At 61.7% G+C, this 57671-nt stretch carries 43 protein-coding genes and 7 pseudogenes (1 of these 50 running past the window's edge); 19 read left to right on the top strand and 31 right to left on the bottom strand.

What is annotated here, in order from left to right:
- A protein-coding gene (gene recB, locus KQH60_RS01195) for an exodeoxyribonuclease V subunit beta (RefSeq protein WP_237574745.1) crosses the window boundary here: on the bottom strand, positions 1-1327 show its start. Its footprint begins 2411 nt before the window's first position; the window shows 1327 of its 3738 coding nt (coding positions 1-1327); it begins with the start codon at positions 1325-1327; its stop codon lies beyond the left edge, outside the window.
- Entirely contained in the window at positions 1327-4734 is a 3408-nt protein-coding gene (gene recC, locus KQH60_RS01190) for an exodeoxyribonuclease V subunit gamma (RefSeq protein WP_237574743.1), read from the bottom strand. The genes recB and recC overlap by 1 nt, the downstream gene beginning before the upstream one ends.
- A 470-nt stretch (positions 4735-5204) precedes the next feature.
- Between recC and KQH60_RS01185 the strand changes: the two genes are divergently transcribed.
- A complete protein-coding gene (locus tag KQH60_RS01185) occupies positions 5205-7625 on the top strand; it encodes an FUSC family membrane protein (RefSeq protein ID WP_237574741.1) in 2421 nt (806 codons plus the stop codon).
- A 12-nt stretch (positions 7626-7637) separates the two neighbouring features.
- Here KQH60_RS01185 and KQH60_RS01180 read toward each other — a convergent pair whose 3' ends face one another.
- On the bottom strand, positions 7638-7955 hold the full coding sequence (locus tag KQH60_RS01180) for a hypothetical protein (protein WP_237574740.1): 318 nt from the start codon (positions 7953-7955) through the stop codon (positions 7638-7640).
- Positions 7956-8130: 175 nt separating this feature from the next.
- On the opposite strand from KQH60_RS01180, the gene KQH60_RS01175 reads away from it, so the two are divergent.
- Entirely contained in the window at positions 8131-8358 is a 228-nt protein-coding gene (locus KQH60_RS01175) for a hypothetical protein (protein ID WP_237574739.1), read from the top strand.
- Here KQH60_RS01175 and KQH60_RS01170 read toward each other — a convergent pair.
- The 5 genes from KQH60_RS01170 to hrpA form a co-directional block, all read right to left on the bottom strand.
- Positions 8348-10405, bottom strand: a complete 2058-nt coding sequence (locus KQH60_RS01170) for a response regulator (protein ID WP_237574738.1) — start codon at positions 10403-10405, stop codon at positions 8348-8350. The genes KQH60_RS01175 and KQH60_RS01170 overlap by 11 nt on opposite strands.
- Positions 10402-12153 (bottom strand): ATP-binding protein, encoded by a 1752-nt coding sequence (locus tag KQH60_RS01165; RefSeq protein ID WP_237574736.1) that lies wholly within the window; start codon positions 12151-12153, stop codon positions 10402-10404. Before KQH60_RS01165 ends, KQH60_RS01170 begins: the two co-directional genes overlap by 4 nt.
- A 244-nt stretch (positions 12154-12397) precedes the next feature.
- Positions 12398-13189 (bottom strand): molybdopterin-binding protein, encoded by a 792-nt coding sequence (locus KQH60_RS01160; protein WP_237574735.1) that lies wholly within the window; start codon positions 13187-13189, stop codon positions 12398-12400.
- A gap of 67 nt (positions 13190-13256) precedes the next feature.
- Positions 13257-14069 (bottom strand): EI24 domain-containing protein, encoded by an 813-nt coding sequence (locus KQH60_RS01155; protein ID WP_237574733.1) that lies wholly within the window; start codon positions 14067-14069, stop codon positions 13257-13259.
- 239 nt (positions 14070-14308) lie between these two features.
- The gene (gene hrpA, locus KQH60_RS01150) at positions 14309-18478 is read right to left on the bottom strand and encodes an ATP-dependent RNA helicase HrpA (protein ID WP_237574732.1); all 4170 of its coding nucleotides are present in this window, start codon (positions 18476-18478) and stop codon (positions 14309-14311) included.
- Positions 18479-18500: 22 nt separating this feature from the next.
- On the opposite strand from hrpA, the gene argA reads away from it, so the two are divergent.
- Together argA and KQH60_RS01140 are read left to right on the top strand one after the other, a co-directional pair.
- Positions 18501-19910 (top strand): amino-acid N-acetyltransferase, encoded by a 1410-nt coding sequence (gene argA, locus KQH60_RS01145; RefSeq protein WP_237574731.1) that lies wholly within the window; start codon positions 18501-18503, stop codon positions 19908-19910.
- 62 nt (positions 19911-19972) lie between these two features.
- Complete coding sequence (locus tag KQH60_RS01140) at positions 19973-20248, top strand: oxidative damage protection protein (protein WP_237574730.1); 276 nt, start codon at positions 19973-19975, stop codon at positions 20246-20248.
- Between the two features lie 513 nt (positions 20249-20761).
- Here the strand turns inward: KQH60_RS01140 and KQH60_RS01135 are convergent.
- The 4 genes from KQH60_RS01135 to alr all read right to left on the bottom strand — a co-directional run bounded on the left by KQH60_RS01135 (position 20762) and on the right by alr (position 24803).
- Positions 20762-21733, bottom strand: a complete 972-nt coding sequence (locus KQH60_RS01135) for a hypothetical protein (protein ID WP_368669308.1) — start codon at positions 21731-21733, stop codon at positions 20762-20764.
- 3 nt (positions 21734-21736) lie between these two features.
- Positions 21737-22129, bottom strand: coding sequence for a hypothetical protein (locus KQH60_RS14965; RefSeq protein ID WP_368669307.1), 393 nt, complete (start codon positions 22127-22129; stop codon positions 21737-21739).
- 202 nt (positions 22130-22331) lie between these two features.
- The gene (gene radA / locus KQH60_RS01130; RefSeq protein WP_237574728.1) at positions 22332-23717 is read right to left on the bottom strand and encodes a DNA repair protein RadA; all 1386 of its coding nucleotides are present in this window, start codon (positions 23715-23717) and stop codon (positions 22332-22334) included.
- 15 nt (positions 23718-23732) lie between these two features.
- A complete protein-coding gene (alr, locus tag KQH60_RS01125; protein WP_237574726.1) occupies positions 23733-24803 on the bottom strand; it encodes an alanine racemase in 1071 nt (356 codons plus the stop codon).
- 200 nt (positions 24804-25003) lie between these two features.
- On the opposite strand from alr, the gene lplT reads away from it, so the two are divergent.
- Both lplT and thiD read left to right on the top strand, forming a co-directional pair.
- Entirely contained in the window at positions 25004-26308 is a 1305-nt protein-coding gene (gene lplT / locus KQH60_RS01120; RefSeq protein ID WP_237574725.1) for a lysophospholipid transporter LplT, read from the top strand.
- 78 nt (positions 26309-26386) lie between these two features.
- Positions 26387-27184 (top strand): bifunctional hydroxymethylpyrimidine kinase/phosphomethylpyrimidine kinase, encoded by a 798-nt coding sequence (thiD, locus tag KQH60_RS01115; RefSeq protein WP_237574768.1) that lies wholly within the window; start codon positions 26387-26389, stop codon positions 27182-27184.
- A 146-nt stretch (positions 27185-27330) separates the two neighbouring features.
- Here the strand turns inward: thiD and KQH60_RS01110 are convergent, their stop codons facing one another.
- The 4 genes and pseudogenes from KQH60_RS01110 to tsaB form a co-directional block, all read right to left on the bottom strand.
- On the bottom strand, positions 27331-28362 hold the full coding sequence (locus tag KQH60_RS01110) for a DUF1853 family protein (RefSeq protein ID WP_237574767.1): 1032 nt from the start codon (positions 28360-28362) through the stop codon (positions 27331-27333).
- Positions 28363-28472: 110 nt separating this feature from the next.
- Positions 28473-29720: a uracil-DNA glycosylase gene (locus tag KQH60_RS01105; protein WP_237574723.1), complete on the bottom strand. Its 1248-nt coding sequence runs from the start codon at positions 29718-29720 to the stop codon at positions 28473-28475.
- A gap of 178 nt (positions 29721-29898) precedes the next feature.
- Positions 29899-30354 (bottom strand): annotated as a pseudogene (gene rimI / locus KQH60_RS01100) (ribosomal protein S18-alanine N-acetyltransferase); the annotation flags it as partial.
- Complete coding sequence (gene tsaB / locus KQH60_RS01095; RefSeq protein ID WP_237574721.1) at positions 30351-31103, bottom strand: tRNA (adenosine(37)-N6)-threonylcarbamoyltransferase complex dimerization subunit type 1 TsaB; 753 nt, start codon at positions 31101-31103, stop codon at positions 30351-30353. The pseudogene rimI and the gene tsaB, both read right to left, overlap by 4 nt.
- 124 nt (positions 31104-31227) lie before the next feature.
- On the opposite strand from tsaB, the gene KQH60_RS01090 reads away from it, so the two are divergent.
- The 4 genes from KQH60_RS01090 (at position 31228) to aceB (ending at position 37109) form a co-directional block, all read left to right on the top strand.
- A complete protein-coding gene (locus tag KQH60_RS01090) occupies positions 31228-31497 on the top strand; it encodes an acyl-CoA-binding protein (RefSeq protein ID WP_237574719.1) in 270 nt (89 codons plus the stop codon).
- A 281-nt stretch (positions 31498-31778) separates the two neighbouring features.
- Positions 31779-33668, top strand: a complete 1890-nt coding sequence (locus tag KQH60_RS01085; protein WP_237574718.1) for a DEAD/DEAH box helicase — start codon at positions 31779-31781, stop codon at positions 33666-33668.
- 396 nt (positions 33669-34064) lie between these two features.
- The gene (gene aceA / locus KQH60_RS01080; protein ID WP_237574716.1) at positions 34065-35372 is read left to right on the top strand and encodes an isocitrate lyase; all 1308 of its coding nucleotides are present in this window, start codon (positions 34065-34067) and stop codon (positions 35370-35372) included.
- 141 nt (positions 35373-35513) lie between these two features.
- Positions 35514-37109 (top strand): malate synthase A, encoded by a 1596-nt coding sequence (gene aceB, locus KQH60_RS01075; RefSeq protein ID WP_237574715.1) that lies wholly within the window; start codon positions 35514-35516, stop codon positions 37107-37109.
- Positions 37110-37382: 273 nt separating this feature from the next.
- Here aceB and KQH60_RS01070 read toward each other — a convergent pair whose 3' ends face one another.
- The 4 genes and pseudogenes from KQH60_RS01070 to KQH60_RS01055 form a co-directional block, all read right to left on the bottom strand.
- Positions 37383-38033 carry a hypothetical protein gene (locus KQH60_RS01070; protein WP_237574765.1) on the bottom strand — a complete coding sequence of 217 codons (651 nt, stop codon included), beginning with the start codon at positions 38031-38033 and terminating at the stop codon, positions 37383-37385.
- 2 nt (positions 38034-38035) lie between these two features.
- Positions 38036-38518 (bottom strand): glycoside hydrolase family 108 protein, encoded by a 483-nt coding sequence (locus tag KQH60_RS01065; protein WP_237574713.1) that lies wholly within the window; start codon positions 38516-38518, stop codon positions 38036-38038.
- Between the two features lie 437 nt (positions 38519-38955).
- Positions 38956-39093: a hypothetical protein gene (locus KQH60_RS01060; protein ID WP_237574711.1), complete on the bottom strand. Its 138-nt coding sequence runs from the start codon at positions 39091-39093 to the stop codon at positions 38956-38958.
- Positions 39094-39197: 104 nt separating this feature from the next.
- A pseudogene (locus tag KQH60_RS01055) lies at positions 39198-39656 on the bottom strand (Rieske 2Fe-2S domain-containing protein); the annotation flags it as partial.
- A gap of 166 nt (positions 39657-39822) precedes the next feature.
- Between KQH60_RS01055 and KQH60_RS01050 the strand changes: the two are divergent.
- Positions 39823-40074 (top strand): annotated as a pseudogene (locus KQH60_RS01050) (MerR family DNA-binding transcriptional regulator); the annotation flags it as partial.
- 3 nt (positions 40075-40077) lie between these two features.
- On the opposite strand, the pseudogene KQH60_RS01045 reads toward KQH60_RS01050, so the two are convergent.
- Positions 40078-40226, bottom strand: a pseudogene (locus KQH60_RS01045) (isocitrate lyase/phosphoenolpyruvate mutase family protein); the annotation flags it as partial.
- A 250-nt stretch (positions 40227-40476) separates the two neighbouring features.
- On the opposite strand from KQH60_RS01045, the gene KQH60_RS01040 reads away from it, so the two are divergent.
- Positions 40477-40671, top strand: coding sequence for a hypothetical protein (locus KQH60_RS01040; protein ID WP_237574710.1), 195 nt, complete (start codon positions 40477-40479; stop codon positions 40669-40671).
- 319 nt (positions 40672-40990) lie between these two features.
- Here the strand turns inward: KQH60_RS01040 and KQH60_RS01035 are convergent, their stop codons facing one another.
- Positions 40991-41845 carry a sulfite exporter TauE/SafE family protein gene (locus KQH60_RS01035; RefSeq protein ID WP_237574708.1) on the bottom strand — a complete coding sequence of 285 codons (855 nt, stop codon included), beginning with the start codon at positions 41843-41845 and terminating at the stop codon, positions 40991-40993.
- Positions 41846-42086: 241 nt separating this feature from the next.
- Here KQH60_RS01035 and KQH60_RS01030 point away from each other — a divergent pair.
- Together KQH60_RS01030 and KQH60_RS01025 are read left to right on the top strand one after the other, a co-directional pair.
- A pseudogene (locus tag KQH60_RS01030) lies at positions 42087-42372 on the top strand (MBL fold metallo-hydrolase); the annotation flags it as partial.
- A 522-nt stretch (positions 42373-42894) separates the two neighbouring features.
- A complete protein-coding gene (locus tag KQH60_RS01025) occupies positions 42895-43824 on the top strand; it encodes a DMT family transporter (RefSeq protein WP_237574706.1) in 930 nt (309 codons plus the stop codon).
- 124 nt (positions 43825-43948) lie between these two features.
- Here KQH60_RS01025 and KQH60_RS01020 read toward each other — a convergent pair.
- Both KQH60_RS01020 and KQH60_RS01015 read right to left on the bottom strand, forming a co-directional pair.
- Positions 43949-44041: pseudogene (locus KQH60_RS01020) on the bottom strand (aldehyde dehydrogenase family protein); the annotation flags it as partial.
- Positions 44042-44347: 306 nt separating this feature from the next.
- Positions 44348-45136, bottom strand: coding sequence for an alpha/beta fold hydrolase (locus KQH60_RS01015; RefSeq protein WP_237574705.1), 789 nt, complete (start codon positions 45134-45136; stop codon positions 44348-44350).
- Between the two features lie 255 nt (positions 45137-45391).
- Here KQH60_RS01015 and KQH60_RS01010 point away from each other — a divergent pair, with 255 nt between their 5' ends.
- A complete protein-coding gene (locus tag KQH60_RS01010; RefSeq protein WP_237574704.1) occupies positions 45392-46009 on the top strand; it encodes a TetR/AcrR family transcriptional regulator in 618 nt (205 codons plus the stop codon).
- A 169-nt stretch (positions 46010-46178) separates the two neighbouring features.
- On the opposite strand, the gene KQH60_RS01005 is transcribed toward KQH60_RS01010, so the two are convergent.
- A complete protein-coding gene (locus tag KQH60_RS01005) occupies positions 46179-46442 on the bottom strand; it encodes a hypothetical protein (RefSeq protein ID WP_237574702.1) in 264 nt (87 codons plus the stop codon).
- Positions 46443-46735: 293 nt separating this feature from the next.
- A complete protein-coding gene (locus KQH60_RS01000; RefSeq protein ID WP_255779000.1) occupies positions 46736-46945 on the bottom strand; it encodes a LysR substrate-binding domain-containing protein in 210 nt (69 codons plus the stop codon).
- 79 nt (positions 46946-47024) lie between these two features.
- On the opposite strand from KQH60_RS01000, the pseudogene KQH60_RS14960 reads away from it, so the two are divergent.
- Positions 47025-47249: pseudogene (locus tag KQH60_RS14960) on the top strand (MlrC C-terminal domain-containing protein); the annotation flags it as partial.
- A 164-nt stretch (positions 47250-47413) separates the two neighbouring features.
- Here KQH60_RS14960 and KQH60_RS00990 read toward each other — a convergent pair.
- The 3 genes from KQH60_RS00990 to KQH60_RS00980 all read right to left on the bottom strand — a co-directional run bounded on the left by KQH60_RS00990 (position 47414) and on the right by KQH60_RS00980 (position 51829).
- Complete coding sequence (locus tag KQH60_RS00990) at positions 47414-48658, bottom strand: phosphatidylserine decarboxylase family protein (protein WP_237574699.1); 1245 nt, start codon at positions 48656-48658, stop codon at positions 47414-47416.
- Positions 48659-48780: 122 nt separating this feature from the next.
- Positions 48781-51423: a response regulator gene (locus tag KQH60_RS00985; protein ID WP_237574698.1), complete on the bottom strand. Its 2643-nt coding sequence runs from the start codon at positions 51421-51423 to the stop codon at positions 48781-48783.
- A gap of 124 nt (positions 51424-51547) precedes the next feature.
- Positions 51548-51829, bottom strand: coding sequence for a helix-turn-helix domain-containing protein (locus tag KQH60_RS00980; RefSeq protein ID WP_237574696.1), 282 nt, complete (start codon positions 51827-51829; stop codon positions 51548-51550).
- A 647-nt stretch (positions 51830-52476) separates the two neighbouring features.
- Between KQH60_RS00980 and KQH60_RS14955 the strand changes: the two genes are divergently transcribed.
- Positions 52477-52554, top strand: coding sequence for a hypothetical protein (locus tag KQH60_RS14955; RefSeq protein ID WP_368669309.1), 78 nt, complete (start codon positions 52477-52479; stop codon positions 52552-52554).
- Positions 52555-52627: 73 nt separating this feature from the next.
- Here KQH60_RS14955 and KQH60_RS00975 read toward each other — a convergent pair whose 3' ends face one another.
- Both KQH60_RS00975 and argG read right to left on the bottom strand, forming a co-directional pair.
- A complete protein-coding gene (locus KQH60_RS00975) occupies positions 52628-54073 on the bottom strand; it encodes an NAD-dependent succinate-semialdehyde dehydrogenase (RefSeq protein WP_237574695.1) in 1446 nt (481 codons plus the stop codon).
- Positions 54074-54146: 73 nt separating this feature from the next.
- Positions 54147-55505, bottom strand: coding sequence for an argininosuccinate synthase (argG, locus tag KQH60_RS00970; RefSeq protein WP_237574694.1), 1359 nt, complete (start codon positions 55503-55505; stop codon positions 54147-54149).
- A gap of 499 nt (positions 55506-56004) precedes the next feature.
- Here argG and KQH60_RS00965 point away from each other — a divergent pair, with 499 nt between their 5' ends.
- Together KQH60_RS00965 and KQH60_RS00960 are read left to right on the top strand one after the other, a co-directional pair.
- On the top strand, positions 56005-56724 hold the full coding sequence (locus KQH60_RS00965) for a hypothetical protein (protein WP_237574692.1): 720 nt from the start codon (positions 56005-56007) through the stop codon (positions 56722-56724).
- A gap of 5 nt (positions 56725-56729) precedes the next feature.
- On the top strand, positions 56730-57437 hold the full coding sequence (locus KQH60_RS00960; RefSeq protein ID WP_237574691.1) for a hypothetical protein: 708 nt from the start codon (positions 56730-56732) through the stop codon (positions 57435-57437).
- Positions 57438-57671 lie beyond the last annotated feature (234 nt).

The raw sequence follows: 57671 nt of genomic DNA, 5'->3' as shown, positions 1-57671 counted from the left end.
TGGCATGAGCACGCGCGTCCAAGTACGTATGCAAATCAGCAGCGCGAAAACTGTAGATCGCCTGCTTCGGGTCGCCAACGAGAAACAAGGGACCCTTCGGCGCAAAAATCTGGTTAAAAATGGCGAACTGCAGCGGGTCCGTGTCCTGGAACTCATCGATCAGCGCTGCGGGATAGCGCTCACGCAACGCATCGGCGAGCCAACGGTGCACATGCAGCGCATGATACAAATTGGCCAGCAGATCATCAAACGACATGACCCGCGCGGTGCGCTTGCGCTCGGCGATGTTCGGCGGCCCGACACGCAGCCACTCGCGCACCAGTGCAAACCAACGACGCCGATGCATCGCCTGCTCTTCACGGAACGCGGCAACCAACGCGTCCGCGCAGTCGAAGAACGGGTGAGCCGGCGGCTGGCATTGGGCCTTGGTGGCAGCGGTCAGTGAGGACGAAGTCAACTTCTGCGCGTCCTTCGGAATCGGCGCATAGCGGTCGCCGCGCACAAAAAAGCGCTCCCACGCCGCCAGCGCGGCTTGCACCTGAGACGGCTTGTGCGTGCGCCGGTTCAACTGGGTGGCACAGTCAGCAAGCCGCTGCGCGATCTGCTCTCGCGCTTCGCGCCATAAGTTGCCAGCGCGGCTAAAATGATCAATCGTCGTGTCAACCGTCGCATCACACGCCGGGTCGGTCCATACGAGTTCGGCCAGCGGCTTTTTCAGACGTTGCGCGAGCAGCGCCTGCAGCACTGCGGGCCCGGCGCCTTGTGAAACGAGCCAGTGCGCGAATCCCGGCGTGCGCGCCGCTTCCGGTTCGACGCGCTCGCGCCAAAACTGCGCGGCGACATCGAAGCGCAGCGCGGTGTCATCGGCTTCGGTCTCGAGCGTGAACGGCATCGCAGCCGCAAACGGCGCTTCTTGCAGCGCACGTTGGCAGAACGCATGAATCGTATGGATCGCGGCCTGATCGAAACCATGCAACGCGCGCCGGGTCCGTTTTAGCGCGCGCTGCGTGGCCGTTTCCGGTGCCTCGCCATCGACGATCCGCCCGATTAGCCCGGTCACGAACGGGTCGTCCAGCGCGGCGCCATGCGCGAGCGCCTGCTCGAGCTGCATCAGACGCGCTCGGATTCGCTCGCGCAACTCCGCGGTGGCCGCTTTCGTAAAGGTCACGACCAGGATCTGGTCCGCTTGCAAGTCCTTTTCGAGCAACAGGCGGAGATAGAGCGCACAGATATTCCAAGTCTTGCCGGTGCCGGCGGAGGCCTCGATCTGCGTCACGCCATCGAGCGCGCACGCGAAGACGTCGAGTTCAAGCCCGTCGGAAATCATCAGGCGTCCTCCGCCAGCTGCAGGTGCGCGAGCAGCGGCTCGAACACCGTCCTGGCAATGGCGACAAACGTGTCGTCCAGTGTCATCGGCGTGCCGCGCAACGCGAGCTGGATCGCCGGATCGTCGAGCTCGCCGCCCGTACGTTCGTTCGACCACGCGGTGCGGGCGGCGGACTCGCTTTGCGACACGAGTAACCAGGCGCTTTTGGGAAAGAAACGCAACGGCGCACGTAACCCGGCACGATACAGCGCAAGCAATTCGCCCAGGTACGCGTGCGGGTCCCGTGGCGTCGTGAGCACGAAGCGCTCATCATCGCCGATCCACAGCGTCTGTCGAGAGGCTTGCGGACTCGCGGCACACCAGCACAGATGGCGCAGCCACGCATCGAGGTAATCACGAGCGCTCGGCCTGGCATAGCGGTAAAGCACCAATTTGTCACGTGTCACACCGTCCAGCACGCCAGTCAACACCGTCGGCAACAGCACCGTCTCGCGCCACGCTGGCACCCGGTCCAGCAACGCCGATACGGACCCGAGCTGCTCAGGCCAGCGCGGGGCAACGCGGATCGAGAATTCGGCAGGTTCGAGTCCAGTGCCGGCCTGCCCCCGGATGTGCTCGGCCAGCTTGCGCAACGCCACCACCTCACGCTCGTGTATCGCGCGTCCGGTCGCCCCTCCCGGCAATTCGGGGATCGCACGCGCGATCTCATGGGCCCGCTCAGCGTACGCCGATGACTCCACCAGCAACGGCAACAGGCGCCCGGCCAGCGCATCGCGTCCCGCATAGTCGAACTCGTACGGCTCGGTGTCGGGCAGTGGGGCCTGCGCGCGATGCAGCACGATACCCAGTCGTTCGCGCAGCAGTGCGCGTTGCGGGTGGCGCCAGAATCGCACCCATTCGTCCAACCCAATCGTCTCACGCATATCGGGGGGCAGCGCGTCGCTAAAAAACGGCGGCATGCCGTCCGCCTCCATTCGCCGTGTCGGATCGGCAAGCGCTGCGGCCACTTGCGCGCAATCTGCGTTGTAGGTCAACAAAGGCCCCTGCATCGAAAAATACGACAGCGCGAACGGCTGCAACGGATGTTCCGTGACAAAGCTGCGCCGCGCCAGTGCCATTTCGTCAAGGCTCGCCCCTTCGCCCGCCTTCAACGACGCGAGGTAATCAAGCAGTTCAGTCACCAGCGCCGATGGCGGCAGCTCAGCGTTGTCGCGGATATTGCGGCCGGTATAGCTGAGCAACACGGTATCGCGCGCCGCCAACATGAGGTCTAGGAATAGGTTGCGCTCGTCATCGCGACGTTGCCGGTCACCGGATTGCGCAAACGAGGCCATCAAGTCGAACTCGTCCGCGCGCGCGAGCGTGGGCAACACGCCATCGTCGATACCCGCCACGCAGATGACACGGAACGGCACGCCACGCAGGCTGGATAGCGGCGATACGGTTACCGCGCCAGACGGGACCGCGCCGCGCGCAGGATCGTCGAGCACGGACAATAACGCCGTACGCAACACCGCCGCGGGCAACGGCGTATGTGGCGCGCCTGCTTCGATTTGCACGAAGAGCGCATCGAGTGCGTCGCGCAGCCCGCTCAATGAATCAGCATCCGGGCCGCGGGCATCAAAGAACTGCTCGAGCGCGACGAGCAGCACATTACGCCACTGCGCAACCGTATGCGGTGTCGCACACGCGAGCGCGAATGCATCGAGCTCGTCGACGAATTGCGCCAGCCGCCCGAGCAGCATGGCGTCGGCGCCGGTGGATGCCGCCACCGGCAACCAATCGCCGACAGGCAGTGCGTCGTCCGGCATCGCGTAGCCAAGAAACAACCGTGTCAAGGCGTCAGCAAACGTATGGCGAGCGCAGGGCGCGTCAACATCCCGTTGCTCACGCGGCGCGAACGAACGGCGCGCGCCGGCGTCCGCCAACCACCCTTGCACGGTGTCTAGCGCCACCGGATCGATGTCATAGCGCGCCGCAATCGCATCCACGCGCAGCCATTCGACCAGCGCGGACGCGTTGACGTCGCGCTCCGCCAGGGCCAGCCAGTCCAGCAGCGTGCGCGCGAGCGGATTGGCTTGCGACGGCGGCAAACCGGTGACGCGATACGGGATGCGGCGCGGGTCGCTCGGCGGCACCGCGCCGAACACCGCGTCCACGACCGGCGCGGCGGCAATCAGGTCGGGCACCGCGATCAGTACGTCGGCCGGCGTCAAACTCGGATCCGCATCGAATTCGGCCAGCAGCCGGTCATGGAGCACCTCGAACTGCCGCGTCAGGCTATGGCAGACGTGAACCTCGATGCCGTCGCGCGCAGGCGGTGACGACAGTGACACCGGATGCTCGAGCGACAGAATGGCATTTTGTACGACGGCGAGCCAGCTGCACGCCGGAGGAGCCTCGACGAATTCGCTGCTCTCGCCTGCCACCGCACCCTCGGTATGCTCATAAAGCAGCGCGAGTTGCGCTTGCGTCTGCCGCCCCCACTCGGCCAGCAGCGGGTGCCCGACCGTCTGGTAATCGAGTTGCCCCGCCGCATCCAACGCGTCGGCGCGCCGTTGCGTGACGATGTCGAACCAGTACTCGCGGCATGGATTGAGTGCATAGATCCGCACATCGATCCAGCGCGACAACTCGCGCAGCAATTGCACATGCAGTGGTGGCATCGTCGGCAACGCGAACACGCTGACCTGCGCCGGCCAGTCCGCGCGCGCGACGTCGTCCAGATCCAATTGCGATGCGATCGACAGAAACCGGTACGCGGGCGGCGACATCCGTTCGAGCGCATCGGCACCGGCATCGCGTCCGCCGGCCAGTTCGTTCAGCACGTCGCGCCACAATTGTGCTTGCCAGGCCTCGTCGGCACGTTGTATCGGCGTCGCGCCAGCAAGCCGTTGCGCGCCGCCAGCCGGGCGGCGCAGCGCGAAAATCGACTCGCCTGCCAGCCACTGAACAAGCCAATGCGGACGATACGTCAGATAATGATCAAAAATGGCGGCGATGCGACGCGCCAGATCGAACGTCATCGCAGGATCCGCCGCCGCCAGGTAGGCGTCCAGTCGCGTCAAGGGCGCCTGGCCGTCGCCATCGCGCACCGTGTCGCGCTGCGCGAGCAGCCGGTAAAGCCGCCATACGAGCCGCTCCGGCGCGAACGGCGATTCGCGCGGCACGTCGATTGCATCAACGCGCGCAATCTGTGCCCATAACCACTGCGCAAGATAACAGAATTCGACATTCGCGCACAGGCCGAACCGGTCGGCGTAGTCTAATTCGAGCCGTCGGCGCACCGCGACATTCGGCACGATGATCGGCTGCGGCCGCCACAGGTCGCTGCCGATGCGCTCGAGGTCGCCCAACAGCGCCGCGGCAAGCGTCTCGTAGCGGTTCGAGTAAAACAGTTCAAGCATGAAGCAGCGGATGAAAATCGCGACGCGCGACGGCCACGTAGGCGCCCCGTCGTCAGTGAAAGACCCAAGCATAACAAAGCGCCCGCCGCACGCGAACCCAGCCGTTCGGCCTATTGTGCGTGACGGACCCGCGGCGTTACGCTGTCCCGGTACATAATCGAGCTGTAGGCCGGAAGCTTGGCCGCCGGCGCGCCCACGGAGGATCGCGATGAACACCACCACCGATACCCGACTCACGACGGGCTTGCCTTACCTGGATGACGCCGGCACGCGCGCCGACTGCCTGCCCGAGTTGCGGGTCAACGAGTCGGTCGCAGAGCCGCTCCCCGCCGGCGCTCGGCAGGACACAACTGGTGCCCGACGATATGCTGCCCGATGCAACGGCACGCACGAGCATGACTTCCGGCAGGCACAAAAAACATCGGTGAAGTGCGCTAGACTCGCAGCATTGCGTGCCCACCCAAGCGTCGATGCGATATTCGATCGAAATCAAAAAATTTCTGTACAGTCAGTATTTCTATGGTGGGCTTCGGATCGCGACCGGCATCTCGCTGCCGGCAGTGGTGTTGCTCATCGTCTTTCACAACCGAGAGCTCGGCTTCACGATTTCGACCGGCGCACTGGGCGCATGCGTGGTCGACATGCCCGGGCCCCTGAAATACAAGCACAACGAGATGCTCGCGTGCAGCGTGATCGGGTTCTTCTCGGCGCTGGCCACCGGCATCGCGACCGCTCACCCGCTATCACTGTGGCTGACGGTCGTACCATTGACTTTCGTGCTGTCCTTGATCGTCGTCTACGGGAACAAGTGGCCGCAGATCAGCTTCGCGACGTTGTTCATGATGGTGGTGACGCTAGAGGAGCGCTTCACACCGCTGCAGGCGCTAGCCAATGCCGGCTGGATCCTGGCCGGCGGAATCTGGTACACGTACTGGTCGACGTTCGTGTCACGCTGGCAGACCCACCGGATCGAACAACAGGCGATCGCCGAAAGTGTGTTCGCGTGCGCCGACTACCTGCGCGCCCGCGCCCGCTTCTACGATCCGACGCATGATCTGGATGAGTGCAATAGGCAACTGGTCGACAAGCAGGTGCTGGCCGTGGACCGGCAAGAGGCGGCGCGCGACATTGTGCTGCGCAACCTGCCGAAGCTGCGCAGCGGGCAACTCGACGCACACCGCACGATGTTATTCAACTTGTTCATCAATACGGTCGACCTGCACGAGCTGTTTGTCGGTGCGCACGTCGATCACGCGATGATCCGTGCGACGTTCGGCGGCTCGGACTTGATGATATTCTTTCGCGACCTGATCGAAAAGGCCGCGACCGATCTGGAGGACGTCGGGCTGGCCGTGCTGCAGGATCGCCCGTCAGCACAGCGGATCAACGCGAAGGCGGAGCTGCGCGCAATCGAGTACGAGATTGAACTGATGCGCAAGAAGGCATTGCCGACCACCCATCCGGAGGCGTACTCGGCGATCGTATCAGCATTCCGGCGCGTCTGGAGCGCACAGCGGCTAATCGAGCGCATGCACAGCAACACGCGCGTGGATATCAGCACGCAAGACACGGAGATGCGGATCGATCAGGCGCTGTCGCGCTTCCTGTCGAGCCGGCGCGTGCCGTGGTTGCAAATCTTCTCGAATCTGACCATGTCCTCGCCGAGCTTTCGGCACGCGTTGCGCGTCACCGTTGCGGTGGCGATCGGCTTGTGGCTCGGTCGCCTGCTGCCGCTCACGAACGCGTACTGGATTGTGATGACGACCATCATCATCCTGAAGCCCGGCTACTCGCTCACCAAGCAACGCAATACGCAGCGGATCATCGGTACCACGATCGGCTGCGCGGCGAGCATCGCGCTGATTCTGTTCGTGAAGGAACCGCCGCTGCTGTTGGCTGTCATGTTCGCCAGCATGGTAATGAGCTACAGCCTGCTGCTATTCAACTACACGGCCAGCGTTGTATTCACGTCCTCATATGTCCTGTTGATGTTCCACATGCTGGCGCCCGGTAGCCTGCGCATCATCGGCGAACGTGCGATCGATACAGCACTAGGCTGCGCGATTGCGATCGCCGCGAGCCACCTGTTTCCGTACTGGGAATATCGGCTGATGGGCAAACTCGTCAACGGCTTGCTCAGCGCAACGCGGCAATATCTGGAAATCTGTTGGTATGCGGGCAAATCGGGGGCCGCGTCCGGCAGCGCAACAGACAAGGCCAAGCCGTCCGCTCCAAATCCGGCCGCGCCGGCGGACAAGAAGGGCAAGGGCAAGGAGGCCAGCGCGCTGGTTTCCAGCGCCACCGCGCAGCCGACGCCAGCGGCCAGCGCCGCCGCATCGGCGATCGACAGCGACATCCGATACCGGCTCGCGCGTAAGAATGTGCATATTGCATTCGCCAACGTCGGGCAGGCGTTGCAGCGCATGTTGCTCGAACCAAAGTCCGCGCAACGCTATGTCGCCGAGTTGAATGACCTGTTGGTGCGCGTGCACGCGTTGACGGCACAGATCACCGCGTCCGCGCCGCTAATGATGACGCTGTCCCAGTCGCCGGCCCGCACGGCCGGGATCGTGGGCGCCACTGGATGGGGCACCCAGCCCGTACCGGTCGTCGATGCACAAGCGCTTGCGCCACTGCGCAAGGCGCTAGGCATCGTCCATGACAATCTGGTGCAGGCCGAAGCGGGTGTCGCACCGCCCCCCGATCAAACGAGCATCGTCAAACAGTTGAATCGTGAGCTGGACCAAATGGTCGTCGACGCGGAACGCGCGCGCAGCGAATCGTCCAACGTGGCGCAAGAACTCAAGGGGCTGGCATACCAGTGTAAGCAAATGGTGGGCGCATCGTTTCTAATCCGCAAGGATGCAAGTGCCATCAAGCTACCGACATAGGCATCGACGCCGCTAACGACTGGACGCCGGCGTGGCAGCCGACGCACCGGCCGCCGAAACACCCTGCACGCCGACGCGCGAGCGCGACGCGGATACCGCTGTCGATGCACCGAGCGCGGCAGACACCGCGGGGGCGACATCCGCAACGGCTTGATGATGCTCGGCATCGTATTCCCGCTTGCCCGACAGTGCGTTGAACAGCACAGTCGCAAGCACCCCGGCGACGATGCCGACCATCATCACGCCGACCCACGCTGCGGGATCGAGATGTCGGCGGCGACCGGTCTTTGCAGCAGGCTGGCGTGGGTTGAACTGACGTGGACTAGTCATCTATAGGGAGGGGGTCAGACAACGGTAGCAATAGCAATCATTCTACTGCTATAGGGTGACGCGAGATACTGATTAAGCCCGCTACGCCGGCGCGGCATGCTGTCAACGGAGCATCGCAACAGCCGCTAAGAAAATTTTGTTCCTGGTCGGTGATTTCGCCGAGGATGACGAAACGATGAGGCCTTTCCAGGCACTGCGGATCGTGGACCATTCCGTCGAGCCAGTGTGTCCGGTCAAGCTTGCCGGCATGGACTATGCGGACATCGCGCTCGACGCCGCGGTCACCAACGGCAAGCGGGTCACCGCGTCCGCATGGCCCGCTCATCCGGCATGGCTGCAACACTTCCTGGCCGTACTCGGCACCCGCATCGAGCCCTGGCGGGTAGCGTCGGCTACGCGCTAACCGCTGGTGGCACGCGGCCGACCAACGATGCGATCGCCAGCAGCAAATCGGCCGGATCGACGGGCTTGGCCAAGTGCGTCTGGAAGCCGGCCATCAAGGCGCGCCGGCGATCATCGCCGCGGACCCGGCCGGATAATGCCACGGCCGGCGTCATCCCACCTCGTGCCGCCTCGCGCTCGCGCAATTGTGCGATGAATGCGAAGCCGTCTTCCTCCGGCATGCCCAGATCACTGATGACGACATCGGGCGTGCCGTCGTCAAAGACCTGCAACGCGTCGCGCACGGACGCCACCGCGCTCACCTGCGCGCCGCGCTCCTCGAGCACGCGGTGCACAAGTTCGCGCGCATCGGCTTCATCTTCGACCACCAGCGCGTGAACGCCATCCAGGCGCGGTAGCGCCGTGTCCGGCTGCGCGCTGATCGGTGCCACTGCGCCACGGCGCGTGTCAACGCCGGTTGTCACCGTGGGCAGCGTCACTGTAAATGTTGCGCCGCGCTGCTCACCCTCGCTGGCCGCGGTGATATGCCCTCCATGCATCTCGACCAGTTCCTTGACGATCGACAATCCCAGCCCCAGGCCGCCAAATTGGCGTGTGGTACTCGCGTCCTCCTGTCGGAACCGCTCGAATACGTGCGGCAGGAACGCCTCGCGGATCCCGCAGCCCGTATCGCTGACGACCAGTCGCGCCTCCCCGTCGCCGCTGGTCAACGTGACTGCCACGCGTCCACGCCGAGGCGTGAACTTGATCGCATTGGTCAGCAAATTCCAAATGATCTGCTGCAGCCGGGCGGGATCACCATTGACCACTGCCGGCGCGCCGAGCACCGGCATGACACGAAGCTCCTTTGCGTCGGCTGCTAGCTGCACGGTCGCAATCACGTCGGTGATCACATCGACCAGTTCGACGCGCTGCACGTTGAGCCGCACCTTGCCCGCCATGATGCGCGACATGTCCAGCAGATCGTCGATCATCTGCGATTGCAATCGTGCATTGCGGTGGATCACCTGTAGGCCCTTCTCGACGCGAGCCGGCTCGGACGCGTCACGCAGCAGCAACTGGGCCCATCCGACGATGGCATTCAGCGGCGTGCGCAGTTCGTGCGACAGCGTGGCGACGAACTCGTCCTTGAGCCTGGATGCTCGCTCCGCTTCCGAGCGAGCTTGCCGCTCGTTCGCGAGCAAATGCTCACGTTCCTGCGCAGCCAGCTTCTGGTCGTCGATGTCAGTCGACGTGCCAAACCACTTGCTAACCCGGCCGGCACCGTCCAGCAGCGGCGCGGCCCGGGTCTTGAACCAGCGCCACGCGCCGTCGGCGGCCCGCAGCCGATGCTCGACATCGTAATCACTGCTGTCGCGCAAGGCGTCGGACCAACGCTGTGCGGTCAGGTCGCGATCGTCGGGATGAACCAGCGCGTCTGGCCACACGTGGCCCAGTAGCGACAACGTGTCCAGACCCGTGTAAGACAGCAACTGCTTGGACGCGAAATCGATCCGTCCGTCAGGCAACGCGGTCCAGACCAGTTGCGGAATCGCCTCCGCGAGCGTCCGGTAGTGCAACTCTCTTGCACGGACCAACTCCGCCTCAGCAATCTCCCGCTGCGCGCGCTTTTGCGCCAACACGCGCTCGATTGCCTGTGGCAAGTAGTCAAGGTAATCGGAGGTTTTTGGCACCACGTCCGCGACGCCCGAGCGCAGCGCCTCGATCACCCGCGTCTCGTCAGCAAAGCCGGTGCACAGGATCGCGGGCAGCATCGTGCCCTGCATGCGCAACGAGCGCAGAAAGTCGAGCCCCGTCTCGGCGGTACCGAGCACATAGTCCACGACCAGCACGTCGGGCCATCGCTCCTGGCCTCGGCTGTCCAACCACGCACGCGCGGCCTGCGTGCTCGTCAACGTCACCACGTCGAATCCGGCGCGGGCAAGCGCGCGGCGGGCTAGGCTGAGCAAACCCTCGTCATCGTCAATAATCAGTGCACAGGCAGCCGGCTGGCCATCCGCGCCCAATGCTCCGGGTGACGAATCGGTTTGATGAGAAGCAGGCGTCATACGGGGAACGTCGAGTGAGTAGGCGACGCGCGGTCCTGAGCCGAAGCGCCGGCGCCAGGCTCCAGCCCACTGCCCGGGCGCAAGCGGTCCGCTCGCGCGGCCCTGGGTCCCACGTTGATGCGCGCCAGCGCGCTCAGTGTTGCCGCACGCAACGCTTCATGTGCACCACTGGATTCGGGCAGCGACAAGTAGAACGTCGAGCCGATGCCTTCACTGGACTCGGCCCATACGTTGCCACCGTGTCGCTCGACAACACGACGCACGAGCGCCAGTCCAATGCCCTCGCCCTTGACTGCGCCACCGTGCAGGCGCTGGAACGCGGTAAACAACTTAGGCAGTGCCGATGCGGGAATGCCATATCCGTTGTCGCGCACGTAGTAAATGCGTAACGAGTGCACGCCGACTGGGTTCGGGCGCGTACCGATCTCGATCACGCCGGGGCGGCTCGGATCGAGATAATTGACTGCATTGGCAATCAAGTTCGCGAAGACTTGCTCGACCGCGGTCGGATCGCCCCATGCCGACGGCAGCGAATGCGTCTTCACGGTCACGCCCTGGCTCTTGATCGAATCGCGCATCGCATCCACCACGCGGGACACCACCGCCTGCACATCGACTTGTTGCGGCCGGTACTCGACCCGGCCCGCGCGCGAGAGCCGCAGCAACGCGTCAATGATACTGGCCGAGCGCATCACGGCGGTTTGCAGAAAGCGCAAGGCCTCGGCAATATCGTCGTCAACGATCCGCGACAATCGGCGCCGTTGTGCGTCGGTCAACGGGCTGCGCGCCAGTATCTCGCGCACCGAATCGCACGCCAAGCTCAGTTCTTGAGAAAATCCCTGCAAGTTGACCAGCGGCGCGCGCAAGTCATGCGACACGCTGTAGATAAACATTTCGTTTTCTTGCGTACGCTCGCGCAGATGCTCGTTCATCGTGCTGAGCTCCTCGGCTTGATGCGCGAGGTCGGACCGATAGCGCGACTCGATGCGGTCCGCCTCGAGCAGGCGTCGGCTCGTCTGGTGCAGCGCGAGGTCCAACTCGGCGATTTCATCGTCGCCCTTGAACATCGGTGCGAGCGGCTCATTGTTTGCGAGCAATTTAGTGTTGTCCGCAAGGGTGCGTAGCCGCCGTCGCACGCTCGATGTGAACACATAGACCGCGATAGCGCCGGTGATGATTGACGCGACCACGGCCGACACGAGCAGCACCTGCTGAGTGCGGCGCGCCTGGGCGACACGTTCGGTGCGCACGCTGTCCAGCCGCATCTCCTCCTGCTGCAGCGCGGCGACCTGCGCACGGAAGTGATCGACGATATCGTGGCCGTTGAACTCGCGAAAGCGCGCCACAAGCCCCGCTTGCTGACCGTGCCGAAGCAACTCCTGCGAACGCTCACTCCACTGCCGGTACGCCTGTGCGCTTTGCCGGATCTGCACCGCACGCTCGACCTGCAGCGGATTGTCGGCGACCAGTTCGATCAACCGGTCGATGCGACGATCGATCTCGCCCCATTGGCTAGGCGGCGTCCATACCTGCCCATATCCGTCGATCACGGCGCCGCGCATGCGCACGGCATCGACTAGCACCGGGTCGAGCACAGCCGTGGCCTGACTCAGCACTTCCTTGCTCCGCACTGCCCACTGCTCTGCTTCCAGAGCCTGAGTCTGGGTACGCATCACACCGGCCAACAAGCCGAGTTCGACAAGGCTCGGAATCGCGATCAGCAGCAGCCCTTTGGTGATCAATCTCATACAGCGTTTTGGCGTTGGCGAAACAATGCGCGCAGCAATGCCCGATCCGGCGCACACAAGAAAAGCTGCATGACAGGCACGCGGCGGCGCGGCGTGTCGCCGGATCGGCCGCGCAGCCATTATCGCGTCGTTCAGCCTAAATGACAAAAGCCCATGCTGTGGCAAACGACCTTCATCGATTCAGATATAAGGGCCATAACATTGCGCATGATAGTTTCAATATTGAGCACAATAATCAATTATATCAGTCGAAAATTTCTCCTCCCAGCGCATGTACGCCTTCACGTAACACCCCATACGCAGCAGCGACTGCCTCCGGGTCACCTTTGACGCCCAGATCGATATGCCGTCGCGCATAGATCCCGCCGCGCTCGGCATCGCCGACGTTGGGCAAGCTGAAGACACGTACACCGGCAAAATCGCGTTCGATCCGCTCCATCAGGGGGGTGAGCGCCGACTCAGGCAACTCGAACACCAGAAATGAGCGCTCGTCATGCGGCGTGCCGTGATGTAGATGGGCATAACAGGTATCGAGCACCCATTCCATCATGGGCCATGCCATAACCGGAAACCCCGGCATAAAATAATGATGGCGCACCGAAAAGCCAGGAATCTTGTTATAGGTGTTCGGAATGATGCTGGCACCCTGCGGAAACACGCCCATGTTGAAGCGATGCAGATTATCCGGCGCATCCAAGTCTGCCTGGCCGTCCGGCGCGGTTTTGATGATTCGCTCGGCGATCAATTGCCGGGCCCGTGGGTGCAGTTCCAGCGGCACGCCGAGCGCAGCCGCCGCACACTGTCGAGTATGATCGTCCGGCGTCGCGCCGATGCCCCCGGTCACGAAGACGATGTCATCTGAGGCGAAGGTGCGCTTGAGGGTGGCAGTGATTCGTCCGCGCTCGTCGCCAACGTACTCGGCCCACGCGAGCGCAAGCCCCCGCGCGCGAAGCAACTCGATGGCCTTTGGCAAATGCTTGTCAACACGCCGTCCAGACAAGATTTCGTCGCCAATGATGACGATACCGAACCCCATGGGATCCCCTTGATCATTTCAAACGGCACGCAGCTTACGCCGATCTCGGCGGGCGCGCTTGCGGCGCTTACCGGTCGGCTCCGTGGTGTCGTGCGCGCAATCGCCGCAGCGCGCGCAGGCAATAATGGGCGAACCACAGCGCGGAAAACACGAAGATGCACACGTACAGCCAGATCGACACGATCGCGACAAATGGGAACAGCACGATCATCAACACGGAGGATGCCCACAGCAGCGTCGGGACCGCGCCGAGCAATCCGCACATCACGCCGATCGCGAGCAGCGGCATGCGGTGCGTGCGAAAGATCATGCGCCGCTCATCCGAGCTCGCATGCCATGCCAGCGCGTCGTAGGTCATCACGCGATAGGTGAGCCAGCCCCACAGCAGCGGCGGGATTACAGCGAACAGCGGCGGCACGAGCCACAGCGGGACCGTGACGACCAGCGCCACCACGCAGACACACGTGGCCGCGATCGAGTGGAGCACACTGCCGAGCAGCGTGCCGCCGCGCCGGGGCTCCAGATCGACAAATTGGCGCGCACCGAGATGACGGATCACCGCCGGCATCGATATCGTGGCAATCATCAGCAATACGGTCAACACGATCAATGGCACAGCGATCGCGACAACGATGAGCGGCGCGAGCACCATTTGCACGTGGCCAAAGCCGATCCCCACGAGCAGCGAATTGATCGACGCAGTCCAGCCCCAGTGTGACAGCCAACCGTGTGCCGCACCGACCCATCCTTCCCAGCCGAACCACAGCACCGCTCCCCAGCCCAGCGCGGTCAGCAGAAACGGCAACACGGTCAACCACAGCATTCGTGGATGAAGCATGCCCAGCAACGCGCGACCGAACGAACCGAGCAACGCGTTCATTGGCAAAGGCGTGGTGTCGGCCACGGCGGTACGATGCGCGCGGTGTTAGCGACAGCCCGCGGAGCCAGCGCGCCACACACGAGTGCGGCGGCAAGCGAGCCGGCCACGCGGCTCGCTCGTGCGAAACGATTGGAATGGAGCATGGGCACCCAGACGGGAAAACTGCGTCTATTGTACGGTCTTTGCCGGAAGCCCGGAACGAATCGCGCATCAGCGCCAACACGCCGGCATGTTGCGCGTCATCGCTGCATCGATTCCCATACCTTGTGTAGCCGTTTGACAGACACCGGCATCGGCGTGCGCAGTTCCTGCGCGAACAGCGAGATGCGCAACTCCTCAAGGAGCCAGCGGAACTCCACGAGCCGTGCATCAGCTGCGCCGCCGCGCTGTGATAGCGCGCGCTGGTAGGGCTGCATGAGCGGCGCGAGCTCGGCTGCCAGCCGCTGGTCGCGCGCCGGGTCCACCTTGAGCTTGTCGATACGCAACGACATGCCCTTCAAGTAACGCGGGAAATGCGCAAGCTGCGCGTAAGGCGTATCGATCACGAAGCGGCGAGTCATCAGCGCGGCCAACTGCTGCTGCATGTCCGCGTGGGCCGCGCCAAAGCCTTTAGCCTGCGCGAGCTTCTTCACAAGCGCCGCGTACTCGGCGAGGATCTGGCCGGTCAGCCGAGCGAGCTCCTGAGCGAGCAGCGAAAGCCTAGCCCGGCCTTCGTCGCGCCGGGCGGCGAAGCTGGCATCGTCATGCGGCAACGGCAGCTGCAGGCAGGCACGATCCAGCGCGGCGTCGATCAATTGGTCGCGCAGTTCCTCCTGCGTGCCAAGCGCCATGTACTGCATTGACATTTCGCGCAGCCCTGGCAGGTTTTTCGCCAGATAGCGGATCGGATCGCGCAACTGCAGGGCGAACAGCCGGCGCAGACCGGCGCGATGGATGTGCTCAGCTTGCACCGGCGAATCGAAGACTTCAACGTCGCAGTGCCCACTGCGATCGACCAGAGCCGGATAGCCGAACAGCGTCTGGCCGCCACGCTGGATCTCGAGCAACTCGGGCAGCACGCCAAAATTCCACGTCGTCAGGTTCTCGTACAGCGCGGTACCGGCCAGCCGCGCCGTATCCGGTGCTCCGGCGCGCGCCGGCCCACCGGCGTTCGCGAGCCCGTTTCGCGCCGTGCCGGCTGACGGCTGATCGGCCACGCGCAGCGCACCCGGTGCCGGCCCCTCGCCCGCCGTGTTGCCCGCCGAACCGGCGCTGGCCGCAACCGACTGCGCATGCCCAAACGGTTGCCGCCCATCGGCCCCTGACGCGCCGGTTGCGGCCGAGACGATGCGCTGGAACTGTTGCTGCGCCTGCGCACCGAATTCGCCGCGTAGTTGCGCGAGATTGCGCGCCATCGCGAGTTGCCGCCCGTGCTCATCGACCACCTTGAAGTTCATAAACAGGTGCGCCGGCAGCGTCTCGAGCTTGAAGTCGGCCGACTTGACCATCACTTGCTTGTGCTCGCGGATGTCGGCAATCAGCCCATCGATCAACGACTGCCCGGCGAAATGCACGCGCTCGACGAAACCGGCCGCATACTCGGGCAGCGGCACGCAATGCCGACGCAATTTTTGCGGTAGCGACTTAAGCAGCCACTGCACCTTGTCCTTCAACATGCCAGGCACGAGCCATTCGGTGCGACGCGCATCAACTTGGTTCAACGCGTACAGGGGCACGGTCAGCGTGACACCATCACGCGCCGCGCCCGGCTCGAAATGGTAGCTCAGCGCCATGTCGACGCCAGCCATCGCCAACCGCTTCGGAAACAGATCCGTCGTCACGCCAGCCGCTTCATGCCGCATCAAGTCCTCGCGCGACAGAAATAGCAGCTTGTCGCCGTCGCTCCCCCGCCGCCGTGCCTCGTCGCGATACCAGCGCTCGAACGCCGCGCCGGTATGGATCTGTTCGGGTACCGCCGCATCGTAGTATGCGTAGATCAACTCATCGTCGACTAGCACGTCCTGACGACGTGACTTGTGCTCGAGTTGCTCAATTTGCGCAACCAGCCGCCGATTGTGCGCAAAGAACGGCAGACGGGTGTCGAATTCGCCGTCGACCAGCGCGCCGCGAATGAACAATTCCCGCGCACGCGCCGGATCCTGCGCGCCAAACGCGATGCGCCGGCGCTGATAGACGGGCAACCCATACAACGTGCCGCGCTCGAACGCCACCACCTGCGCGGCCTTCTTCTCCCAATGCGGCTCGGCGACCGAGCGCTTGATCAGGTGGCCGCCGACACGCTCAATCCATTCCGGCTCGATACGGGCGACGGTGCGCGCGTAAAGCCGGGTGGTCTCGACCAACTCCGCGGCCATCACCCAGCGGCCGGCCTTCTTCGCGAGCGTCGATCCCGGCCACACGAAGAAACGAATGCCCCGTGCGCCCAGGTAATGCGGATCGTCGTCGGCCTTCAGACCAATGTTTCCGAGCAACCCCGTCAACAGCGCATGATGGATCTGCTCAAACGTCGCCTCGGACTCGTTCAGCCGCCAGCCGTGCTCGCGCACCACGGTCAACAACTGCGAATGCACGTCGCGCCACTCGCGCAGCCGCAGAGGCGAGAGGAACTGCGCGCGGCACGCTTCGGCCAGTTGCCGGTTCGATTTCTTATGTGCGACGGCTTCCTCGAACCACGCCCAAATCTTGAGCCACGCGATGAACTCCGAGCGCTCGTCAGCGAAGCGGCGATGCGCGTGATCGGCCTGCTCCTGCGCGTCCAGCGGACGCTCGCGCGGATCCTGCACGGACAGCGCGCTGGCGATGATCAGCACTTCGCGCAACGCATGTTGCTCACGCGCCGCGACAATCATTCGTGCCACGCGCGGATCCAGCGGCAGGCGCGCCAACTCGCGGCCGACCGGCGTCAACGCATTGTCGTCGTCGACCGCGCCAAGCTCGGCGAGCAATTGATAGCCATCGGCAATGGCCCGGCCCGGCGGCGGCTCGACGAATGGAAACGCGTCGATCTCGGCTAGGTGCAACGATTTCATCCGCAGGATCACCGACGCCAGCGACGCGCGTAAAATCTCCGGATCAGTGAAGCGCGATCGAGCCTGGAAGTCGCTCTCGTCATAGAGCCGAATGCAAACGCCGTCGGCCACCCGGCCACACCGGCCAGCACGCTGATTGGCGGCGGCTTGCGACACCGGCTCAATGTGCAATTGTTCGACCTTGTTCCGGTACGAATAGCGCTTGACCCGCGCCAGACCAGTGTCGACGACATAGCGGATGCCGGGCACCGTCAGCGATGTCTCCGCGACGTTGGTGGCGAGCACGATGCGGCGCGCATTGCCGGGCCGGAACACCCGCTCCTGCTCGGCAGCCGAGAGCCGGGCGAACAGTGGCAAGATTTCAGTATGCGGCGGATGGTGCTTGCGCAGCGCCTCAGCGGCGTCGCGGATCTCCCGCTCGCCCGGCAGGAAAACCAGGACATCGCCCGGGCCTTCGCGACACAGTTCGTCCACCGCATCGACAATCGCGTCATGCAAGTCGCGCTCGGCTTGACGCGCGGCGGTGATACTGCCCGCGGCGCCCGGCAAGGCGCCCGGTGAGCCAAGCGGCGCGGCCCCTGGCGCCGCACCGCGCCGTGCGGACGTGGCGCGCTCGTCGTCGCCGACGACCGGCCGATAGCGGATCTCGACCGGATACAATCGTCCGCTGACCTCGATGACGGGCGCGGGTCGCTCGTCGCTGCCGAAATGGCGCGCAAAGCGCTGCGCATCAATCGTAGCCGACGTGACGATCAGTTTCAGATCAGCACGCCGCGGCAGGATCTGCTTCAGATAGCCAAGCAGGAAATCGATGTTCAGGCTGCGCTCGTGCGCCTCGTCGATGATGATCGTATCGTAAGCATGCAGCAGCGGATCGGTCTGCGTCTCCGCGAGCAGGATGCCGTCGGTCATCAACTTGACCGAGGCGCCCGGCGACAGGTTGTCGGTGAAACGGACCTTGTAGCCAACCACTTCGCCGAACGGCGTACCCAGTTCCTCAGCAATGCGTCGCGCCGTCGCCGATGCCGCGATACGGCGCGGTTGCGTATGGCCAATCAGGCCGGTGCCACCCGCACCCAGCCCGCGTCCGAGCGCCAAGCAAATCTTGGGCAATTGCGTGGTCTTACCTGATCCGGTTTCGCCGCTGACGATTATGACCTGATGGTGCGCGATCGCGGCAGCGATCTCGTCGCGCCGGCCGCTGACGGGCAGCGCCTCCGGGAACGTGACAGGGGGCACCGGATTGGGCACAGGGTTGGGCGCCGAGGACGCGCGCCGGGCCTGGGCGCGACGCGCGGCAGGCGGCCTGCCGTGGTGTGCGGGGTCAGCGTGATCAGTCGGCGAAGCATCCGCCGCGCGGTTTTTGGCTACATTGGACATGGGGGCGCATTATAATCCGGCCATGACTGCACAAAACGATCTCGCCCGCCGCGACAAGAGGGCCAGCGACCTCGCCGTGGCCGGCGGCCAGACGAGCGCCGCCATCGAATACACTGCGAATCACGCTCAATTCGTCGAATGGCTGCGATCGGTCGCCCCCTACATCCATGCGTTCCGCAACCGGATGTTCGTCGTCGCGTTCGGCGGCGAGTTGGTGCAGGCGGACGCGCTCAATGCGCTGGTGCAAGATGTCGCGCTGTTGCATGCGATGAGCATTCAGATCGTACTGGTGCACGGCTCCCGCCCGCAAGTCGAGGAACAGTTGAACTTGCACCAGGTCGAGTCGCGGTTCGCAGGCGGCATGCGGATCACCGATGCGCGCGCGCTGGAGGCGGCCAAGGAAGCGTCCGGCGAAGTGCGGCTGGACATTGAGGCGGCAATCAGCCAGGGTTTGCCGAATACGCCGATGGCGCACGCGCATATCAGCGTCGTGTCCGGCAATTTCGTCACCGCGAGGCCGGTCGGGATACTTGAGGGCGTCGATTTCCAACATACCGGCGTGGTGCGCAAGATCGATGCCGAATCGATTCGGCATTCGCTGGAGAGCAACAAAATTGTGCTGCTATCGCCGCTCGGATTCTCGCCGACCGGCGAGGCATTCAATCTGTCGATGGAGGATGTCGCGTCGTCCGCGGCCATCGCGCTACGTGCCGACAAGCTGATTTTCATCACCGAGACGCCCGGCGTGATCGACGGCGACGGCGAACTGACCCGCGAGCTATCGCTGGACGACGCACAGAAGATCTACGAAGCGCATACGGGCGAGTTAGACCGCGCGGATGCAGACTTCTACCTGAAGCATGCAATCCGCGCGTGCCGCGGCGGCGTGCCGCGCTCGCACATCATTCCGTATGCGCTGGACGGCAGTATCCTGCTGGAACTGTTTCTACACGACGGGGTCGGCACAATGATCTCGTACGAGAATCTAGAAAGCCTGCGTGAGGCAGTGCCAGACGATGTCGGCAGCATCCTGCAACTGATCGAGCCACTCGAGACGGACGGCACGCTGGTGCGGCGCGGCCGCCACCAGATCGAGCGCGACATCGACCACTTCTCAGTGATTGAGCACGATGGCGTGCTGTTCGGTTGCGCGGCGCTGTACCCGTACCCGCAGGAGCGGATCGGCGAGATGGCGTGCCTGACCGTGGCGCCGGAGGCGCAAGGCACTGGCGACGGCGAGCGCCTGCTCAAGCGCATCGAGCAACGCGCCCGGGCGCGCGGCCTGACGCGGATTTTCGTGCTGACGACCCGCACCGAGCATTGGTTCCTCAAACGCGGTTTCGTAAAGGCGACGGTCAACGATCTACCCGAGGACCGGCGCCGCCTGTACAACTGGCAGCGCAAGTCGCTCGTGCTGATCAAGCAGCTCTGAGCACGCGCGGGGAGTCCGCACGTTGGCGCCCCGCCCCACCCCAATATCAAAGGAGAAGTCTAATGGCTCGAATGGTTCACTGCGCAAAACTCGGCAAGGAAGCGGAAGGATTGGACTTTCCGCCGTTGCCGGGCGAGCTTGGCAAGCGCATCTTTGAAAGCATTTCGAAGGAAGCATGGCAGGCGTGGCTCAAGCAGCAGACGATGCTGATCAATGAAAACCGTCTGAACATGGCTGATCCGCGCGCGCGTCAATACCTGCTGAAGCAGACGGAAAAATTCTTTTTCGGCGAAGGGGCCGACGTTGCCTCCGGCTACGTGCCACCGATGAACAACTAAGCGGCGTGGCCATGCCGAACATCGGCCGTCGGCGCACACCGGCGGTCGGCGCCGACGACCCGCACATCGTCAAGATGCTGGACGCAGCATGATGCGGCGTCGGCTGTCATTGGCCCCTCTATTCAGCTCATTTTCGCCCGCTGGCAGACGCTTCGCTTTTGACGTCTGGACTTCGTGCTGCGCGATCACAAGCAAAACAGCATGCTTATAACGTCACTGAAGCACGTCATTTTCACCCGCGGCGCAGGCAACCTAGCTTGCTCTTGAGCATAGATTGTCGGCAAAAGTGCCATGGAATCCAACAGAAGTTTTTAAGCAGAGAAGGATGGCATTGGCAAGCCGGTAGGCCCGAGCGTAACCGAGGCGGCCATGTCGACGTTGCTCCGTCTTGGCAGAATGACTACGGTTCATTACAAGTGAACGGTAAAGTCGGCGTCACAAGCACTCCAGTGCTCACAATGAATGCCTTGCCAGCGCGCAGATGGCACGACGGTATCTGTTCCGGCGTTGGGATCAACGAAGTAGACTGGATTCAGTCTCAATAAATATTATTGGCTCACTTCTGAGCCAATTTACATTGGCCTGGAATCGCGCCCGCGCCGGCTCGGAGAAATGGCTAGCCTCCATAAAGCGAGTAATCTCCTCCACTGCCATTTCCCATCTGAAATTGCTGAACTCAGATAACACCCAAGCGGCCCGAAGTTGGCGAAGCAAATCCCATAAAGCGGCTTCGCCCGCACCATTCAGTAGGTTCAAACCTTGCCGCCAGGCCCGCTTTATTTGTACATCGTCTAAAAACGATTGGCATTTGAGTAGTCCAAACACTGCTGAAACACGCTGTGACATAGGCACGCGCGCTAAATGTCCCTCAAGCAACGTCAGCTCCTGCGCGCGTTGTTCACTCGACAGCTCTTCAAGCCCTTCAGGCAAATACCGCAAAGCAATCCCCCACTGCTCGTCAGGCAGCGACAGCGCCCAATCACGCATCTGCGTGTATTGGGCAAACTGCTCCGCTTGCGGCAAAATCCGTACGCAACTCGCTAACATGCCGACCGATGCGCCTTGATGAGCGGGCGGCAGTTGTAACGCGTGTCCGCGTAAGAGCGCATAGCGTTCAGGGACGCGTGGGTCTGTCTTGTTGGAGTAAAGGAGCAAATTGGACAATACCGGGATGAGCTTCGCTTGTTCGGCTACCCTCAACGATGCAAGCCGAGCCAAAAGCGCCTGATAACGCTGGTCGGCAAAAGGTGAGCGGAACGAAAAAAACTGCAAACTGTCAGCCAGTTCCGCCCAGATATTGTCTTGCCCGGGCGCGCGTCGTTCCGCCATCGCATAAGCGAAGTCGAATAACTCAACACGCTGGCTCTGAGGAAAATTAAAAAAAGCGCGTAATAGCGCTTTTTGTATTTGCACGCCGTCCTGCGGGAGACGCTCCGCAGCCGCAAACACGCGCTTGAATGCGTCGACTCGCTCGGCTTCTGGCAACGCTTACAGACACTGGCTCAGCGCATCAATAGGCTCGACATGCTGCGCTGGATTGCTCAACGCACCGCCTATTTCATTCAGCAGCTGATTGACTGACGCCAAGCTGACGGCCTGGTTTGCCCGCTGCCAATAGCGGTGGACGAGGCGCCTGGTCTGCATCGCATGATACGTGCGGCGATCGACTGTGGCAAACGGCATCACGTCTTGAATGGGTACATAGTCACCGATCCGGGCAATCAGTTCAGACGGCAGGTCATCATACGTTGTTGGTCGGGTGGGCAAGGGAGGAGTCAACGGGTTGTCGGAAGGCGGTTGTGGCGGCGTTGACGCGGCAGGCTGTTGGCCAGCCTGCCCTGCACATAGGTAGCTGGCAGGATAGTTTAAAGCGGTATTCAAATCGAAGTCCATCGTCAAAGTCAGCCCTCGATAAAAAGACAACGCTGCGGCCAACGTGCACGCGTTTAAATGCAGGCCCCAAATGCACATTCATTGCCGCACCCTATCGCGCGTTCGATAAGCGCGTTATTGAACGCCAGCATCAAGTCTCGCACCTGGAGCGCGGATAGGCGGTGCATTTGAGGGTAGCCATTGCGCCCCCCTACTGCTGCAGCGTCCGGACACGGTCAATCGCCTGTTCGATGCGCTCGACGGCGATTACCTGCAATCCGTCGATTGACTGCTTCGGCGCATTGGCCTTCGGAATCAATGCAATCGAGAAGCCGAGCTTGGCGGCCTCCTTCAAGCGCTCCTGGCCACGCGGGCATGGCCGGATCTCACCGGCCAACCCGACTTCGCCGAACACGATCAGCCCCTTAGGCAACGGCTTGTTGCGCATCGACGAATGAATCGCAAGCAGCACGGCCAGGTCCGCGGCCGGCTCGGCGATCTTCACGCCGCCGACCGCGTTCAGGAAGACGTCCTGATCGAAGCATGCGATGCCTGCGTGCCGGTGCAGCACCGCGAGCAGCATCGCAAGCCGGTTTTGCTCCAGGCCGACAGCCAGCCGGCGCGGGTTCGGCACGTGCGCCGTATCGACTAGCGCCTGCACCTCCACCAGCAACGGCCGCGACCCTTCTTGCGTAACCAGCACGCACGAGCCGGGAACCGTATGCTCGTGCTGCGACAAGAACAACGCCGACGGATTAGCCACGCCGCGCAGCCCGCGCTCGGTCATCGCGAACACGCCGAGTTCGTTGACCGCGCCGAAGCGGTTCTTGAACGCCCGCACGAGCCGGAACGATGAATGGGTGTCGCCTTCAAAATACAGCACCGTATCGACGATGTGCTCGAGCACCCGCGGCCCGGCAAGCGCGCCCTCCTTCGTCACGTGGCCAACCATGATGATCGTCACGCCAGATTGCTTCGCGATCCGCGTCAATTGCGCCGCACACTCACGCACTTGCGCTACGGAGCCGGGCGCTGAACTCAGCGCATCCGAGTAAATGGTCTGGATCGAATCGACGACGGCAATATGCGGCTTGACAGCATCAATCGTGGCTTGCAGCTTCTCGAGTTGAATCTCTGCCAGCAGTTGCAACTCACCGGCCCGGCTGGCGTGCGCGTCGAGCAAGCCGAGCCGCTGTGCGCGCAACGCGATCTGCGCGCCGGACTCCTCGCCGCTGATATACAGCGCACGCCGCTCGCGCGTGATCTCGGCGAGCGCCTGGAGCAGCAACGTTGACTTGCCGATACCGGGGTCGCCGCCGATCAGCACCACGCCCCCCGCGACCAAACCGCCACCGAGCACACGATCGAATTCACCGATGCCTGTCGAATAGCGCGGCACGTCCGACGCCTCAATCTCGGCGAGCTTGCGCACCGGCTGACTTTTAGCCAGTGCCTGGTAACGATGGTTCGGCGCGGGGCTCGACTCGACCGACTCGATCAGGGTATTCCAGTTGTGGCATGATGGGCATTGGCCCTGCCACTTCGGCGACTGCGCGCCGCAGTCATTGCAGACGTAAACGGTCTTCGTTTTTGCCACGCAACCTACTCCGCGTTATTCTGCGCGCACCGGCACGCGTTGCGCGACGGCACACATTAATTCGTAGCCGACCGTGCCGCACGCTGTCGCGACATCGTCGATCAGCACGTCGGCCCCCCACAGTTGCACCGGGCTGCCAATAGCCGCGCTCGGACACGCGGATAGATCCACCGTCAACATGTCCATCGACACTCGACCGATGACCCGCGTGCGCACACCGTCCACCTGGACCGGCGTGCCCTCGGGCGCACAACGGGGGTAGCCGTCCGCGTAACCACACGCCACGACGCCGATACGCATGCGCTCGCGCGCCTTGAAAGTCGAGCCGTAGCCGACGCTCCCGCCCGGCTCGACCGTCTGCACCGCGATCAGTTCCGAACTCAGCGTCATCGCCGGCTGCAGGCCGAGGCCCTCGATCTCGGCCGAGACGCCGGACGGCGACGCGCCATACAGCATGATGCCCGGACGCACCCAGTCGAAATGCACATGGGGGTGCCATAGCGTCGCAGCCGAGTTCGACAGGCTGCGCGCGCCAGCAATGCCCTCGGCGCCGTGTTCGAACACTTCTAATTGGTGTCGGATGCCCATTTCGCCATCGGCACCCGAAAAATGAGTCATCAACGTGATTTGGCCGACGCTGGGGCACGCGCGCGCGCGTTCCCATGCGGCGCGATACTTGTCGGCCCCATAGCCAAGCCGGTTCATGCCGCTGTTCATCTTCAACTGAATATTGACCGGCTTGGACAAACGCGCCATTTCCAGCATCCGCAATTGGTCGTCACAATGCACGGTGGTGGTCAAGCTATAGCGGTCGATCACGTCGATGTCGGTCGGACGAAAAAAACCCTCCAACAGCAAAATGGGCCCAGCCCAGCCCAATTCACGCAACTTGACCGCTTCCTCGAGGTCAAGCAACCCGAAGCCGTCGGTTGAACGCAGGCCAGGAAACGCGCGCGCCAAGCCATGCCCGTAGGCATTGGCCTTGACAACGGCCCAGAGCTTGGACTTTGGAGCATGGCGGCGGGCAACGGCGAGATTATTGGCAAGCGCTGCGGTGTGAATCGTGGCAAGGAGCGGGCGAGGCATAAATTGGGTGGTTGAATGTCGCTACGAATCAACGATTTAAGTGCACGATCGCCGACGCGATCCGCGTCGGCGAGGCGAGCGCTAATCTGAACCCTCGTATTTTCGTGTTATAAAGCCGTGCACACAACCCATTTCGAGCGGCTCACGCTACGGGTTAGCCCGACAGCGGCTGCCGACAGAGAAATCCAACTCAGCATCAGATGAAGAAAGGTTTTTACACCATTATGGCGGCGCAGTTCTTTTCTTCGCTTGCCGACAGTGCGCTTCTGATCGCTGCGATAGCCCTCCTGAAAGACCTTCACGCGCCGAATTGGATGACGCCGCTGCTGAAGCTGTTCTTCGTGCTGTCTTACGTTGTACTTGCCGCCTTTGTGGGCGCATTTGCAGACTCGCAGCCGAAAGGCCGCGTGATGTTCGTCACCAATACCATCAAGATGGTGGGCTGCGTAACGATGCTGACCGGCGCGCATCCGCTGCTGGCCTACGGCATCGTCGGATTCGGCGCGGCCGCGTACTCGCCGGCCAAGTACGGTATCTTGACCGAGTTACTGCCGCCAGAGCGCTTGGTCGTCGCCAACGGCTGGATCGAGGGAACGACCGTCGCGTCGATCATCCTAGGCACCGTGATGGGGGGGGCGCTGATCAGTCCGCATATCGCGCAACCGTTGCTGCAGCACTTGTCATTCGCCCACACCGCGGCAGAATCGGCGATTGTAGTGATCATGTCCGTGTACGCACTGGCTGCGGTGTTCAATCTGTGGATACCGGACACCGGCGCACGCTACCCCAAACAGCAGCACCAGCCAATCCGGCTGATCCGTGACTTTGCCGAGTGCTTCGGCGCGCTGTGGCGCGACAAGTTAGGCCAGATCTCGTTGGCGGTCACCACATTATTTTGGGGCGCCGGCGCCACGTTGCAGTTCATCGTGCTCAAATGGGCCGAGGTATCGCTCGGCATGACGCTGTCCGAAGGTGCGCTGCTACAGGCCGTGGTCGCGGTCGGCGTGGCCGGTGGCGCGATGCTCGCGGCCACGCGCGTGCCGCTCAAGCGATCGCTCACGGTGCTGCCCGTCGGTATTATGATGGGTCTATTGGTCATGACGATGTCATTCTATACTCGGGAGTTGTTTCCATCCGACTGGGCATGGCACATTGGCCACATTCGCGTGCCCGCCTACCTGATATGCGCGTATGCTTTCCTCATGGTGGTCGGCGGCATGTCAGGCTTTTTCGTCGTTCCGATGAATGCGCTGCTGCAGCATCGCGGACATGTGCTACTGTCCGCCGGCCATTCGATCGCGGTACAGAACTTTAACGAGAATCTGTCGGTGCTCGTGATGTTGTGCCTGTATGCTGTGCTCGTCTGGTTCAACGTGCCGATTCAACTGGTGATTGTGCTGTTTGGCACCTTTGTGTGCCTCACCATGTGGTGCGTGATGCGCCGGCACGCAGCAAACCAACGCGCGTTCGATTCAGTCGCGCTGATCGGCGAGCAGCGGCATTGACGCATGCGTCAATGGCCACCGCGGCGCGGCATCGATGAGTGTTTGAGTGATTTTCGCGCGCTTTTTGCTACGGGGCATATGATTCCGAACGTGCTGACGATTGCCGGGTCCGATCCAAGCGGCGGCGCCGGCATCCAGGCTGACCTCAAGACCTTTTCCGCGCTAGGCGCCTATGGCACCGCGGCGATTACCGCGTTGACCGTGCAAAATACGCGGGGTGTCACCGCAGTTCATCCGGTGTCTGCCGACATCGTTGCTGCGCAACTGGACGCGGTATTTAGCGATCTACGCATCGACGCGGTCAAGATCGGCATGCTGGCGAACGCGGCGATCGTTCATGTGGTGGCCGACGCGCTGGAGCGATACCGGCTGGCGCACGTGGTGCTCGATACCGTGATTGTGTCATCCAGCGGCCATTCGTTGCTCGAACCCAATGCACTTGGCGCGCTGCGCGAGCGATTGTTGCCATTGGCCAGCATCATTACGCCAAACCTGCATGAAGCGGCGGCGCTGCTCGACCAACCCGTCGCCGCCGACGAGGCGCAGATGGCGCGTCAAGGCGATGCACTACACGCGCTGGGCGCCCGCGCAGTGCTGATCAAGGGCGGTCACTTGCCAGGCGACTTCAGTCCAGACTGGCTGATTGAGGCAAGCCGCCATACCCGCCTGGCCGGCGCTCGCGTGAATGTAACCGGCACGCACGGCACCGGCTGCACCTTGTCCGCCGCGATTGCCGCGCTACGCCCCCAGCGGCTAGATTGGGCCAATGCCGTCAGCGATGCAAAAACCTATCTGACCCAAGCCTTGATACAAAGCACGCGGCTTTCGGTCGGGCAAGGTACCGGACCACTGCATCACGGTCATCCATGGTGGTAGCCGTTCTCACCAGGCGACAACGGGCGTGGCGGTCCGCGCGACATACCTCGCGCCGCGAGCGATGCCGGGACGCCATACCGGAACGCCACACAGGGGCGCCATAGAAGAACGTCGCGCAGGGCTACCGTGCAGAGGCAGCCGCGATGTCACGGAATCGTCGTGTACGCGGCCGCGCGTTTGGGCCAGTCATCCGGCACGATAAATCCTCGCGCCAACTCACACCACTCGCCGGCCGGGTTGCCGACGTCCTGGCCGACGTGCACGTCGGCCAGCGCCGCCACCATCAATGGCTGATCCGGCCGATCGCGCCAATAGTCGATACAGCGCATCAGTACAGCGATCGAATCGCGATACACGCGTGGGTCGTTGGCGGACAGCCGCAGCGGCGCCATCCAGCGCAAGCGTGGCACAATCGTCCAGGCGGGCGCGTCGAATACGGGCCATTGCGCGGCGCATGTCCACCAGCCCCGTAAGTGATCCGGCGCGATGGGTACCGGCGCGGCATCGCCGCGCGGCGCGCGGTTCACACTGACGTTGTCCGAATCGCCGACGCCGCTCGGTGCCCAGCGACGGAACAGCCAGCCGCGCACGACCATGGCTGCCTGCCAATGGCCACTGGCGGCCAACGACGCGATTTGTGGATGCTGACTCAGCGCCAACTGGTGGGTCAACAACCGGGTCAGCTTACGGTCGAAGCGGTCGGCCAAATTGGGCCCAACATAGCGAGCCAGCGAACCGGGCGGCCCCCCTGCGTCGAGATAGCACTTGACCGTCAGTTCCCAATGCCACGTCCTTGCGCCGTCATCCTCGAACAGAAAGTCGCACTCTCCCAGTGTGTGCCCGTCAACCCGCACGGGCCGATTCGCGGCGATCAACCGCGTTGCAGGGCCGTGTTGCAGGAAGAAGCCGAGCAGCTGCTCCGCATATAAACCGAGACGAGATTGCGGCCGGGCATCCAGAGCTGCATACAACGCGCGCGGATTGGCGTCGAGCCGCGCCAGCCATGCGAGCGCTTGCTGGCGCTGCCGCGGCTGCACCAGCACAGGTGCCGCTCGAGGGCCGAAATATCGCGCGTCGAGCAACGAGGGCGACAACAGCAGCCACGCCAAATCCCGTACCGCGACGTCGCGATACGCATGGAGCAGATCAACGCAGGGGCTGCGGGCACACGCAGGCATCCGATGCCCCCCGCACTCTCGCGCGGCAGCCGCGAATGCAGCCGGGCCATCCGAGTGCCGCATGCCGCCGCCCTCGTCGGCAGCCGCGCCGGGGACGTGATCATGGCGGCTCAATGCACGACTGTGCGCTTGCGATGAATCGCGCGAGCCAGGCATAGGTCGCTCCAGGATTTGTGCTTGTCGTGTAGGCTGCGCAACAGGTACGCCGGATGATACGTGACGATCACCGGCACGCCTTCATACTCATGTACACGCCCCCGCAACGAAGCAATGCTCGCATCGGTCTTCAGCAAGCTCTGCGCGGCGAACCGTCCGAGCGCGACAATCACGCTCGGCTTGACCAGTGCCACTTGCCGTTTCAGGTAGGGCTCGCAGCGCATCACTTCATCCGGCTCCGGATTGCGATTGCCCGGCGGCCGGCATTTCAGCACGTTCGCGATATAGACGTTGTCGCCGCGCCGCAACTGCAATGCACGCAACATGTTGTCCAACAGCTTGCCGGCCTGGCCAACGAACGGCTCGCCTTGCTTATCCTCGTTCTCACCTGGTGCTTCGCCGACCAGCATCCAGTCGGCCGTCTCGTCGCCGACGCCGAACACCGTGTTCGTGCGTCGTTCGCACAGCCGGCACAGCGTACAGCCCGCTACGCGCGCCTTCAACGCTTCCCAATCCAACATCGGCACCGGTTGCGCGCTTGCGACGGCTCCGCACGCCGATACGGCAGCTTCTTCGCCCTGCCCATCCATTGGCCCAGCCTGCAACGAGTGAGCATCGCCTGATCCAGTCGGCGCGGACCCGGCCGGACTGACCGGCACAGCCGACGCCCGCCGCGCATTCGATACTTCTACCGCCGCTCCGACTCCTTCAGGCGCATGGATGCTCTCAGCCGCTTCGGCTTCCTTAGCCACCTTGGCGCCTTCAGCCCCCGCGACTTCCTCAGCCGCCTCGATTTCTTCAGTCGTCTCGACTCCTACAGCCGTCTTGGCTCTCTGAGCCGCCTCGGTTTCCTCAGCCGCGCTGACTCCTTCAGCCGCCTTGCCGGCTTCACCCGCTGCTCCAGTTGCGCTGCCCTGCGCCCTGGTCACTTCAACGCGCGACCGCGCGGCTTCAACCGACGTGTGGCTTGCTTGAACGGGTGCAGGCGCTGCACGCTCTTGCGCGTCGCAAGCCTGCGCCGTCACATCCGTCGCTTGGAGCGCCTGCGACGGCAGCGCGATGCCGACCTCGCGCATGACGTCCCGAGCCTGGGACAACGCATCACCCCTGGCGTCACCAGGGCGATGAGCCTGCCCCGCGCCGTGGCGGACCCACAACGGCGCAATGCCGAGTTCTTCCAGAATCGCGTCAAGCTGCGCCATTAGCCTGCTCCCGTTCCTTTTCCAGCGGAGCGCCCGCACGCCGCGTGCCGGGCATCGGCTGTCCCTGTGTGAGCCCGCCCTGTGGCGAGACGAGCTGCCGCGGGGCACGCCGCCCCTGTGCGTCGGCGTGCCCCGCGGCAGCGACTGGCGCGACCGACACCTCGGCGTGCAAGCCGTAACGCATCACGATTGCGTCCTCGCGCGTGCGGTGCCGCGCGGGATAGTAATGCTTGCGCCGGCCGATCGCGATGAAGCCAAAGCGCTCATACAGCCGCATGGCACGCTGGTTGGACGGACGCACCTCGAGCAGCACGCTACCGAGCTGGCGCGCAAGCGTGAGGCGCACCGCTTCGCGCAGCAACGCCAAACCAGCGCCGTGGCCTTGCGCGGTGGGCGCCACGCACAGGTTCAATAAGTGCATCTCGTCTACGACTGGCATCAGCACGCAATAGCCGACCAACGCGCCGCTGATGTGCCTCAGGCAGACGCCGAAATAGCCATTGCGCAGTGAATCCTCGAAGTTGCCTCGCGTCCACGGAAACTCGTACGCGTCGCGCTCGACCGCCGCGACCTCGTCGAGATCGCTCTCGGTCATCGGCGTTAGATAGCGCTCGGTCATCAATACACCGCTCATCGTGCCTCCTTCGCCGAATCGTTCAACGCACGGGCCACCGCACGCTCGTCGGTGGTCTGCGCGACCTTGTCGCGCACATACTCGGGCATGGCCAAATGCGCAGGCAACGCGCGGCCCGCCATAAACGCACGCCAGCCAGCCAGCGCCAACGCGTGGGCGTGCGGCATCGCGCATGGGTCGATCACGCGCGCCCGCGCCGCGGCACGCAGCGCGTCCCCGAATACGGAAGATGCATTGCCGGCCAGCGTAAACGGCTCGTCCGGCGCCAGCACGTGGGCGGGTGCGGCGAGCGCGGCAGGATGACACACTCGCCAGTCGGCGAGCGTGTCATCCCACGCAAAATCCGCCCAATAGACCTCGCCCATCCGCGCATCGAGCGCCACGAGCACGCGTCGCACATCCGGATCCGATGCGCGCGCGCGTTCCGCGCAGGCGAGCAACGTGCCGACCGGCACCACCGGCACGCCGAGCCCGAACGCTAGACCTTGCGCCACGCCGGCCGCCGTGCGCAAGCCGGTGAACGAACCGGGCCCCGCGCCGAACGCCACCACGGCGCAATCAGCCAGCGTGAGTGTCGCTTCCTCCAGCACTTCGCGTACCGCAGGCAGCACGCGTGCACTAGAAGCCGGGCCAGTGTGCTCATGGCGGCTGATCACGCGCGGCGAGCCGGCGACATGCGGCAGGTGGAGCACAGCGACCGAGCAAAATTCGGTCGACGTATCGAGGGCAAGCAAGGCATGAGGCGTCATAACCACTATTGTAATGCCGGCCCGCGTCAACTCTGTTATTTGGAGGATTTGCTCCAGCGCATGGCGGCCTGTTCCGACTACACTCAACAGTCCAGATGGATCGACAGGACCAAGGAGGGTCACGATGAGTGAAATCGATGCGCGATTCGCGCAGGCGCAAGACGAAGTTAAGCAATTGCCGGAGCGCCCCAGCAACCTGACGTTGCTGCGCTTGTACGCGCTGTTCAAGCAAGCCACGCAAGGCGACGTGCGCGGCGACAAGCCCGGCTTGGCCGATATCGTCGGTAAGTACAAGTACGACGCCTGGGCCGCGCTGAAAGGCACGCCGCAGGATACCGCCAAGCGCCAATACACCGAGTTGGTCGAATCGTTGAAGAACGGCACCACATCGTAATGCTGCGCACCCACGCCGGCTGGCGCAGCGCGATCTTGCTCGCAACAGGTGGCGCAGCGCAGCAAATTCAGATAGAATCAACGCTTCGCGCGCCGGCGAACTGTATGATTTGGCTGGATCGCGCGTTTTTGCAGCGTTGTGCTCCAATCCCCGTTTAGAAACTGTCCCCTCCCACCTTTGCCCACTTTTGGGTGCGGTTGTAGACCAAGCAAGGTTCGCGTTTCCGCGTTGGGCGGTTCGCACCGTTACAGGTTCTAACATCGGCTCGCATTTCACGAGCCATGCCCGTTTTTCGATCTGGTGAACGGATATCGTTCATCGCATCCGACGATCGTGGCTGCCGATTGGCGCCTCTCGCATTTTTCCGGACCGGTTCGCGCCGCAGGCGCGAAACTCATAGGATCGTCATGACCTCGAATTCCCCCTCGTCACTCGGCGCGCTGGCGCGTGAACTTTTCGGCAACGATGCCCCCACGTCGCACCGCGACGCGCCGGCGGCGCCCGCCCCGGCTGCTGAAGCCGCCCCCGCCACGGCGGTGCACGCAGCCGCCGCCACGCCCGCACTGGATGCGATGGCCACGCCGATGACCGAGCAGCCCGGCCCCGCGGCAAGCGCGGCCGTCGACGCTGCGCAGACTGCCGACACGGCGAACAACGACACGCCCCGCGGCGACGGCTTTGTCGCACTCGGTCTGTCGCCGGAGATCGTCTCCGCGCTGACCGCCGCCGGCTATCAGGCGCCGACGCCGGTCCAGCAGCGCGCGATACCGGCTGCGCTCGCCGGCCGCGATCTGCTGGTCTCGAGCCCGACCGGCTCGGGCAAGACCGCAGCATTCATGCTGCCCGCGATCGAGCGCTTTGCGCAGATGCAAAAAGCCGGCACGCTTGGCCAGCGCGCAAACCCACCCGTGCATCAGGCACAGCGCGGTGATCGAGGCGAGCGCCGTCATCGCCGCGAGCAGCCTGTTGCCAGACCGGCGCTGCTGGTGCTGACGCCGACACGCGAACTCGCGATGCAGGTGACCACCGCGGCGACCACCTATGGCAAGCACCTGCGGCGGCTGCGCACGGTCAGCATTCTAGGCGGGGTCGCTTATGGCCAGCAATTGATGCTGCTGGCGAAGAACCCCGAAATCCTGGTGGCTACCCCTGGCCGGCTGATCGATCATCTCGAGCGCGGCCGTATCGACCTGTCCCAGTTGCAGATGATGGTGCTCGACGAAGCCGACCGGATGCTCGACATGGGGTTCATTGAAGACATTGAGGCGATCATCGATCGCACCCCGGCTACACGGCAAACGCTGTTGTTCTCGGCAACGCTCGACGGCAAAGTGGGATCGCTGGCTCAGCGCTTTCTCAGCGACGCCGAACGGATCGAAATCCGTCGTGAGCCGGAGTCGCGCGCGAACATTGCGCAGTCCATCCACTATGTTGACGACCGTGCCCATAAGGATCGACTGCTGACGCATCTGCTGGCTGACGGCGCGCTTGATCAGGCGATTGTGTTCACCGCGACAAAGAACGATGCGGACGTGATTGCCGCCAGGCTGGCCGAAGACGGCTTCGCCTCCGCCGCGTTGCATGGTGATTTGCCGCAAGGCGCGCGCAACCGGACAATCCGCGCGCTGCGTGAACGACGCGTGCGCGTGTTGGTCGCGACCGATGTCGCCGCGCGTGGCATCGACATACCCGGCATCACGCATGTGTTCAACTACGATTTGCCTAAATTCGCGGAAGACTACGTGCACCGGATCGGCCGGACCGGACGTGCGGGGCGCAGCGGCATCGCTGTCAGCCTCGTGCACCATGCTGAAGTCGGCACCTTGAAGCGAATCGAGCGATTCGTGCGCACGCCGCTGCCTGTCAACGTGATCGCCGGATTTGAGCCCAAGCGGGCACCGTCCACGCGTGCACCGGCGCGTCGCGGCGCGCCGCCGCGCGGCCAAGGGCGAGGTGCCGGCGGTTATCAAGGACGAGGAACGGGCAACGGCTACGGCAACGCACGGCACGGCGCTGGCGGTAGCCAAGGCGGCGGCCGCGATGCCGGCTATCGCGGCGGATTCAGTGATGCCCGCGCCAGCAATGACCGGGGCCGGGGCGGTTTTGCGGATTCGCGCGGGCCGGCGCGCCGTCGGGATGACGATCGCCGTACGTCACGCTACGACGACTGACCGTTCTGACGCGAGCGGGCCGGCAATGGCCCGACGTTCCGAGACGATGGCGCCCCCTGCGGCGCCATTTTTTGCGTCGTACTGGTTACATCGTACCACTAACATTCTGCACTAAATTTCATAATATGAAACTATGATTTGTGTCATAAAAATAGGTAGTGCATGGCAAAAAAATTCTGTTGCAGCATAGAAAATTTAATATCACAATATGAAATAATATCTTTATTTCATTGATTATTATGCATTAAATATACTCAATCAAACCTTTTTCGCCCCTGTTTCGGTCGACGTGGTTTGCCTAAACTCTTATATAAGACTTCACGACACAACGCTTAATGCGGCGTTGGAAACCCGGAGTCGACCAGGCTAACCCATCATTCGAGTCAGGAGAACGCTATGTCTCGCCAACAGGAAGCTCAGAAACTGCAGGCCCAGTGGGAAACCGATTCGCGCTGGAAGGGCATCAAGCGCGGCTACACTGCAGACGATGTGATTCGCTTGCGTGGCTCGGTACCGGTCGAGCACACGCTTGCCCGGCGCGGCGCCGAAAAGCTGTGGAGGCTGATGAACGAAGCGCCGTTCGTCAACGCGCTTGGCGCATTGACTGGCAACCAAGCAATGCAACAGGTCAAGGCCGGGTTGAAGGCAATCTACTTGTCAGGTTGGCAAGTCGCGGGCGATGCTAACGTCGCCGGCGAAATGTATCCGGACCAATCGCTGTACCCGGCCAACTCGGTGCCACTGGTCGTCAAGCGCATCAACAACACGCTGGCCCGTGCTGACCAGATCCAATGGTCCGAAGGCAAGAATCCGGGTGACGAAGGCTACATCGACTTCTTCGCACCGATTGTCGCGGACGCCGAAGCCGGCTTTGGCGGCGTGCTAAACGCATTTGAGTTAATGAAGGCGATGATCGAGGCAGGTGCGGCCGGGGTACACTTCGAGGATCAACTTGCCTCCGTCAAAAAGTGCGGTCACATGGGCGGCAAGGTGCTGGTGCCAACCCGCGAAGCGGTGGCCAAACTCATTTCAGCGCGGCTAGCGGCCGACGTCAGCGGCACACCGACGGTATTGGTGGCCCGCACCGACGCGGAAGCCGCCGAGCTGATCACCTCCGATATCGACGACAACGACAAGCCGTTCCTCACTGGCGAGCGCACGGTTGAAGGCTTCTTCCGCACCCGCCCGGGCCTAGAGCAAGCGATCTCGCGCGGCCTGGCATACGCACCGTATGCCGACCTCATTTGGTGCGAGACCGGCAAGCCGGACCTGGAATACGCGAAGAAATTTGCCGAGGCCATCCACAAGGCATTCCCGGGCAAGCTGCTGTCGTACAACTGCTCACCGTCGTTCAACTGGAAAAAGAACCTGGACGATGCAACGATCGCAAAGTTCCAGAAGGAACTCGGCGCGATGGGCTACAAGTTTCAGTTCATCACGCTGGCTGGCTTCCACAGCCTAAACTACTCGATGTTCAACCTCGCCTATGGCTACGCGCGCAACCAGATGAGCGCCTTTGTTGAGTTACAGCAGGCCGAGTTCGCCGCAGCCGAAAAGGGTTTCACCGCGGTCAAGCACCAACGTGAAGTCGGCACCGGCTACTTCGACGCGCTCACGCAGACGATCGAGCGCGAAGCATCGACGACCGCACTGCATGGCTCCACCGAAGATGAGCAGTTCTTCGACAGTAAGAAAGTCGCGTAAGCTACGTCGGCTGACCGCCTCGACAATAAAATCACCTGCGCGCACAGCCATGCCGAGGGCGGTGCTGTTCGACGCATACAGCCCCCTGCTCGATGTGCGCTTGATCGTCGCGGAATCAATTTGACCTAACAAGGAGAAACCATGGCCCACCCGGCTCTCTCGCTGCCCGAAGGCGTGCAAATTCATGCCCCGCTCAAGCCCGGCTTCGATGCGATCCTCACGCACGACGCACTCGCGCTGGTTGCCCAGCTTCACCGCCAATTTGAAGCGCGCCGCCAAGCCCTGCTGGCTGCGCGCGCGGAGCGTGCAAAGCGGTTAGATGCCGGCGAGCGGCCTAACTTTCTGCTCGAGACCCAAGCCATTCGAGATGGAGACTGGACTGTCGCGCCGCTGCCTGCCGACCTGCAATGCCGTCGTGTCGAGATCACGGGGCCGGTCGAGCGCAAAATGATCATCAACGCGCTGAACTCTGGCGCAGACGCGTACATGACCGACTTCGAGGACGCTAATGCGCCGAATTGGGACAACCAAATCCAAGGCCAGATTAACCTGAAAGACGCGGTACGACGTACGATCTCGTTGGAGCAGAACGGCAAGTCATACCGGCTCAACGACAAGATCGCGACGCTGCTGGTGCGCCCCCGCGGTTGGCACCTCGACGAGAAGCATGTGACGGTCGATGGTCAACGCGTGTCCGGTGGTCTGTTCGACTTCGCGTTGTTCCTCTTGCACAACGCCAAAGAGCAACTGTCGCGCGGCACTGGTCCGTATTTCTACCTGCCGAAGATGGAAAGCCACCTAGAAGCGCGGCTGTGGAATGATGTTTTCGTCACCGCGCAACAGGCAGTCGGCATCCCGCGTGGCACGATCCGCGCGACTGTACTGATCGAGACCATCCTCGCCGCATTCGAGATGGACGAAATCCTGTACGAACTGCGTGAACACAGTGCTGGACTGAACGCCGGGCGCTGGGACTATATCTTCTCGGCGATCAAGAAATTCAAGACCGACAACGACTTCTGCCTCGCCGATCGTGCCCAGGTGACGATGACTGCGCCTTTTATGCGGGCGTATGCGTTGCTGCTGGTCAAAACCTGTCACCGACGCAACGCGCCGGCGATTGGCGGCATGAGCGCGCTGATTCCAATCAAGAACGATTCGGCCGCCAACGACAAGGCGCTGGCCGGCGTGCGTTCAGACAAGGCCCGAGATGCGGGCGATGGCTACGATGGCGGATGGGTCGCCCACCCTGGTCTGGTGCCGATCGCGATGGAAGCGTTCGTCAAGGTGTTCGGCGACAAAGCCAACCAGATCAGCAAGCAACGCGACGACGTGCAAGTCACCGCCAAGGATCTGCTCGACTTCCGTCCGCAAGCGCCGATCACCGAAGCCGGCTTGCGCAACAACATCAACGTGGGCATCCATTACCTTGGCTCGTGGCTGGCTGGCAACGGCTGCGTGCCAATCCACAACCTGATGGAAGACGCGGCGACCGCCGAGATCTCGCGTTCTCAGGTGTGGCAGTGGATCCGCTCGCCGAAGGGCAAGCTCGATGACGGCCGCAAGGTGACCGCGAAACTCGTGCGCGCGCTCAGCGTTGAGGAACTCGCCAAGGTCAAGGCCGTCGTTGGCGGCGATACTGCGCCATACGATTGGGCCGCGCAGATCTTCGAACAGATGTCGACGTCGGACACGTTCACCGACTTTCTGACGCTGCCGCTATACGAAGCGATCTGACGATCGGATTGCTGGTAAGTCAGTATGACTTTCCGTGAGACAGTGATAATTTTTTGCAATTTTTTCAGCTGCCGTAGCCATTAGCACTCCTTACCATATTTAACTGATATTCAACTACATTCCATATCAAACAAAGATGCATTACTTATCTCTGCTCGGAGCAAACGGTTGCTTATACGCCAATTCGTATGAGATGTGCCTTTTCACTCCACACTGGCATCCCTCTCGTTAACGCCTAAACTACTGCACTCGCTTGCATCATTTAATTAAAATTTATGATCTGTCGTTCGCTATAGTGGGCAACGTTGCTCGAGCAGACGTCGGTGCACCATTCATCGTTTGTGTCGTCACATGCGTGTCCGGATCGGTCGCGAAGCTGGTAATCACCGCCGCCTGCTTGGTTGCCGTCGAAGATGAGCCAAAAAAGAATTCTTTTGCGCCCAACACCATCGCGATCAGCACCCCCTCAATATTGCCGAGCACGCCAAAGGCGACCGGATTGACGGGGATGCGAGAGAACAGCAACCAGAAATGCGCGCCAATCACCAAAAATAGGCCAACTGTGTACAGATAGGCCAGGTTACGCGGAGTGTGATCGTGTTCAGTTAAAGCCATTTGCCGGGCATTAGCGCGATCGGCTGCATTCGTCTTCGCAGTTTCCACGTTGGCCGTAATGCGCGTCTTTTCCACATCCGCTGCAATGCGCTCCAGATCAACCTGACTCTCAACGATCGACTCCTGAAACCGGTAGGCAAGATCTGGGTTTGCCTGGATCGCGGCCAGTGCCTGTTCCGGGGTGCTCGTGCCCGTGACAGTTTGGGCGATATTGACCACTTTTTGGGCCACTTGCTCGGCTTGACTGCCGCCAATCCAATGCGCGATCTGCGGCGCGAATTGTGCGAGTGCAAGAACAATCGGTAACATGGTCAACCTCCAGCCACTCTTAAGTTAGTCGCGATGCGTCGCGCCCAGCCGCGGCCAAAGCTTGGCCAAGCTTGCAGTGCGGTCAAGTAAGTCAAGCGCGCGGCAATAAAACGCATAATGAAAAGCTCAGGATCAACGGCCTGCACCGCAGCGATCGTCTTGGGCCCAAGTTTGCCGTCGGCGAATGCGCCACTGGCCTGCTGCATCCAGGTAACAACGTGACCACCGTTGTAATTGGCATCAAAAATTTGAAACGCGACCCGTGCGTCATAGCGGTCACAGTGCAATGGATCCCAGTACAGGGTCTTGGCGATCTGTTTCGCTGTCTCACGCGGTAACTCCTGCATCGGGCCAGTATAGCCCCATGCGCGCGCGACGCGCTGAGTCACGCCCCACATCGTCTCCCCCCCTGGATCCTGAGGGTTATTGGAATAACCGCCTTCATTGCCAATAAGCTTATCGAATGCATCGTCGAAAACGCTCATACTTCTCTACCAGGAAAAGGAACAATCTCGCTTCACACACAAAGCGATAAGCGATTCATGCGTCAGATTTTTTAAAGCACCGCATCACGCCGACAAACATCAGCGTGAGTCGTTAAACAATGAGCAGGAAAGTGAATATGCTTGATCAGTCATCACGCGGCGTTACCGCCGTATTCGTAAAACTGACAGTAGGGGAAAGAGGCTAGGTGCGTACTGCGTACCTGAGGAAAGTGTCGTTGAGTCAAGCCAGTATTCGCTTTCATTATCGTGTTCCAAACATCGCTTGCATGGATCGAAGACCGCGGTACTGCACCTGCCTCAGCGAATCGTCATGCCTCATTTCGCTGCGCGCCCCTTCGTTCGGACGAAGGGAAATTTCTCACAAGTTCAAAAAAATTTCAAGCTTTTTGAACTGCGTCATTTGTCCCATCATGCCATCACGCTATTGGCATACCGCTTACGTCGCCCAGATGCAGTGCACGATTGACCGCCTCCAGGTTCTTGAGCAACTGACACCGCTGATGCATCACCAGCTTGGCCAGTACATAGTGCAAACGTGATAACCGCTCGAGCATCCTAGCAACTTACGATCCGAGTGGTTCATCCGCCCGCATATTTTCGATAGATTCAAGTCCATTTTACAAAGCGTTCCTAATTAATAATGCACGTTTCGATGAACCGAGGGCAGCACAGGCAGTGACCGCGCGTCGACCAAGGCTGGCTCGCCCAGAAAGACGAATATCAGGCCGTATCCTTCACGGCATGGATAGGCACGCCCCCCGTTGGGCAGGCGCTTTCGTCTGAAATACGGCACGTCGATGCAGTGGCCGCCGCAATCGTAGGCCCAGCCATGATAGCCGCAGCGGATGGATTCGCCTTCGACCACGCCCGCGTGCAGCGGCAATTGCCGGTGCGCACAGTGGTCTTCCAGCGCGAATAGCTTGCCGGACGCGGTGCGCGCCAGCACGATCGGATCGCCTGCAAACTGCACGCCGAGCACCTTGCCCCGCTTGACCTCGTGGGACCAGGCCAACGGGTACCAGTGGTCCGGGTGAATTGGCATCCGGCGCAGATCTCGCGCCGAGGCGCTGGCAGTCAAGTCGATGACGCCGGTGTCCGGCAAAGGCAGTGCATCAATGGTTACGGCGCGGGACGCCGCCCCAGTCCCGTGACTTGACAACGCCATGGCAGCGTGAAGAAACATCCCCATGAGGGCTGATCACCCGCCTTGACGATTTTCCGCTTGATCCTCACGCGCCGTCAGGGCTCATCTTGTTGAAACGCTGGAAACGGAGGCAAAGGCAATGCGCTTGACGGTGGGAGAGTTGGCCAAACGCAGCGGACTGACGGTACGCACGCTGCACCACTATGATGCGATCGGTTTGCTGAAGTTTTCGGCACGCTCTGAAGCGAGATACCGGCTTTATAGCCTCGACGACGTCGCGCGCCTGTACCCAATACATGTGCTGCGTCGCTTCGGCATGCCGCTCGCCGACATCGGATCTTGCCTGGATCGGCCAGATCATTCACTGGTGACTCTCGTGCAACGCCAGATCGGTGCCGGAACTGGTCGTCACGATCGCCTCGAAACCAATGTATTGCAGATAACGAGCACTGCCCCCGTCCCATGTGCATTCGGCAAGACAAAGCAACCGGATTGGTGCCGTTGCCGAAAGGCGGCGTGCTTGTCGGCGGCAGCGCGGGACATTTCGCCTCTCTACGCAAAGGGGTAGCATAGTTTGGTACGCATTGACCCGCTGGCACGCCGAGCAGTTGCCACGTCGATTAATGATCGATTGTACAACCAGTGCCGAGCCGCTGGCTCGATGTTCGCTTTCGAACCGCCTTCTTCGCGAGTCAATCGTGCGCCGATGGCCGGTCTGTCATAGTGAGTGGCGCGGGGACACCCGCGTACACACCACTAGGGCCTTGGCCCCTTACTTTGTTGGAGGATAGCAATGAGTGTCGATATTAGAGGTGCTTCTGGCGCTGTGGATTTTAGTACAGTTCAACCCATTTCGCCCACCGATTCCATCCAGTTCGACCGGGCCGAATTCGCGCCGCTGTCTGACAAGCAAAAGGCAGCCATCAAAGCCCCGGAACAGAGCTTTATCCAGCAAGGTGCGCCAAACTTGAAGGCGCTCCTCGACTAACGCGCAATAGCGACCAGCGACCTGTCGATGACCGACCGTCGGGTCGCTGAACTCGTCGTGGATAGCCGTCGCCGAGCACGAAACTCGGCTGCTACCAGCGTGCCGCCTCGATGGGCGCCGCTGGCGTAGCGCCAGTTCCGCTTGGGCAACCAATAAAGTACGACCGGTGCTCACGCAATACCTCACAGCACGGCAGACGATAGCCGGTACCCTTCATCAGGCTGGCCTGCTACATGTGCAGCGGGACACGTCGCAAGCATGGCTGTGAGCGTCGCCGTCCGGCAAGCGAAGCCCACGGTATCGCCACGCGCGCCGTCGTTCACGCCTGCCAACCGCGCGAGGCAAGCAGCACCTTGGCCATCATGCCAAGTGCAGTCAACCCAGCCACCACTGCAAAACCCTGTTGCAAGCGCGGTCCACTCAACCGCGAGGCGATCCGGCGTCCGCCGAGCATACCGACGACGGCACCCGCGGCAAACGGCAAGCCCACTGGCCAGTCCATCCGTCCAGCTAGCGCACTGGCGGCCACGCCAGCCATTGAGACCAATGTAATCACCGCCAACGACGTCGCAACGATCATCTGCATCGGCGCGTCCGTAGCGCGCCTGAGCGCCGGCACGATCACGAAGCCGCCGCCCACGCCAAGCAAGCCGGACAAAAATCCTGCACCGGCGCCCGACGCCATCAAGGCGCGCGCGCAGGCACTTGTCCAAACAAAACGCCTGCTCGCGGGATCCAATTGGCAAGGGGGCGCCATGCTCGTGCACGGCGTACATCGATCCGGATGGACGCCGGCGCACGCACGACCCTGAAGGAGCATGCGCCATGATACCCACGCCAGCACGCACGCAAAAACGAGCACCAACGGTTCATTGGGAAGCCAGCGCGCCGCCCACAGACCAATCGGCGACATCATCATGCCGCTTGCCGCCATCAGCACGGCCGCCCGGCAGCGGACAATCCCGCCGCGCAAGCCCAGCGCCGCGCCGACCGCTGCCGACATGCCCACAGCCAGCAAGGCTATCGGGCCGGCCCGCGCAACGCTTAGATCCAGCACGAACAAAAGCAGCGGCACCGCAAGAATCGCACCGCCCGCGCCGGTCAATGCCAGCACCAAGCCAACGGCAACGCCAAGGATCGCACTGCTGTCCATCATTTTTTCTTCACTCCCCATTGTCCCCGGGGTGTCGCCGAGCCGCACAACCCGACGCGCGGCCCGACCCAAAATGCCACGCCCTCCATTAGCGTCCATTCACGGACAGCACCGCTGTGCAGCCCCAACGCGAACAGCCCTGCATGCGCTTTGGCCAAGCGCCGCCATGCTTGAGCCTGCGTAGCGTGCGATCGATGTGAGACACTGCCATAAGCGTTCGATTCAATGCGTTCGGCATCCGGCAATGCGCACCCGATGCGTTGATGTGCTGCTGGACGACAGCATCAAACTCTCCATCGGTGGCTTGCCAACCTATACGGTGCACACGCCGGGCAACACATTGGCCTGCATGACATATTGGGTGTGTACCGGACACGAGTACGCAGCATTCGTCAACGACACGCTGCTCATGCCCGGCCATGGCTTGGCGAGGTGCGACTTCCCCGGAGGGGGACGCGCGTACGCTATACCGATCCATACGCAAAATCCTGAAACTGCCGGCGTACACCCGGCTATACATCTGTCACGACTACTCGCCTGGCGGGCGCCATTACACGCGAAGCTGGGATGCAACGTGACACATTGACGCAACAGTCGGATGAACTAACACCATGTAGTGAACAATGCACGCTGCGGCGCAGCGCGGCAGCGTAACGCGGCAACGTTTTGTCGGATCACGGATGTTTTACCCACTTACGATGCGCTGTAACGGACGGTTTCAAGCGATGCATTGACTACCCATTCTCCACCCTCCGGCTTACGAGAACCACCGAAAGCCGCGCCTTTCTCGATGCGTACCAGACTGTAATAGCGTGGTGGTGTTATCTTGGTATAAAAAACTACCACGATAAGAAGCGAATCCGCCCATAGGTTGCTCTTCAGACAAGCCAGCGGCTGTTGCGCTTACCATGCGTTATCCGCCGAAAGCATAACCGCCTCCGCTGACCCCACCAATACTGCTCGTGCTTTCGAATAGCCTTTCACAGTGGCGCTTAACTAGTTGTCCTTGTCCCATCCGGAATTGTCGATGCGTGCAACGTGCAATGCCGGTTACCCTGCGAAGGCTACGCATGATTTCCCGAGCGGTGTTTAACTTGACCAATTTGCTGGCGCTCGCAGCACTTTGGAGTACGTCATTTCTTTTCGTGCGTATTGGCGTTGCGGAGTTCGGCGTCGTGCCAATGGTGGCGTTGCGTGTATCGATTGGCGCCACTTTCTTAGTCACGCTATTGATCGCGCGAAAAGGCGTGGAGGGAAAATGGCGTCATTCGCAACGCAAGCTGCGGCCGTTGTTTGTGCTCGGCGTGCTGAACGCTGCAATGCCGTTCTGCTTGTTTGCGTATGCCGTGCCCGCCCTGTCGGTAGGCCTGGCCTCCGTGATCAACGCGACCGCACCGCTGTGGGGCGCGCTGGTAGCGTTTCTGTGGCTCGGGGTCCGACCCAGCATCATGCGAATCGCCGGCATCGCGCTCTGTTTCACCGGCGTAACGCTCATGGTCGGAAGTCAGATCAGTGCAACGGGCAGTATCGCAGGCGCAGCGCCATGTGCGTGGGCCACCGCACTAGCCGCCGGCGCGGGACTCACCGCCACAGCGCTGCTAGGTATCGCGGCCAACTATACGAAGCGCTATTTGTCCGACATCGACCCCTTAACGATCGCGGCCGGTAGCCTCGTCGGTGCATCGATCGTACTGCTGCCGCTCGCCGCGTGGGCGTGGCCAGCGACGCCGGTTTCGCTGCAAGCGTGGCTCGCGGCACTGGCGCTCGGCGTGGCGTGCACCGGTGTTGCCTATGTGCTGTATTTTCGCTTGCTCACCGCCGGCGGGCCGACTCACGCGATGACCGCCGCATTCGTGATCCCGGTGTTCGGCATGCTTTGGGATTCACTATTCCTTTCGTTATCCATATCAATATGGATGATTGAATGCTGTGCCATTGTGCTGGTCGGTACCGTCTTCGCCACGGGCGTGATCGAGCGACTGCGTCCACAGCCATCATAGCAACGGGCAACGCGTTGACAGCACGGATGGCGACGACAGTCCCCTATACGCTTGGCAGCCGAAGCAACCAGTTGTTCTGCCAGAGCTTGCCATTTTGCGCATTGGAAACGTTTCCGAGCACCAAGCGACCGGTGGCCATGCAGATCTGCCCCTGGTGCAGATACACGTCCCAGGCCGTATTGGCGATGGCCAAGTCCAGATCGGCGTCGTCGAGCACGAACCATGAACGCGTTTGCGTATCGTCTCCCACGAGCACAAGCACAAGCACGATAGCATAGGATCACATGGCCAGTATCAGGGCGACCTTACGCCACACAATGTGCGTCTCGGGAAACCCGTGTAGCAGCATGGGCGGTGGCCTCGCACCGCCGCGCCGATGACGCCGGCCAAGCGAACGCCGCCGGCATTGATGTCCCAAGTGCGAAAGCCCGAAAAAAACGGAGGCGTCGCGTCAGGCCCAGCACGCTCGGCGGCCGAAGGATTGGCAGGATTATGCTGTCAATCCAGGTTCACGGTGATTTTTTCAGCCATAGTTGGCTGTCTTCACGAATCCCGCAAGTTCTTGTCCGTAGCGCACCGGCTCCTCGTAAAAGGGGCTATGTCCGCTCTCGTAGAAGAGCGACAGGCGGCTGTTCGCATGAATCGATTTGATCCGTTCCGACATCGCCATGCGCACGAGCCGGTCATGGACGCCGTGCGTCAGCAAGATCGGGCCAGCATAGGCTTTAAAGACGGGCTCGAAATTGGGCGTCTCCGTCTTGATAAAGCCCTCGTTCACGGCCCGTTCCGTCATGCCGTTGACGACCAGCATGCGCTGCATCTCCACCTTTGTCGGCGGCCGGTGGAAGCAGGCAGCGAGGAACTCGGCTGTGGCCGCGGTCCGTACGGCGAGATCGTGAGAGGTGGTGGTGTTGGTAAAGGCTGCCGCCTCCTCGGTGAGAAGATCCGGCGACAAGTTGGTAACGGCATCGACCAGGTTAATGCCGGCAATGGCAGAGCCGCCATATTTGCGCAGATACGCGCCGATCACAAAGCCACCGAGCGACCAGCCCACCAGCACGGGTCGGCGAAGCTTAGCGCCGGCGATAACCGCGGCGACGTCATCCGCCCATCGATCGGCCTCGGAATAGGCTTGGAGCGAAACCGGCTTATCGGAATCACCATGGCCGCGCAGATCGAAGCCGACCATGCGCAAGTGCCCTAGCGCAGGATCGGCGAACTGCTTTTCCCAACTCAGGCGGCTCTGACGCAGCCCGTGAATGAACAGGATTTCGGGCGCTTGGCTGTCGCCCTGCGCGTCGCCCGTCAGCATCACGCCATCGGCAGAGCGAACAACAAACGGCTCACGCGCAGGTCCCCCCCTATCCGGAAAGGCACTCGGTGTGTCGGCGAATGCGTGGGTCCCTCCAGGTGTCGCATAGGCAACTTTGGCGGCTAGGGCGGCAAGGCCGGCCGTGCCGGCGAGGAAGGTACGTCTTGAGTGGTTCATGAGTGGCGCTCCATGTTGTTTAGTGATCGATAAATTATCTCGCTTGACTTTTCATGTCAAGGGTTGTTTAGTGTCGCTATGGAACGAGACTCGAAATCGCGCGGCGGGCGGCCTTGGAGCTTTGACCGGGAAAAGGCGATCGACACCGCAATGCGGCTATTCTGGCGGCACGGCTATGAAGGAGTGTCGATCGGCGATCTCACGAAGGAGATCGGGATAGCACCTCCCAGCCTGTATGCTGCCTTCGGCAGCAAGGCGGAGCTTTATCGGGAAGCTGTTAGCCGCTATGAGGCGACGCTCGGAGGCCTCGATGTGGCGTCCATTCACTCGGCAACGTCGCTGGCGGAGGCGGTGCGAGTATTGCTTGAGGGAGCCGTGAGAGCCGTCACTAACCCTCACCTTGAACGAGGCTGCTTGATCTCAAGCGGCATGATCGCGTGTCACCCCAATCATGTCTCACTCGCCCGCGACGCGGCCGCGCGGCGTGAGGCCATGCGCGAACGGATTGCGCAAGCGCTTCAGCCCTTTGCGGGGACGCATGAGGTTCGACGTTTGGCGCGCCATTTGGCTGCTGTCATGCAGGGCATATCGATCCAGGCGCGCGACGGTAGCAAACCGACACAGCTGCAAGAGATCGTTGAAGAGGTGGTAGCGGGTGTCGCAGCACGGCTTTCCGACGAGGGGCGACTATATTGACGGCGCAATCGATGGATGCTGAGACAGATTGCTTTGGACTGTTCCTGGGCCTGAGTCCTCGCCAAGGCATCGCACTCTACGTCCTTGTAGGCGCTGTCTACCGTGTACTTAGACGTTTCGCCTCCACCGTGTATTTGGACGTTCTGCCGGGCATCATTTTCCTCCGTCTTTAGTAACCGTACAGTTCGCGGGCCCATGGGGCGTACTGCTGGATAACGCGCTCGATAACCTCGGGCTCCCTTGGGTCAAGTTCGTCGCGCAGTGCGTACAGCGCATCCTTGGCCTGCAGGGCGCGCTCGATAGCCGCCTCATCGGGCACCAGCTTGTCACGCTCGACTGCAACGACTTCGCTATGGTGGGCAATTATGGCGCCCAACACGTCCAGCGCCACCTCGTAGCGAACACCGGTACGGCTGAACAGTTGCTCGGTCATAGTTGAAACTCCAGCGATGGGTCGGGATCACTTCTTGATATGCATCGGCCACAGAGCACCGTGCAGCAAGCAGTAGGTTAGACAGTGGCGCTTGAGCAGACGCGCGGTGGAGATCGGCAGCGTGCAATCGCCGGCCTCGTGGACGCGTCAATCCGCCCGTTGCTGCGCCGTATCGTATCCTCACGGCCATGGCCGCCCGAGGCGGTGCAAACTAGCCACGGATTGACGCGGGCGATCATCGAAGGCTAGACCGACACGCCGGCGAGCCGCATCCGTGCCGGACAGCTTGCGCGCTAAAACAGGCCGAACTGTCGCATTTGCGCGAGAAAAGCTTGCACGGCGGCCGAATAGCGACGGCCGCGCCGCACGAATAGCTGAGCCTTGGCGCTCTCGAGCACGGCGTTGGTCGTGCGCCGTGCAACAAGCACACCAGCGGCCAGCTCGCGCTCCACTGGATAAACTGACAGAAATATTACGCCCAGCCCCGCGCCAACGTAGCGCAGAAAGTAGTGGAGCCGGCGCCAATCGGCACTCGTCGGGCCAGTATGGGATGCTGGCGCGGTACAGCTAGCGTTTGTCGCCGGTGTCGGCGCATCGCTGCCGCTGCGTATCGGTGGCGAGGTCGGTCCGATGTCGGGCGCGCCGCTGGATCACCGCTGGACCGTGCTCGCGCTCAAGCGCGACAGGGTGATGACGGGCTTGGCCAGCATACCAGCCAAGCTTGGAGACTGCGCATTGATCGCCAGTGCCGGCGTGCGCGTCGTGATCACCGGCATCCGTTACCAAGCAGGCGCCCGCTCCGACGCCATGCATGAGCCTGCTGGTTGCCGGCATGACGCCGGGGATTTTCTGGTCGTTTCTGCAAGCCATCCATGGCTTGATGCCGCTCACCGGGAGCTACATGCGCTCCGCGATGGCCAGCAACTCAACAGTCGCTTCCTGTACAGCGCAGAACGCCGCGGCACCAGAGCCTATCGCGCCGTCGCCAGCCGCGCATTGACCTTGATTGGCTCGACATTGTCGTCGAATGGCGGCTGCGGCTCGAACTGCTCGATCACACCCGGCTCGAATATCAAGCAGTATGTGGAGCCACCGTACTGGAAATAACCCAGCTCGTCGCCCTTGTCCACATGTTGCCCGGGCAACGCCACGATATTGCATGACGAGACCTCGCCCATCCCGACGAACACGCAGGCGACCTGCCCGAGTGCGCGGTCATCGCAATCGATCACGATCACCGCCCGCGCGGCAATCGCGGTGGTGTAACCCTGCGAGGCATTCAGCCCGCTCAGGCTGACCCCTTCGGCTTCCAAATCAGAATAATAGCTGCCATCGATCCCGTACGCCTTCGATACCGTACCGCTGACCGGCGCATGCCAACGATGATAATTGTACGCGCTCAAGTATGCCTGATACACGGACCCGCCGACGAACCGCTTGGCCAATTCGCGCTCGCCCGTCGTTAGGATTTCCTGCAACGAATAGGGCTGCTCCTTGATCCAGAAGCGATCATGAAGTTGAACGTCCGAGCGGATGTGGTAGGGCGACGCCTCGCAAGCACTGACAATGACCTTGGCGTCGTGCGGCGCATCGACAGGCCGCGCGCCGGGCTTGAACTGGCGTGTAAAGAAATTATTCCAGGATGCGAAGCCCCAATACGGTTGCTGAGGATCGCAGATAAACTCCATCATGCCGAGTTTTTTTAGCGCTTCGTTGCAGAACCAGCCGTGCGGTGACTGAGTGTTCAGGTGTGTTCGGGAGTACGGACCGCTCAGGAACCCGCACCAATGATTCAATACCCGCTTGAGTTGCGCATTGAGCGCCGGGTCACGAAAAAATGCATAGCCGGACGGCATGCACATTGGCCAGTCGAACAACGCATTGAGAGGGCAGATGACCAGACTCGACTCGCTGAAGGGCGGTGCATACGTCATCAGATAGTCAATCAAGGTCATTAACTCATCGATCGTCGCGTAGCCCAGTTGGTAGCCGGCGCCACGCGCATCCTCGATGGCCCGTTCGAGGTTCATGCGTAATACAGCATCGTTGCTCACCAACGCAGCCAGCTCCTGGACCACGCTGGTACGCAAGCCGCGGCGTGCTTTTGCGCACGCCGCCAATTCCAGCCGATACTGCGCCAGCGCGTCCTCCCGGTTAGGAAGCCAGCCGCCGAGCCGCCGCCTTTCGCGCATGGGAGCGCCCTTTCCAGATGCCATTGCTCTCTCCATCTGTCGATAAGGTAAGGAATAGAGTCAATACATCAGCTTTAGCAAGGCGCTTGCCCGGGAGCATCGTCATATCGTGCGGCCACTGCGCCGACAGCCAACGGGCAACACCGCTACGCCGATTTGCGGCACGCCGCAATTCGACGGCCGAGCGCCAGCGCGTCCAGTGGCTTTTGCAACACGGGAACATCGTTGAGCAATGGATCGACATCCGCGCACTGCCCATACCCCGACATCAGAAACACATGGACATGCGGCTGGGTACGCCGCAGTGCCAATGCAAGCTGGTCGCCGGCCATGCCAGGCAACGTGAGATCGCTCAGCAAGACGTCATAGCGCTGCGCCGTGGCCCGCTCCAGCGCTTCCTCCGCGCTGCCGGCGGCACAGCACCGCAACCCCATCACCTCAATCAGATCGCGCATCGCCTCGCGCGAGGGTGCGTCGTCCTCCACCAGGAGCACATGACATGGCAGTTGCCCTTCTTCGTCGCGCGGCCCGTGGGCGGCGGACTGGGGGGTCACAAGTGATGGCAATGAGGAAGACGATGCCGACTCAGCGGGCGAGCACGATGGCGACTCGTTCTCGTAGGGCGACAGCGCCGACCGAGGCGTCGCTTGCCCCCTAGACTGCCCCTCGAGCGCGCTGCGCAGCTTGTGCGCTAACTCATCACGCCGATACGGCTTGGCCAGCAGCGTCACGCCCGGATCGAGCCGGCCATGATGGAAGATCTCGTCGCGCGTATAGCCCGACGTGAACACCACGGGCACCGACGGCACCCGTTGCGTGGCGAGGCGGGCAAGTTCGGGGCTCTTCACATCCCCCGGCATCACGACATCGGTGAACAGCAGGTCGATGCGCGCGTCGCCGAGCAGTATCGCCTTGGCCTCGTCGCCGGTCGATGCAGTCAACACCTGGTAGCCAAGCTGCGCAATCATGTCGACGGCGGTCAGGCGCACGTCCGCATCGTCCTCGACGATGAGCACCGTCTCGTTACCGCGCGGTACGCCGCCCGGCGCCGCGGGCGAGTCCGTGCACGGCGCCTCGAGCGAGCGCGGAAAAAACAACTTAACTGTCGTGCCGCGCCCGACCACGCTCTCCATCTCCATGTGGCCGCCGCTTTGCTTGACAAAGCCAAATACCATGCTCAAGCCCAGCCCGGTTCCATGGCCTTCCGGCTTAGTCGTGTAGAACGGCTCGAACGCGTGTTCAAGCACCTCGGCGGACATGCCGACACCGGTATCTGAGACCGAAAAGCAGACGTACTCGCCCGGCCCGACCTCCGTATCACCACCACCGCCGTGACCGTTGTCCGGCTTGCCGTCCAGCACCACGTTGCGTGCGGCGATCGTCAACGTGCCCTCACCGCGCATCGCATCGCGGGCGTTGATGGCCAGATTCAGTAGCGCGTTCTCCAGTTGGTTGCGGTCGACCAGCACGTTCCACAAGTCATCCGGCACAATCGTATCGATATTGACCGTCTCGCCAAGCGAACGATGGATCATCTCATCCATGCCTTCAAGCAACTGTCGCGGACAGACCACCAACGGCGACAACGGCTGGCGGCGCGCGAATGCGAGCAGGTGCGATGCGAGCCGGGCACCACGCCGCACCGCCTCCGCCGCGGTTGCGATCCGGCGTTGCGCAACTGGGTGGTTGGCCAGTTCCGCCGACAACATTTGCAAGTTGCCGTTGATCACTTGCAAGACATTATTGAAGTCATGGGCAACGCCGCCGGTCAGGCTGCCCAGCGCTTCCATTTTTTGCGCCTGCCGTAGTTGCGCCTCCACCGCCGCCCGCGCGGAAACCGCGTCCTTGACCCGCTGCTCCAGGGTGGCCGTCAACTGCACCAATGCCGCTTCGGCGACCTTACGCTCATGAATGTCGATCAGCACGCCGGGCAGCCGGTGTGGCCCTCCGTGCGCATCCAGTTCCCACTGTCCGCTCGACTGCACCCAAAGGAATTCGCCGTCCGCGCGTGTAATCCGGTATTCGGCGCGAAACGGCGTTTGTGAGCGCAGCGACGCGAGCATCTGCGCCTGCACGTGCTCGACGTCGTCAGGATCGACCCGCTGAATGGACAATAGATCGCCGATGTCACGGACTTGTCGCTGCGAAACATCGCCGAAGGTGCGGGTAAAGCGTTCGTCGCCGCTGACCGTGCCGAAGCCAACGTCCCAAACCCACGTGCCAAGTACCGCGCCGGTATTGAGCGCGAGTTGCAACCGCTCGTTGGCCAGCCGCAGTGCGACCTCTGCGTGTTGCCGCGATTGTTCGGTCAACACGCGCTCGGTTGTCTCCACGACTACCGCGATGACGCCCGCAGGCACGTCATCGTCGCCGACGACTGGACTGTAGTACAAGTCCATCCAGACGTCCTCCGGCTTGCCGTCGCGCAGCAGCACGAGCTCCTTGTCGCGATACGTCAGCGTGCCGCCAGCAAGACAAGTTTCCAGCACGCGGTGATTGAACGCGGCCACTTCCGGCCAGCCTTGCTCAACCGGACAGCCGAGCAAGTACGGATGCCGGCCGCCAGCAAATACCGCATACGCATCGTTGTATAGCATATAGCCATCGACGCCCCACAGCACCACCATCGGCACTGGAGAAGCCAGCACCACTTGCATCACCGACACCAGGCTCTGCGGCCAACGCTCGATCGGGCCCAATTCGGTCATGGACCAGTCAAACGCCCGAATCCGCTGCGCCATTTCACCGTCGCCACCCACATGGCGCCGAGATTCGTCGAGCACGGACATGGCTCCTCCTGCAAATATCGCGCGGAATTCCTGCACCCGGCCAATGCCGCCGCGACGGCCCGCAACCATCACGCAGACCGGTGAACATAGCGAACGCTAATCTAAACGCAAACCACGCGACACTTCAAGCGCCTTGCGCACCGGCTGTCTGCATCCTCGCAAACAACATCACCAGGCCTTGAAAATCGCCTCGCAATGCGTCAACGGGTTCATCCTTCGACTTAAAATAATGATAGAACGTGCCCTTCGAATTAGCTGCCTCGATGACGATGTCGTCGATCGTCGTCTTGTCGATGCCGTTCAGCACAAACAGCTTGGCGCCGCCATCCATCGGTTCCTCACGCCGCACGTCTGCGGGCTTGATCGTATGCCGCGCTTTCGACGGGACGCTGTTTTTTATCGACATGGCTATCAAATCGGTTATCGCAGAATATCTAGGAAAAAGTGAATTCTACCGCCTCCGGCTCGCATGCTCGCCCCCGCAACCGTGACGATGCACAACGGCGCCGATGTGCAGCTCGCGCCACCTCACAGCGATCGAGCCACGACGCGCCCATCAATGAAGAAAGCCTTTAATTTATAGGTTTGTTAATAGGCTGACGGTCGGCCTAAAGCTACGATCGACTCTACTCGCTCGGTAACCATAATGCATCGCATTCATCCTGCGACGTGACTTCACGTTAAGGCAACGCAAACCCCTTTGAGCGGATTTATCCGATTTTTCGCTAACCTATTTCTGCTGCTAACAGCAGCCTTGGGTGACCGGATGGGGCGGTTGCAGGGCCGCCGGCCGGCTTCGCGTGGAAGAGCCTATTCTCGAAGCGTGAGGCGCGGGGCCTATATCGACAGCCACGCCTTCCCGGAACTCATACCGCTGTGCGAAAATCGGCGCGCGGTCCGCCACAAGGCGCTGACGGTCGACGCTGCGCAAAAATCGCCGCGGTACCGCATCCGTCGGCCCAGGCATTGCGCCCAGTAACCATGCAACGCCTGCAGCAGATTCTGACGATCAAGGCGGCGATGTTCGCATAACTGCCTCCTAGCGCGAGCCTCGTGCGCCATCGCGATCCCTATGCCGACTCAATTCAATATCACCTGGGACTCATCACGCCGGCCGACCCAAAATGCTAGCACGATAAGTCCTGTTCGGGCACGGCCAGCCCGCCGAGCGCCCGAATACCGCGGCGGCCGCGTCACGGCGAAATCAAACCGCCGTCACGGACACCGCTTTGGTGACCAGGTAGGCATCCATCGCCTCCGGCCCGCCCTCAGACCCATACCCTGAATCCTTGACGCCGCCAAACGGCATTTCAGGCCACGGCGTCGCAGGCTGATTAATCCAAAGCATGCCCACCTCGAGTTGATGAGACAGCAAATGCACGTTGCGCACGGAGCGCGTGAACGCATAGCCAGCAAGGCCATACGGCAACCGATTCGCTTCGGTGATCGCATCCTCGAGCCGGTCGAAGCCGCGGACCGCGGCAACAGGCCCGAATGGCTCTTGGTTAAACACGTCCGCCTCCCGGGACACGTTCGTCAATACCGTCGGCGCAAAGAAATTGCCTGCGGAGCCGACCCGCTCGCCACCGGTGGCCACCGTCGCGCCGGTGGCGCGCGCATTCTCGACAATCCGCGTCATCGCCGCAAGACGACGCGCGTTCGCCAGCGGGCCGAGCGTGGTACCTTCCGCAAGTCCGTCACCGATTTTCAAACCCTGTGCGTGCTTGACCAGTGCCGCCTCGAATGCCTCACGGATGCTGTTGTGTACCAGGAAACGCGTCGGCGAAATACACACCTGCCCCGCGTTCCGGAACTTTGTCCCACCCGCCGCCTTGATCGCCAACGCGATGTCGGCGTCCTCGGCAATGATCACCGGCGCGTGGCCGCCCAACTCCATCGTCACACGCTTCATGTGCGCGCCGGCCAACACCGCGAGTTGCTTGCCAACCGCCGTTGATCCGGTAAACGTCACCTTGCGAATCACCGGATGCGGAATCAGGTAGCTCGAGATTTCCGCGGGATCGCCGAACACGAGTCCGACGGTGCCGGCCGGCACGCCGGCGTCGACGAACGCCTGCAGCAGCCCCGCCGGCGATGCCGGCGTTTCCTCCGGCGCCTTCACAAGGAACGAGCACCCGCATGCGAGCGCCGCGCCGAGCTTGCGCACTACTTGATTGACCGGAAAATTCCAAGGCGTAAAGGCGGCGACCGGCCCGATCGGCTCCTTCAACACCGACTGCTGCACCGCAAGATTGCGTGACGGCACGATCCGACCATAGACGCGCCGCCCTTCGTCCGCGAACCATTCGATGACATCGGCTGCCGACAACACCTCGATGCGCGCTTCTGCAAACGGCTTGCCCTGCTCCTGTGTCATGAGCCGCGCGATCCCCTCGGCGCGCTCGCGCACCAGCGCCGCGGCCTTGCGCATCGTTGCCGCGCGCTCGTGGGCCGGTACCTTGCGCCAAGTATCGAAACCGCGCTGCGCGGCCGCCAACGCGCGGTCCAAATCCGCGATGCCGGCGTGCGCGACGCGGCCAATGACCTGATCAGTCGCCGGATTGACCACGTCGAGCGTCTTGCCGCTCGCCGCATCGCACCACTGGCCGTCAATGAGGAGTCGGGTGTCCGTATAGCTCGACGTAACCATGCTGCCTCATCCCTGAAAAGTTAGAGTACGGTCATGCTACTTGCGTTGCGATGCGATGCGGCACAGCGGGGCGTTACTGGCCCACGTCGTCGCCGTGCCAACCTTCACCTTGCTCCAGCTGCGGCAGCGAGATCTCGCCTTTGGCGCCGAGCACGCCGGTCTTCGCGTAGATTTGCAGCTTGTCGCGGGTATCGGCAATATCGAGATTGCGCATCGTCAACTGGCCGATGCGGTCCAACGGCGAGAACGTTGATTCACCTTTTTCCATTGTCAACCGCTCGGGCTGGTAGGTCAAATGCGGCGATTGGGTGTTGACGATCGAATAATCGTTCCCGCGACGCAACTCGATCGTCACCTCGCCGGTGATCGCGCGCGCAACCCAGCGCTGCGACGCCTCGCGCAGCATGATCGCCTGCGGATCAAACCAGCGACCTTGGTACAACAGTCGTCCAAGACGACGACCATTATCACGATACTGGTCGATCGTATCTTCATTGTGGATACCCGTGACCAGGCGCTCATAGGCGATATACAGCAACGCCAGTCCCGGCGCTTCATAGATGCCGCGGCTCTTCGCCTCGATGATCCGGTTCTCGATTTGGTCGCTCACGCCCAGCCCATGCCGTCCGCCGATGCGGTTCGCCTCGAGCAGTAGCTCGACGCCGCTATCAAATTCAACGCCGTTAATCGCCACCGGAAGACCCTGCTCGAACCGCACGGTCACGTCCTCGCGGGCAATCTGCACGTCGTCGCGCCACGACGCGACGCCCATGATCGGCGCGACGATCCGCACGCTGCTGTCCAACTGCTCTAGGTCCTTGGCCTCATGCGTGGCGCCGAGAATGTTCGAATCGGTCGAATACGCCTTGTCAGCCGACATCCGATAATCAAAGCCCGCCTGGCGCATGAACTCGGACATCTCGGCTCGGCCACCGAGCTCGTCGATGAACGTCTGGTCCAGCCATGGTTTGTAAATGCGCAGGCCCGGATTGACGAGCAGCCCATAACGGTAGAAACGCTCGATATCATTGCCTTTAAATGTACTGCCATCGCCCCAGATGTTGACACCCTCTTCCTTCATCGCCGCCACCAGCATCGTGCCGGTCACTGCGCGGCCCAACGGCGTCGTGTTGAAGTAGGTGACGCCAGCGGTACTGATGTGGAACGCGCCGCACTGCAGCGCGGCAAAGCCCTCTGCGACGAGTTGCGCGCGGCAATCAATCAGTCTTGCGTTTTCGGCCCCGTACTGCTTCGCGCGACGCGGGATGTCATCGTAGTCGGTCTCGTCGGGCTGCCCCAGGTTGGCCGTGTACGCATACGGGATCGCCCCCTTGATGCGCATCCAGTGCAGCGCTGCGCTAGTGTCCAGGCCGCCGGAGAACGCGATGCCGACCTTTTGGCCGCGCGGAAGTTGTTGCAGGATAGTTGCCATAGCGAATATGCGGAAATGTCGGATGAAAACGCTTGCAGGCAGGGCGTCGCGCCCGCAGGCCATCCATTGTATTACCAAACGCAACGCAGACGGCGTTCGGGCCAAGCGCCCCTTCGATTGACCCTAGTTTACACGCCACGCGCGACGTGCGCGTGCCATACAGCGTAGTGACAGCAGGTTCTCGCGTATTGCGCCGTGCACGGCGAATGCGTCACGCCAGCGCGTCAACTTTTGATTAACCCGCCATGATGTTGCTTAAAAACACATCGGACATTATCTAATCAGACAAAAGGTATTTGATCCTGCTTAATCGGTTTATTCGACAATTTTTTCCGTTAATCTGCGCTTTACACATAGATGACTTTAAATTTCGCCCATCATGGCAAATCGCGCGGTTAGTGCAATGGACACCCAGGCGCCGCGATGCATTCGCAGCTCAACGACAAGTGTCTCTACCGATGATGCCATTTGCATGCCTATTAAACATGCTTAATCACTCATGGATTTTGATCCGAACCTTGCATCTACCAGCGCTCAGGTGGCCCTATACGCAATGCAGAGCCAGCAAAGCCATCATGCGGCTGGAGCCGCGCCGCCTGGCTCATCGCGTCAGATGGCGCCCAAGAACGCCTATACGTTGAAAGAGTCGATGACATGTGCAACGGAAAATCAAGTCAAAGAACCAGCCAATGACTCGACAATAATTCGTAAAAACCGTCCGACAACCTACCATGATCTGCCGCCCGACATCATCCAGCAAATAGCCGCCTACATACCCTTTCATCTTATCGGCGATCTGTCGGCCGTGGACAGGCGCACATACCACGTGCTGCGAGAACGGCGGCTAAGCTATCTTTGCCATACACGCGCCTCGTACACAAACGCAAGAACGCTTGATTTAACATCAGCGCTTCAGTTGTTAGCCGACATTGAACGCATCCGCTCAAACACTGCGTTGCGCGCCGAGCCACTCATGAGGCTGGCGTTGCAAATATCAAACCTGCCCGATGAGCAAAAGCCAACAGCATTCTCACTTATTTTTGAGACTGCGGACCGCATGCCAAAAAAGCAACGTTTGCAGGTACAAAAACAGATGATCGAGGATATAAGCGATTATCCAGCCCGCAACAACTCAAAATGTACAATTTTGCGTATGCAGTTGCCGAACGCCGAGGCAGAGAGCCGGACGATACTTGGGCCGAACTTGCATCGCTGCTAAAATGCTTGCCAATCGACCCCTCGCGGTATGAAAGCGAATATCGGGTTTTTCTAAACCGACTTCCCAATTTAAGCGTAGCCGGGCAAGCCGATTTGATCGCAAACCTAGCGAGGCTCCTACCGGATTTTCACCACATTGACGATAATACGAAGTCTGCCGAATATTATAGAATATTTCAACAATGGGTGCAGCGCCTGTCGCAATCGCACCTAGGTGCGCCGATTGGCGCATTAGCCGAAGTAATGTGGGTCGTTCCGCAGACTCAAATACCGGAGTACTTTGCCAATCTGCGTCGCATGACGTTGTCATTGCCCACTCACCAACTAGGCAGCGCGTTGCGCTACCTACCCCACGTGCTAGAGTATTTACCGCCCGCTCTACAAGCGTATGAATTTTCGCTGCTCGCACCCGCCATTCAACGCGTGGAGCCTGCACAACGTACAGCGGCGGCGCTTGGGTTGTTAGAAAGCACAGCGCTGCTAGACAATACCGTAACAAAACAGGTATGGCAACGTGCGCTACGCTTACTCGACGGCGCTGATGAATTGGACATCATGCAGGTGTTTCAAGCAAAAAAAATCCTAAGGTTGACGTGGCTGTTATCTCCTGCACAACAAGAAGGCGCCAAAATCGAAATCATGGCTTTTATCAAGCGTAACAAGCTTACTCAAAATACTATTGACAGGTTGCATATTTATCTCGCACGCTTTTAAACGTAGTATTGTCTTACACTATTTCCGACGACCGTCACTCGTGCCGAGCATACGCACGAATGCGGCCATCGCTTTTATCTGCTCTTAGTACTACAGACGTAACTATTCACGGTGGCGCGCAACCGCGAGCACGATAATGAGCCTGCTGCGCTCGCCATTGATGGGTGCGACGCCAGATTGACCATCGCAGAACAGTGTTAATCGAGCTCAATCCCCTCCATAAAAGACGGCATA

Origin of the sequence: Mycetohabitans sp. B8, assembly GCF_021991875.1 — a bacterium.
Classification (GTDB): Bacteria; Pseudomonadota; Gammaproteobacteria; order Burkholderiales; family Burkholderiaceae; genus Mycetohabitans.
This window is presented reverse-complemented; position numbering and strand designations above follow the sequence as displayed.

What these genes read in the sequence shown, in the direction of transcription:
- recC (WP_237574743.1), bottom strand. Translation starts at nt 4,734, where the DNA reads ATGCTTGAACTGTTTTACTCGAACCGCTACGAGACGCTTGCCGCGGCG.
- KQH60_RS01185 (WP_237574741.1), top strand. Translation starts at nt 5,205, where the DNA reads ATGCGATATTCGATCGAAATCAAAAAATTTCTGTACAGTCAGTATTTC.
- KQH60_RS01180 (WP_237574740.1), bottom strand. Translation starts at nt 7,955, where the DNA reads ATGACTAGTCCACGTCAGTTCAACCCACGCCAGCCTGCTGCAAAGACC.
- KQH60_RS01175 (WP_237574739.1), top strand. Translation starts at nt 8,131, where the DNA reads ATGAGGCCTTTCCAGGCACTGCGGATCGTGGACCATTCCGTCGAGCCA.
- KQH60_RS01170 (WP_237574738.1), bottom strand. Translation starts at nt 10,405, where the DNA reads ATGACGCCTGCTTCTCATCAAACCGATTCGTCACCCGGAGCATTGGGC.
- KQH60_RS01165 (WP_237574736.1), bottom strand. Translation starts at nt 12,153, where the DNA reads ATGAGATTGATCACCAAAGGGCTGCTGCTGATCGCGATTCCGAGCCTT.
- KQH60_RS01160 (WP_237574735.1), bottom strand. Translation starts at nt 13,189, where the DNA reads ATGGGGTTCGGTATCGTCATCATTGGCGACGAAATCTTGTCTGGACGG.
- KQH60_RS01155 (WP_237574733.1), bottom strand. Translation starts at nt 14,069, where the DNA reads ATGAACGCGTTGCTCGGTTCGTTCGGTCGCGCGTTGCTGGGCATGCTT.
- hrpA (WP_237574732.1), bottom strand. Translation starts at nt 18,478, where the DNA reads ATGTCCAATGTAGCCAAAAACCGCGCGGCGGATGCTTCGCCGACTGAT.
- argA (WP_237574731.1), top strand. Translation starts at nt 18,501, where the DNA reads ATGACTGCACAAAACGATCTCGCCCGCCGCGACAAGAGGGCCAGCGAC.
- KQH60_RS01140 (WP_237574730.1), top strand. Translation starts at nt 19,973, where the DNA reads ATGGCTCGAATGGTTCACTGCGCAAAACTCGGCAAGGAAGCGGAAGGA.
- alr (WP_237574726.1), bottom strand. Translation starts at nt 24,803, where the DNA reads ATGCCTCGCCCGCTCCTTGCCACGATTCACACCGCAGCGCTTGCCAAT.
- lplT (WP_237574725.1), top strand. Translation starts at nt 25,004, where the DNA reads ATGAAGAAAGGTTTTTACACCATTATGGCGGCGCAGTTCTTTTCTTCG.
- thiD (WP_237574768.1), top strand. Translation starts at nt 26,387, where the DNA reads ATGATTCCGAACGTGCTGACGATTGCCGGGTCCGATCCAAGCGGCGGC.
- KQH60_RS01110 (WP_237574767.1), bottom strand. Translation starts at nt 28,362, where the DNA reads ATGCCTGCGTGTGCCCGCAGCCCCTGCGTTGATCTGCTCCATGCGTAT.
- KQH60_RS01105 (WP_237574723.1), bottom strand. Translation starts at nt 29,720, where the DNA reads ATGGCGCAGCTTGACGCGATTCTGGAAGAACTCGGCATTGCGCCGTTG.
- tsaB (WP_237574721.1), bottom strand. Translation starts at nt 31,103, where the DNA reads ATGACGCCTCATGCCTTGCTTGCCCTCGATACGTCGACCGAATTTTGC.
- KQH60_RS01090 (WP_237574719.1), top strand. Translation starts at nt 31,228, where the DNA reads ATGAGTGAAATCGATGCGCGATTCGCGCAGGCGCAAGACGAAGTTAAG.
- KQH60_RS01085 (WP_237574718.1), top strand. Translation starts at nt 31,779, where the DNA reads ATGCCCGTTTTTCGATCTGGTGAACGGATATCGTTCATCGCATCCGAC.
- aceA (WP_237574716.1), top strand. Translation starts at nt 34,065, where the DNA reads ATGTCTCGCCAACAGGAAGCTCAGAAACTGCAGGCCCAGTGGGAAACC.
- aceB (WP_237574715.1), top strand. Translation starts at nt 35,514, where the DNA reads ATGGCCCACCCGGCTCTCTCGCTGCCCGAAGGCGTGCAAATTCATGCC.
- KQH60_RS01070 (WP_237574765.1), bottom strand. Translation starts at nt 38,033, where the DNA reads ATGTTACCGATTGTTCTTGCACTCGCACAATTCGCGCCGCAGATCGCG.
- KQH60_RS01065 (WP_237574713.1), bottom strand. Translation starts at nt 38,518, where the DNA reads ATGAGCGTTTTCGACGATGCATTCGATAAGCTTATTGGCAATGAAGGC.
- KQH60_RS01060 (WP_237574711.1), bottom strand. Translation starts at nt 39,093, where the DNA reads ATGCTCGAGCGGTTATCACGTTTGCACTATGTACTGGCCAAGCTGGTG.
- KQH60_RS01040 (WP_237574710.1), top strand. Translation starts at nt 40,477, where the DNA reads ATGAGTGTCGATATTAGAGGTGCTTCTGGCGCTGTGGATTTTAGTACA.
- KQH60_RS01035 (WP_237574708.1), bottom strand. Translation starts at nt 41,845, where the DNA reads ATGGGGAGTGAAGAAAAAATGATGGACAGCAGTGCGATCCTTGGCGTT.
- KQH60_RS01025 (WP_237574706.1), top strand. Translation starts at nt 42,895, where the DNA reads ATGATTTCCCGAGCGGTGTTTAACTTGACCAATTTGCTGGCGCTCGCA.
- KQH60_RS01015 (WP_237574705.1), bottom strand. Translation starts at nt 45,136, where the DNA reads ATGCTGACGGGCGACGCGCAGGGCGACAGCCAAGCGCCCGAAATCCTG.
- KQH60_RS01010 (WP_237574704.1), top strand. Translation starts at nt 45,392, where the DNA reads ATGGAACGAGACTCGAAATCGCGCGGCGGGCGGCCTTGGAGCTTTGAC.
- KQH60_RS01005 (WP_237574702.1), bottom strand. Translation starts at nt 46,442, where the DNA reads ATGACCGAGCAACTGTTCAGCCGTACCGGTGTTCGCTACGAGGTGGCG.
- KQH60_RS00990 (WP_237574699.1), bottom strand. Translation starts at nt 48,658, where the DNA reads ATGGCATCTGGAAAGGGCGCTCCCATGCGCGAAAGGCGGCGGCTCGGC.
- KQH60_RS00985 (WP_237574698.1), bottom strand. Translation starts at nt 51,423, where the DNA reads ATGTCCGTGCTCGACGAATCTCGGCGCCATGTGGGTGGCGACGGTGAA.
- KQH60_RS00980 (WP_237574696.1), bottom strand. Translation starts at nt 51,829, where the DNA reads ATGTCGATAAAAAACAGCGTCCCGTCGAAAGCGCGGCATACGATCAAG.
- KQH60_RS00975 (WP_237574695.1), bottom strand. Translation starts at nt 54,073, where the DNA reads ATGGTTACGTCGAGCTATACGGACACCCGACTCCTCATTGACGGCCAG.
- argG (WP_237574694.1), bottom strand. Translation starts at nt 55,505, where the DNA reads ATGGCAACTATCCTGCAACAACTTCCGCGCGGCCAAAAGGTCGGCATC.
- KQH60_RS00965 (WP_237574692.1), top strand. Translation starts at nt 56,005, where the DNA reads ATGGATTTTGATCCGAACCTTGCATCTACCAGCGCTCAGGTGGCCCTA.